Below are 56,707 nucleotides of genomic sequence, written 5' to 3'. Positions count from 1 at the left end.
ACGTCGCTGGTTTGCGTGTTGAGGCGGACGGCCGGGCCGGTTTGCATGCCGTTGGCGTTGAAGGTGCGGAAAAAGACGCCGCCATCGCTGTCGCCCGTACCGGAATTGCGGCCAGACCAGGCGACGATGAAGCCGCCACCATCCATAGCGGTGACCGACGGATTGCCCGCGGCGATGGCGGCCGTGGCGAAAAAGCCGGTGCCCACCGGAGCGCCCGCGGCGTCATAGACCTGGCCATGGATTTCAAACAGGTCGTCGTATATCCAGGTGACGACGAAGCCGCCATTGCTCAGGCGGGTGACTTCGGGCGTCGCCTGATTGCCGGAGGTCACGCCGTTGACGCGGAAGGATGCGCCGATTTCGGCGCCCGAGGCGTCGAACATCTGCGCTATGATGGCCGAGCCGCTGGTGTCGCCGAAATCGCCGCTGGTGTCGACCCAGGTAACGACAAAGCCACCATTGCCGAAGCCTTCGATGGCCAACGCGGTCTGCGGGCCGCTGGGCCAGCCCGGGACAATGAACTCACCCTCTGCATTATATTCAAGTGCCATGTGATCCCCCTCCGGGATGTGAAGTGTATTAGATAAAACGCTGTTGTTACAAGGCGATGGGAAAACGAGTTAATTTTCTTCGCAGGACCTTGCACGAACAGCCGAAAGAAGCCCCTCCACCGCATCGCCTTCGCTTTGCTCAGTTGTGCGGTCCCCCTCCCCATCGCTTCGCGACAGGGAGGAGAGACTAAAGCCCCCTACACGAACACAAGATCGTCCGCCGTCACCGTGCCGTAGATCCGCGCCAGCACGACCAGCGAGCCCACACCATCACCATCGGCGTCGTACGACAGGTAGCCGTCGCCCGACAGCAGGAACTGCGCCGACGTCCCCACAGACCATACGCCTTGGGTGAACTCGGCTGCCGTCAGCACATGCCCTGCCGCGAAGCCATAGTCCGCCGCCGAGAACACCAGCCGGTCGACGCCGTGTTCGAAGCCGTTGATCGTGTCCGAGCCATTGAGCGCTACCCCGGCCGGTCCGAAGACGAAGTCGTCCGCGCCGTCGCTGCCCACCAGCCAGTCATCGCCCTTGCCGCCGACAAGCGTATCGTTGCCATTGCCGCCGAACAGGCCGTCGTCACCCGCTCCGCCCGACAGGAGGTTGTTACCGTTATTGCCGTGCAGGGCGTTGTCTGCGTCATTGCCCGTGCCGCTGATATTCGCCGTACCCATCTGGTGCAGGGTCTCGACATTGTCGGCCAGGGTGTAGTCGAGCGCGGTCTTGACGATATCCGTGCCGTCGGCGGGACCTTCGATAACGACATCGCCCAGGCTGTCGACAACATAGGTGTCGTTGCCGTCGCCGCCGCCCATGGTGTCGTCGCCTCCGCTGCCGTCGAGGATATCGTTGCCATTGCCGCCGTCGAGCACATCCGCGCCCGCGCCGCCGTTAAGGTAGTCGATGCCGTCGTCGCCCTCCAGCGTGTCATTGCCGTTGCCGCCGTTCAGGGTGTCATGGCCGTCGCCGCCCGACAGGCTGTCATTGCCTTCGGCGCCATCAAGCTTGTCCTGGCCGCCGCCACCGTCGATCGTGTCGTTGCCGTCACGGCCATTGATGACATTGTTGCCGCTGTTGCCGGTGATCCCGTTGCCCAGGCCGTTGCCATAGGCCGACAGGTTGCCGGCGCCCAGGAGCACGACGTTTTCCATGAAGTCCTGCGCCTGATAGCTGATCCAGGCCTGGACCGTATCGTTGCCGCCACCGGCGACATCGATGACCCGGTCACCGGCATCGCGCACCACATAGGTGTCGTCGCCCGCGCCGCCGTACAGGGTGTCATTGCCCGCGCCGCCGTCCAACGTATCGTTGCCGTCCATGCCGTAGAGCGTGTCTTCGCCACCCAGCCCGTCGATGCTGTCCTGGCCTGCGCCGCCGGTCAGGGTATCGCTGCCCGCCGTGCCGGTCTGCGTGCTGACGCTGCCGGAACCTGCAGGGGCATAGCCGATGAAGTTCTGCGTCGTAAGCGCCGATATCGTGACGTTCTGCAGCACGACCAGGGTGGCGATCTCGCCCGCCAGATTGTACTTCAGCCGGGTATCGTCGCCATCCTGTTCAAGGAACAGCAAGCCAGAGGCGAACGGGTCGGTGCCGGACGGCGCGCCTATTTCCTGGAGGATGTGCAGGACGTCGATCTTGTCTCCGCCCCCGCCCGTGGCAAAGTCCGTGATGTTAAACAGGTCGCCGACAAAGGCCAGGCGATAGGTGTCCTGGCCCGCACCGCCGGTCAGGTATGCGCCATTGCCGCCCGTGCTGCTGATGTCGAAAAGGTCGTCGCCCTCGCCGCCGTTCACCGTGCTGTTGCCGCCGTCGATCGTGACATTCAGCGTATCGTCGCCGGTGCCGCCATCGACCCTGAGGAGATACGGGTCCTCGACGCGGGCATTGATGACGTCATTGCCTGCGCCACCCGATACGGTGGCATTGCCCGCGCCGGAGTCGTTGAGCACGTCATTGCCGTCGCCGCCGGACAGGCTGTCATTGCCCTCGCCGCCGTCGAGCGTGTCGGCGCCTGCACTGCCCATCAGGGTATCGTTGCCGATGCCGCCAGACAGGCTGTCGTCACCTTCGCCGCCGTCGAGGCGGTCATTGCCCGCGCCGCCCAGAAGTGTGTCGCTGTAGACGCCGGCGCCACCCTGCAAACTATCATTGCCGTCGCCGCCATCCAGCGTGTCGCTGCCCGGGCCGCCGTTCAGCGTGTCATTGCCGATGCCGCCGTCCAGCGTATCGCTACCCTCGGCGCCCTCGACCGTGTCGTTGCCGACGCCGCCCGCCAAGGTGTCGCTGCCGGAGCCACCGTTCAGGCTGTCATTGCCGTTGCCACCGACCAGGCTGTCGGCGCCGTCGCCACTGTCGAGCGTATCGCTGCCTTCGCCGCCGTCCAGGCTGTCGTCGCCTTCGTTGGCTTCCAGATAGTCATCGCCCGTACCGCCCGACAGGGTGTCGTTGCCGGTGTCGCCGATCAGGGTGTCGTTGCCCCCCAGCCCACTGATGCTGTCATTGCCGCCCAGCCCGTTGATTCCTTCGGCAGCCGCCGTGCCGGTCAACGTGTCGTTGCCGGCCGTCGGTCCTGACGGAGCAACACTCGGCGCATACCCCATGAAGTTATGCGCCGTCAGGGATGACGCACTGACGTTCTCCAGCGTCACCAGCGTCACGACCGTGCCCGAAGCACTGTAGCGAAGCAGGACGTTGGCGCCGTCCTGGACGAGAGCCAGGCGGCCGATGGCGAACGGATTGGTGCCGGCCGGCACGCTCATCCGCACCACCAGGTCCGGCACGTTGATCTGGTCCCCGCCGTCTCCGGCGGTAAAGTCGGTGATCCTGTACTGGTTGTTGACAAAGGGCGGCAGGGTATAGGTGTCCTGTCCGGCCCCGCCGGTAAGATAAGCACCCGTGCCGCCGTCGCCACGCAAACGGAATTCGTCATTCCCTTCGCCGCCATTCAGCGTTCCGCCGCCATACACGGTGGCGACAAGTGTATCGTCGCCGATGCCGCCGTCAGCGCTCACGACGTAGCCGGCCGCGATCTGGACGGCGATGACATCATTGCCCTCTGCGCCCGTCGCGGTGAAATTGCCTGTGCCGTAACCGTAAAGGGAGTCGTCGCCGACGCCCCCGTTCATGACATCATCGCCGTCGCCGCTATGCAGCCTGTCACGGCCATCGCCGCCAGTGAGCGTGTCATTGCCGCCACCCCCGTCGAGGGTGTCGTCGCCGCCTCCCCCATTCAGTGTATCGTTGCCGGCGCTGCCGCTCACGCTATCGTCGCCGCCAAGCCCGTCGATGCTGTCGTTGCCGCCCAGCCCGTCGATCCCGTCATTGAAGGGGGTACCGGTCAGGGTGTCGTTACCGGCCGTCGCCGCCGCGGGGGCACCGATGGTCGGCGTAAAGCCCATGAAGTTGTCGATCGTCAGGGCCGAGGCGGTCACGTTCTTAAGCACGATCCAGTTGCTGTCGACGCCCCACAGATTGTAATACACCACGACGTCGCTGCCGTCCTGAACCAGCCACATATTGCCTGTGGCGAACAGATCGGTGCCGGCGGGCAGCCCCATATCCTGCAGCAAGCGCGGCAGGTCGATCCTGTCGCCACCGGCGCCCGCGGCAAAGTCGGTGATGATGAACATGTCGTTGGCCGTCGGCAGGCGATAGGTGTCCTGGCCTGTTCCTCCGGTCAGGTAGGTCATGTTGCCGCCCGACGTCTGGAGCTCGATCAGGTCGTCGCCATCGCCGGCGTCAATGATCGCGCTGCCGCCCAGAATATAGCCCCGGATCGTGTCGTTACCGGCACCGCCATCGACGACCGCGACGAAATTGTCCTCGATCTGGAAGTCGATCGTGTCGTTGCCTTCGCCGCCGACCAGGGTGACGTAGCTTTCCATGTTGTCGAAGAGGTAATCATCGCCGGCGCCGCCGTCCAGGCTGTCATTGCCGAAGCCGCCCATCAGGGAGTCGTTGCCCTCGCCGCCGTTCAGCGTGTCACTGCCGTCATCGCCGAACAAGGTATCGTTGCCACCCAGGCCATTGAGGACGTCGAAACCGACGCCGCCGGTCAGGCTGTCGTCGCCCGCCGTGCCGTCCTGGTTCAGGGCCACGGGCGCTGCGCCGCCGAAGCGCGCATAGCCGCCAAAATTGGCCGTCGTCGCGGCGGCTCTTGCGCTATTAGGAATAATGGCGACGGTGGTGAAGTTTCTGCCGTTGGCGGCGCCATCGACATCGACCTGGAGCCAGGCTTCGTCGCCCTCTTCCTGGAACAGCCGCAAGTGCCCCGTGGCGAACGGGTTGGAATAGTTGTTGACGACGTAGTTGGTCAGTACCGACAGGTCGAGGCGCAGGACATCGCCGCCATCGCCGAATTCGAAGTCCTCAATCACGACCGGGTACTGCAGAGTACGATTAAGTATGGGGTAGCGGTCGCCTGTGATGGTGATGGTGTCGCGCCCCGCGCCGCCATAGACATAAAGCGTTCCGCTGCTGTTGCCCACCGTGACGTTGATGGTGTCGTCGCCATCCTCGCCCCGGGCGTAGGCAGACCCGCTGCTGGCATGCGAATTTATCGTGTCATTGCCGTCGCCGCCGTGGTTGCTGCCGCTGTTGTATAATAGGTCATTGCCCGCGCCTCCCAGATGCCATTTGCCCCCCTGGAGATTGTCATTGCCGTCCCCGCCGTCGAGGACGTCGCCATCAAAATTGCCGCGCAGCGTATCGTTGCCGTCGCCGCCGGTGATGCTGTCCATGCCGCTTGCGCCCGTCAGGCTGTCGTTACCGGCGGTGCCGTTGATGATGTTGACCATGTGATCATGCCCCTGTTCCGGCGGCGCCCAGCCCATCCCGGATTATGATTTTTCAATTGAATGAAACGCTTATAATTACAAAGCTCGCCGCACCGGCGACCGGTAACCTATAGCCGGAATCATACACAGCAAATCGGGCCGCGTAAATTCAATACGGTTCACCCATAAGGCGAGGACGGCGGGCATGAGTAGCTCAGGGGGACCCTGCCACCACATCTCACTCGCCGGCAAAGCCAGGGAGGATGAGACGCCCAAACGCCCCAGGCGATACGAACATTGTCGCCTGGATTGGCCTGAGGTTGCGCCACCCGCTCCCTCCTCCCTATCGAAGATGGGGAGGGGGACCGCCAGCGGCGCGAAGCGGCGGCGCAGCGGTGGAGGGGTACGACACGGACATCGCCACCTCTCCTGCCCTAAGCGTCGAACCACCAATAACGACACCAGCCTGCTTCGACTGCCGTCAGGTCCGGCGCGGTGCCCTTGATCTCTTCGGTCGCGCTTGCCACAGGCCGAACAAATCAATCATTGATAGCCTCACACGATGCTGCGGCCAATCGCCGACAGCAGCGTTGTGAACGACAGCACAGCCGTGTTCGCGAAGCCGACGAAAAAGACCAGGGCGTGGATCCCCATTTCCCGCAAGAACAGCCCGTTCGGCAAGTCCAGGCGTTTGAAGCGCGCCTGCTGCATCGACCACAGCAGCGCGCCGTAACCCAGGTTCAGGATAACCAAGACCGCAAAGACCGTCGGGTTGAGGAGCGAAAACAGCAGGAGCGGAAAGCTCAACGCCGACACGACCAGCGTCGCGGCGCACCACGCGCACCTGATCAGCCATGCCCTTCCCGGGAGTTCAGTCTTATCCGTCATATTGCCCATGAAGACACCAAGTCACTGCCCCTTTATCACGGCAGGCGATCCGGCGACAGGCGTGGCGGGACAAGCCACGCCGGATCGACGGCCATATGTATCCAGTCCCGCTGGTGCAGCGACCGGATCTCGACCCGGACCGGACTAAGATCCCTCAACGACTGGGCCTGTCGTCTGGCCGCCTCGACAACATCCTCGCCCACGACAAGAGACGAACCGCACCATCTGCCTTCGGAGCCAACAAAATAGAGCGTTTGCAGGCTGCCATCCAGCCAGCGCCCGAGGACATTCCTTGCCTCTTCAGCCGAGGCTTCGGACGTCAGCGCCTCAGGCCAACCGTCCAGATGATCGTGCCAGCCGCCGAACGCGACGGTCACCTCGTCGTCGGCAGTGTCCAGTATCACCGGATCGACCGCTTCGCCGCCAACGGCCTCGATGGTCAGGACAAGATAGCCTGGCTCCCAGCGTGCCCATTGCCCACCGACGTCTGTCGCCCAGTCTTTCAGGGCGTCGTAGACGCGCTGGGACCATGGATCAATGCCGGGTGCTGGTCCCGATGCAGGCCAAGCCACGCCTGTTTCTGTGCCGGACATTAGCCCCCCTTTGCTCCCTCTACACGAAGACCAGATCGTCCTTCGCCACCACCGCGCCATTGCTGATCAACGCCAGCTCAAACGCCGCGCCCGCGCCCGAACCGTCCGCGTCCCACCACAGCTTGTGCGCCGCCGCGTCCCAGATGAACTGCGCCCCTGAGCCCACCGCCGCGCTGCCTTCAGTGAATTCCGATGCCGTCAGCACATGGCCCGAAGCAAAGCCGTAGTCCGCGCCCTTGAAGACCAGCCGGTCGACGGCGTGGACAAAGTCGACCACGTGGTCGTGGCCATTGACCGCCACGCCTGAGAAGACAAAGTCGTCGGCGCCCGCGCCTCCGCCCAGCACGTCATTGCCGTGGCCGCCAGTCAGCGTGTCCGAACCATTGCCGCCCGACAGGCGGTCGTGGTCATTGCCGCCCACAAGGCTGTCATTGCCGTCCCAGCCATAGAGGCTGTCATTGCCAAGCCCGCCGGTCAGCACATTGTTGCCGCTGGTGCCCTCGATGCTGTTGCTCAGGCCATTGCCCGTCCCCGCGATCGCGCTGCCCGTCAGGATCAGGTTTTCGACATCGGCCGTCAGGGCGTAACTTAGCGACGCCTTGACCGTGTCGGTGCCTTCGCCGAACGCCTCATGGACGCGGTCGCCGGCATGATCGACGATATAGGTGTCGTTGCCCGCACCGCCGGACATGACGTCATTGTCCGCCCCGCCGTCCAGCGTATCATTGCCGATGCCGCCGCTCAGCGTGTCCCAGCGCGCCCCGCCGCGCAGCAGGTCGTCGCCGACGCCACCCGACAGGAGGTCCTTGCCCGCATTGCCATTGATCGTGTCATTGCCGCCGAAGCCGTAGATGACGTCGTCGCCCGAACCGCCGTTCAGGCTGTCGCTATAGTCCGAACCATCGGTGCCGTCGATCGCACCATCCGGCGCCACGCCGCCGAAATTGGCCGCCGTCAGCCCGGTTGCGGCGACATTCTTCAGGATGAACTGCGGCTCGTAAGAACCGCCCTCGCCGCTCCAGCTGAACTGAATCTGCGTGTCGCTGCCCGACTGGATCAGGCGAAGCTGGCCCGAAATGAACGGGTTGCCGCCGGGGACGGTCAGGCCCATTTGCGTGAAGAAATACACCACGTCGACAATGTCGCCGCCGTCGCCCGAGGCAAAGTCGGTGACGGTAATGCCCGCGCCATTCAGGCCGGTCATGCGATAGGTGTCGCGCCCTGCCCCGCCGGTCGCCGTCACTGTACCCGGGTTCCAGCAGAGCATATCAATGACGTCGTCGCCCGCGCCGCCGTTGACTATGATCTGGCCGCCCGCCAAAAAGCCGTTCAGCGTGTCGTCACCTGCCCCACCATCGACCGACGCCGTATGGCCATTGAGCGTCGAGACCCAGGTGGTATCGTTGCCCGCCCCGCCCGACATGACCACGCCGCCCCCTTGCCAGTCGAACAAATAGTCATCGCCATCGCCGCCATCCAGCGTATCGAGGCCCAGCTGCCCTTCGAGATAATCGGCACCGGCACCGCCGGACAGGCTGTCATTGCCGTCGCCGCCAACGAGCGTGTCATCGCCCTCGCCACCGGTGATCGTGTCGCGGCCGAGCCCGCCCGTCAGGCTGTCGTCATCGGGTGTGCCGTCGATCAGCTGACCCGCAGGCGCCGCGCCATCCAGCGCATAGCCGCTGAGATTGGCCGCCGTCAGGCTGCTCAGGCCGGTGTTTTCGAGCGTCGCCACCGTGACGAAGCTGTAGCCACTGCCGGCTGCGCCATCGCCGTCGACCTGGAGCGCTACGGCCGCGCCCTGCTGGACCAGCCTGAGATGGCCTGTGGCGAACGGATTGCCGTCCTCATAGCCCTTGAGCAGGGTCAGGTTGAAACCCAAGATGTCGCCTGCGTCACCGGCGGTGAAGTCGTTGATGGCAATGCTGCCGAAGTTGGGCACGCCGGCGCTGGATACCTCGCCGTCGATCACGAAGCGGTCGCGTCCCGCCCCGCCCCAGGCGCTGATGCTGCCGCCCAGCGTGGCGCGCAGGTTCAGCAGGTCGTCGCCACCGTCGCCGAACACCAGCCCGCCATTGCTGTGATAGGCGGCCGCCGCGATCGTGTCATTGCCGTCCCCGCCCTCGCCCCGGAAAACGCTGTCGATGCCGCCAAGCGCCAGAAAATCGTTGCCTGCGCCGCCATAAAGTGTGCTGTTGCCCGTGAACCAGTCGCTGAGGCTGTCGTCGCCGTCGCCGCCATCCAGCGTGTCGGCGCCGTCGATGCCCGTGACCGGATCATAGCCGCCATTGAGCGTGTCGTTGCCCTCAAAGCCGGTAATACTGTCGTCGCCCGCCGTGCCGGTCAGACTGTCGTTACCGGCTGTACCGTCGATGATATTGACCATGGGCGGGTTTCCTCAAAGCTCAAAAATTATGATTAACGAAGTCTAGTCTCGGGCGAATGGCAATGCAATCGCAAGTCGCGCACCTGCGTTGCGTTGATAGCGCCGTTGTGGCACGGTCGTTGCGTCTGCGCCGCGCCGCGTGACATGCTCCGGATGCGCCAGAAAACGGCCGGCCGGCGCTTGCGGTTCAGGCGTCCGGTTATATATTGCCGCGACGCCCCGGATCGCATCGGGGTGGCTTTGCATTCTGAACACGCGCATTGGGGCGGCCTTTGGGGGGCCAGATCATGAACGACACACCGAAACTGATCGCCGACGAACTGGCCAAGCTGGTGACGCTGAAGGCCGACGGCCACCTGACCGACGCCGAATTCGCCGCGGCCAAAAGCCGGCTGCTGGGCGACACACCGGCCCCGGAAGCCGCGCCGAAACCCACGCCTGACGCATTCGAGACAGCCCCCAAGACCGCTCCGCGCGCCCGCGTCCGCCGCGCCACCGTCGAGGACCCAAGGTCGGACACGCCCCCGCCCTCCCCGGCCACCAAACGCTTCAGCCTGCCCGGCATCCTCATCGCGGGCGGGATATGCCTCGTGGTCGTGCTGATCCTGGGCAATCTAATGAGCCGCTCGACGCAGCCGAAGCCCGAGGTGCCGGCCACCGTGGCCGACACGTCCGGGGCCACCACACCGGCGTCAAGCAGCTATGAGACGCCCCTGGTCGGCGAACAATGGACCTATTCGCACTCGCCCGACGACATGACCAGCAAGACGGTCGGCCAGGCCCTGGTCACCAGCACCAACAGTATCTACCTCGACTCGCCCTATGACGGCGCCCAGAACGGCACGCTGTCGCTGCGCACCCACCCGCGTTTCGGCACCGACGTCATCGTCCGCATCGAACAGGGCCAGATCCTGTGCCGGTCCTATGAGGACTGCACCCTGCTGGTGCGCTTCGACGACGCCGAACCCACGGCCTATTCGGCGGTCGGACCGTCGGACGGCAGCTCGGACACGGTGTTCATCCGCAACTATGCGCGCTTCGTGACGGCAATGAAGGCGGCGAAAAAGGTGCGCGTATCGCTGCCCATCTACCAGAACGGCAACCAGACCCTGGAATTCGACGTCAGCGGCTTCGACGCCAAACGGTACGCGAACGGCTAAACCGCCCACGCAAATATTTCGCAGAATAAAAAGCGATCTCGCCAAATATTTTATGTCAATACTGAACGGCAAGTTGCAAAAATTATTATTTACCTTGCTTTTCCCCTCGCCCCATGAGAGAATAATATTATTCGAAAACAGACCTTTGACTTTGTCTGCGCCACCAAGGCCACTTCCAAGCATTGCTACTTTCGGACCGGACGCGCAATCTCGCGCGACGATACTGCACGAACGTGCTTTTCTAAGGAGGCCCTCATGGCCAGTGGTACAGTCAAATGGTTTAACGCCACCAAGGGTTTTGGTTTCATCCAGCCCGATGACGGCGGCAACGACGTCTTCGTTCACATCAGCGCCCTGGAACGCGCAGGCCTGCGCACGCTGATGGACGGCCAGAAGATTTCTTATGACATCGTGCTTGAGCGCGGCAAGAGCTCGGCGGCGAATCTCGCCACCGCGTAATCGCAGCTTTTAGCGACCTAGCAGACGCCCGGCGCCTCTGGTGCCGGGCGTTTTTATATTCTAATTTTGCTTTTTCGCGATGTTTAAGCGGAAAACCGCTCACACTTTTCCGCACATCGCTCTGAGAATTTACCATGTCACAACATTCCCCACCACAAACGCCTTCGCACTATTGGGACGATATCTTCCCGACGGTCGGCGAACCTGGCCTGGCTTACGAAAACGTTCCCGTCCGCTTCCGCATCACGGCGCGCGGCCTGGGCTGGGAAGTCTTCCGCAATGCCGCCTTCTGGGGCATCTTCCAGTCGCGCACCGAAGCCAACGACACGGTCAAACGCGCCATGTCCGACATTTACGCCACGGGTGGTTCGGCCCAGATGCGTTTTGCCTGAAGGCGCCGAGAGCCACATTGAATCCTGACGGGCGGCAATGCGACGGTCGCCACATCCTGTCCTGAAACCTAAGCCTGCCCGAAAGTCTACATGGCCATGCGTTACACGCTGGGTTGCACCCTGTCCTACACAGTGCAGACCCCGACCGTCTTCATCTTCAACCTCGAAGTCGCCCGGCTCAAGCGCCACCGCGACCTGGTTGAACGTCTGACCGTCACCCCCGATATCGCCGCCAACACCCACACGGTGCCCGATATCAACAACCGCTATTTCGGCATCCACGCCCAGCCCGGCCCGCTGACCATCCATTACGAAGCCGAAGTGACGCTGGAACCGTTCCGCGCCGATCCCGCGTCAGTTCCCGAAACACCGGTCCAGGACCTGCCGCTCGACATCATGCCGTTCCTGCTGCCGTCGCGCTTCGTGCCGTCGGACCGGTTGGCTGACTTCGCGCGGCGGGAATTCGGCCACCTGCTGCCGGGCTACAGCCGCATCACGGCGATCTGCAACTGGATCCATGCCAATATCGACTACCGGCGCGGCGCATCAAACGAACAGACGACCGCTTCGGAAAGCCTGCTGCTGCGCGCCGGCGTGTGCCGCGATTTCGCGCACCTGGGCATCGCCTTTTGCCGCGCGCTGGAAATCCCCGCGCGCTACGTCAGCTGCTATGCCTATGGCCTCAAGCCCGCCGATTTCCACGCCGTCTTCGAAGTCTATCTCGATGGCCGCTGGTGGCTGTTCGACGCCACGCGCCAGGCCGATCTCGACGGGCTGATCCGCATCGGTGTCGGCCGCGACGCTGCCGAAATCGCCTTCTGCTCGCCTTTCGGCGGCCAGGTCGACTGCGGCCCGGTCGAGGTCTTCATCACCCGCATCGACGAAGCGGCAGAGATGCGCACCATCGACGCCATCTCGACCGAAGAACCGGCGCCCAATGGCGGCGCATGCTGACCACAAAACCCTCGCGCGCCTCACTCCTTCGCCCGCGGCCTTAGCACCCGCGCCAATTGCGGATAGCCCTCGCCCCAGACCTTCAGCGTGCCATCGGCGCGGAACTCACCGACAAAGCGGCGGCCATTCGCCGGATAGTCCGTCATGTCCTCTTTAAGCGTATAGCTGATGCGATAGCCGCGCATCCGGACCGGCACGGTTTCGGTGTGCTCGCAATAGAAGTCGCAGTCGTGCACCGTGACGACGGGGCTTTTGCCCGGGCGGAAATCGATCCCCATGCCATAGGTGTGCTCAGCGCCTTCGCGATAGACGATGTTGGAATAGAACCCGGCAAAGCGCGCGGCCGGCGCTGTCTTCGCCGCGACATGGATCAGGCCGGTTGTCTTCGGTTCCGCGTCAAACGTCATGCCGGCCAGGCTGGGGACGACGACCGGCTGCCCGGCCACGGGCTGCGGCGGAGGTGCCACGGCGTCGTCCGCTTCCAGGGACCGCGCCTCGGCCGCCGCCGGCTGCAGGATCTGAGCGTTCCACGGCCGGCCCGCCACCCTGAGCACCAGGGTGCCGTCGTCGCGCACCTCGCCGGTAAAGCGGCTGACGCCCCGTCCCAGCCTGACGCTGAACGTGAGGCGCTTGCCGTCGATCCTGGCGTCGGCCACCACGGGCTGGCCGCATTGCTTGTCGCAGTCGGTGACGATGACCGAGCCATCGCGCACCTCGACGATCATCCCGCGCGTGTCGCCATTGCGGTCATCGACCCGGACATTGGTCCAGGTGCCGGACACGCCAGCAGGCGCGCCAAACGCCAGCGATGGCGCCAGCGCCACCATAAGGCTCAGCAAAATCGTCAGACGCAACGGCAATCCCCCAGCCAACCGATCGGACACAATTTATCCGATGACCGGAGGACCGCCTAGCGATTTTGCGCGTCAGAGGCTGACTTCGGCGACCTTGTCCTTGAAGTCCTGCTTCGGATCGGCGCCAAACAGCATCTTCACCCCGGCCAGCAGGCTCGACGCATCGATCCATACCTTGGCGTCCGTCGGGTCAAAACGCAGCAGGCACAGCTTGGGATCGTCCTTGCCCTCGTACCAGGCGGCGATGAAGGGGTTCCAGAGGCGATCGATGACGGCGCGGTCATTGTCGACGGTCAACCGGCCATCGATGCTGGCGAAGACGTCATGGCCCTTGCTTGAGAAGGCCAGACTGGCGGCATTGCCGGGCTTCAAAGCCTCGACGGCGTGGCTCTCGGTCGAGGTGAACAGCCAGAACGGCCCTTGGTCAGCGTCACCATCAGGCAGCACGGTCATGGGCTTTGAGCCCGGCGTGCCCTCAACCCACAGCATGGCGGTGCGGTCGGAACGGATGGCTTTCCAGAACTTGCGTTCGATATCGGCGGTATCGGTCATGGGAGTCTCCTTTGGGGATTAGGGAGACTCGCTTTGGGCGCATCAATTTTCAATGCGAGGAGAGTGCTACGGCTCTATGGGGAAGCTAGTCGGTTAAGCAGTTTTCTCCCATCGATGCCCATGCAATTACTCAAACCTTCCATATCGATCTGCGAAATTTCTATATTTATCTGATCGAGCCTGCGACTGACAAAACCGGCTCTCTCGTCATTGTTTTCATTGGCTAGAACGAACTGACGAAAGAACCGTTCGACACACCTAAATACAAAAAACCCGTGAAAAACCCCTGACGCCGGTCGGGCTTGTTCGCGCCAGGGTGAATAAAGCAACTTGTCTGGATATTTGAAAACGTCAGCAACTTGCTCATAAAGCGTAAGATTCAAATGCATGGCTTCATGCACGATGGCCTCAACAACCCGAAGTTCCTGAACCAACGAGCAATTAGGGATAGATGTGTAAATTCTGCCGGGCCACTGTGGCTCACTGTGACTGACATCGTATTCGTCAGATGGCGCCTGCAACACAACAATCTCTTTTACGCAAAAGTCTATTCGCTTCTGCAGGCTGGGCACTTGAGAAAGCAATGCATCTACTCGATCGAGTGCCTCCACAATATCTGCTGTAGCGTAATTCTTCGAACACTCGATGCCGCGTTCGCTTAAAAGCGACGCCGTGCGTCTATCGACTTCAAAGAGTTTCCCGCGAAGCGGCTTATGTTCGTCGATGGAACGCAAAGCGCAGAGGTCGCCGAGGTCGAGCAACCAAGGCTCATCGGTCCCCGTCCGTGTCAGCGCGCTCATGCCCGTCGCTTGAACGTGTAAACAAGCGTAAACCGCTCACCGGAATGGATGGTCGACACCGCATGGAACGACCGAGGCGAGATTTCAAATCCGAAACCCGTATTGTGCTGGGGAACAACGATTTCCGCGACATCCTCAGGATGCTTGCTGTTGAACAGCATCAGAAAGCCGCCCTGATCTGTCCCCCATCCGGTATTGATCTGTACAAGCAGGCGATGGGTTTCTTCATCGCCGATATAGTCGTTGTGCACCCGTATCGTTTGGCCATCCGTCAGCCGATGTGCGGCGATCTCAACCAGGTCAAGGTCAGCTTCCTCGCTGACACCCTCCCCTATGAGCTCGACCGTCTGAGCCACGAACTGTGGAGAGATCAGGAACTGCAGGTCGTCCGGGAGCGGCACAGACAGCAAGCTGAATTCGTACTGCTCGTAAAATTCCTCGATGACCAACTTCCAGGGGGCTTCGGTCTGAAACCACAAAAGGAGCCGCTCCGCATCGGCGGCGGGCAATAGGTCCTCAACTTGAAAATGCGGAAATGGCGATGCCGTCTTTGCCGCGAGACTTGTGTTTAGCGTGGTCATGCGATTGCGCGTTCGTGTTCCGAGGTCCAAGCCCGCATCCGCTCGATAAGCAACTGCTGATCCGCACAGAATACAGTTGGATTATCGAACTCCCGCTCCGCGCTCCACCTGTGCGCCGGCATGCCGCCGCCGCAAACATGAAGAACCGGGCAAGAGGCACACGCTGCGGCGGTCGGTCTTTGCGCGACGTGGTAGGTCTTAAAGTCTTCGTTGTTGATGACGTCACTTAGCCGATGGTGCAGCACAGACCAGGGGCTCTTGAACTTGTCAGCGGTCGAATATGTGCTCTTAAGTGTGTCATTCTTTTGGATCGATCCATCCGTATCGATGACCAAAATACCGTAATCGGTAATTCCGACCCCTTCCTTGGCGCCGCGCCCACCGAGCAGAAGCTTGATCATGTCGTCGAGCACACGAATGACCGGCGGCTCAGGATCAGCCAGATAAAGATCCAGAATCGCGCTCATCCACGTCCCGTACTCTGTGGAATCGAAGGTGGCCTTTTTGTAAGGCAACGTCGTGTGATTTCCATCGCGATACAGGAAGTCAATGCTAGGCGCACCGGTGGCCTTCAACGCCGAATATACCTCTTCGGGGTCGGATTCAGGATCGATGACGGCAAGCACGCCTGAAAACAACTGAACGGCCTGCGGGTGCGCCACCAGACGCTTGATAGCCTCCAGCACCTTGGCTTGAGATCCGTTTTTCTGATGATCGATCCGGAACTTGTCGTGGACCGCCTCGGGGCCATCCAGGCTCACCGAAATCCCGACGCCGTGCCTGGCAAGCACATCGAGCATCTCATTGGATAGCAGCAGTCCGTTGGTCTGGATATGAATGCCCGTCTTTGCAGGCAAGACACTGCGAAGTGAACCCAGAAACGCATCAAGCCGCGCCTTGCCGAGCATTAGCGGCTCGCCGCCATGAAGCACAATACTGAACGGCTCGGTCTGCTCCCGGCCTAATTCTTCCAGACGTTCGACAACCGCCGCCTTGACGCTATCGCTCATAAGCTTCGGCTGAGATTTCCAGCCATCATCGCCCATATGATAGACGTAGCAATAGGAGCAATCGAGATTGCACCTGCTCGCCACCTTAAGCAGCACAGTGTCGATTTGCGTCATCTCATTGATGACTATCGGTTATGGCGATTATGAACCCGGTCATAAGCGCGGTTAGATGTGTTGAGGTCCTCGTTACGGACTTCCTTGATCAAACGGGCCAGCGTCGCGCTGTCCACGGCCTGCGCCTTGACAGACAAAGATTGTTTAACGGTTGAGTTTTCCACGGCAAAATTCTCCGAATCTGCAAATGTTAAAAAGGAAAATAAGCTTGCCATAACAAATTGTCAAAAAATGTCGCAAAAAGTAAAATCCGGTTTAAAAACGGCATTTGCGCAAATCATTTGAATTATCATTGCACATGCAAAACATATGCCGAATCAATAAAAGTGAATAAATAAACTAAAATAGATTTATACAATAGAAAATAAATATAACGCTCATAACAAAAATAGCAACACTCATATGAATTACGCTTTATAATCATAAATCAAATGATATCTAAATCGCGATAGCGCATTACACAAGCAGGGAAAAATTTACCACGCTACGGAAATGGCAAATCCTTAAAATAATCCCAAACCATTGCGCTGTAAGGTGCTGATGGAAGCATGGACCTTCTCAGCACTTCCCGGCTATCCTCCACTAGTTGCTGCACTTCAGGATCAGGATTGACACGGAAACGCAAGACAAGTCGTCTGATTTCGTCAAGGTCCGCTAAACGCTTACGTCTCGGCTCCCCGTGACGCTCGTCGGCAAGGCCAACGACCTCGATCGTCTTTTTTCCCTTGGCACTGACACCCTTCGGAACTTCGGCGTGGTAGATAATATGCTGACGGGGATCTTCACTGCCACCAGGATCAAGTAGCAAAGGATCCTCCAGTCTTAAGTTGTCACGACGCTTTCGCGCTCGTTGCTCGGGCGCAACGAGTGGGAATAAGTTTTTCTTATGAAAAGAATTGCACACCTGGCAACTTAGATAGAGATTTGACCATTTATAAGATAACCAATAATAACCCGGATACAATTTAGGCTCACGCTTTGCCTGCTGAGAATACGCTTTCGGCCTGTAGTGCTCAACGTGAGCAGAACCGTAAGGCTCAGGAACCATCACTTCACAATAACAACATTTTCCATGTTGAATTCTATCAAGCTCAGCGTGTACATCTGCATGACAATAAAGCTGCGTGACTTTCAATGTCTTCCTACCAGAATCATATTCATCTGGTTCAGAATCGTAATTTTTTGCCAACGCTCCATGGGATTTTGCCGCTCTTTTCCGCAGCACGGCCGGGGCCCTACCTTTAACGATTCTAATCATTTGGCTTCTAGGACTTAAGCGCGTTGGTAGCCAGTACACGGAGCGCGTCTCGAACCCTTTGCTCTTCAGGAGACAACTCAGTTGGAAGCGCCAAGGCAAATTCGTCCAAGCCTTTAAGTTCAATTTTTTCTGCGGCAGTCAAGCGCGCTTTACTGATTAAGCGTTTACGGCGCTCCAACTTAACCTCAGCAGCAGGACTGCGAGCTGAATTAAAGTCGAACAAGTCACTTACTAACACCTGATCGACGCGCCACTCATTTTGTGGGAGCGGGTTATTGATAATTACAGCTTCATCATCGTTCCAGCGTACAACGCTTACATTCGCCCCAGCAGCAATAGACTCTTGTGCCGTGACGGGACTGTGAGTCGTTGCAATGAACTGAACGTTTGGGAAATGCTCAAGAAGATGAGCCCTGAGAGAGCGCTGCCACATCGGATGGAGATGAAGATCAATTTCGTCGATTAAAACAACTGCAGGCTCAGCAAGGGGATTCGCACTTGCTGGATACGCGATAAAGAGCCGCCATGCGAGATCGACGGTCCACGCAAACATGGTTTGATATCCAACACTTAGGCTATTCAACGCTACAAAACCTGATTTCGTTCGAACATGTATACCGTGCTGCGTTTTGGAGCGATTAGGGACATCCGGCCCCCTCACATCAACATCCTCAGGTTTCGTATCCGGCAGCAAAGCAGCAACAGCCGCGATCAAAATATTAAATCTTTTCGCATCGACTTGCTGAGCTGCTTCGGTTTGCGCCCGCGCCTTTTCGTCCACCATGGCATGATGTAGTCGGTCGAGAACTTCTGACGCGTCGTATAAATCGAGTCCTTCATCGAACAAGGTCTGGTTTTGATCACGGTCTTGAATCGAAACAATGTTGGAATGACCAACGTGTCGTCCTGCCGCATAAGCGATAACCAGAGGGTCGGGTTTAGATAGTGTATGCTTTGCCTGGAGAATAGAAACATCCGTCAACTCTCCATTAGAATGCTCTATATTTGCTCCAATTTTAAACCGTGCCTCTGACGTGACCTTCTGATTAAATTTTACGTTGCTTAATATCGCATCGATAGAAGCAGACTCACTTGCGCGATTTCTGATAAATCCGGTGATTTCATCATTCGAATGTTCAGCTAACTCTGGATCAACAAATGTTGGAGCGCCACTGTAGTTAACCCCTGTCTTTTTTCGTTGGAAGGCCGCGATAGGGCGCATTCGGACAAGGCATTGAAGAATTGTCGTTTTACCGCACCCATTTTCCCCCAGGATTAAATTCCATCGTGATGGACTGCCGGAAGCATCCGTCAACTTCAACGTCTGCTGGCTCTTAAAGGCCCGGACGTTAGCTAACCGAAGTTCAACATAATAAAAATGTTCTCTGCGTTGCGTCATGTCGATTGAATCGCCCCCAGCGTGTAACAAATCTATTGTCTCTTAACGAGCCAATTGCAAGCAATCTTACTTGCTCTTTCAGTTGGCACTAATTTCCTACTCCACCGCTCTTACCTTCACTGGCAGGTCGACCGTGATCGCCGTCGAGCGGCCGAACAAATCCAGCAGCGCGCGCAGGCGCCCCATGCCGTCATTGGCCGTTACGACCGCGCGCAGGAAGGTGCCGCAGGTTTCGATCTCGACCTCGGCGCCGGGTTGCAGCCCTGCCCGCCACGATTCCACCGGCACATGCCGGCGCTCGCGCTCAGGCACCCAGCCCGTCAGGCCGTCGAGCGTGACTTCCCGCGCGCGGATGGCGTCGATGACCACGGGTTTGACCGCGCCGATCGCTATGCGGCCTTCGACGCCGTAGAGGCTGATCATCGGCCGCACAGGCGTCCGGTCAGGCGCTTTGCGGGCGAAGACATAGCCGCCGAACAGGGGCTCAGGCACCCATTCGAGCTTGGTCGCCAGCCGGCCGTTGCGCATCGGACGGCGGCGGCGCAGCAGTTGCGGCAGGTAGCTCTCATAGCCTTCGCGCGCCATGTCGGCCAGCATCAGCCGGATGGTTGCCGGGTCGTTGCGATGGCGCAGGACGTACCACAGGCGGTTGTGGGATTGGGTGTGAGTGGAAGCAAGAGACCCCTCCACCACATCTCGTCCGCGCAAGCGCGGCCTCGTGCGGTCCCCCTCCCCATCGCCTTCGGCGACAGGGCGGAGGGAGGGCGAGGCTTCGCTCTCGGTCTCAGCCGAAACGGGGCGGAAAAGTGGGTCGTGCTTCGTCATTGTGTGTCTCCGGTCAGATCGAGGAATTCGCGGGCCTTGCGCGCCATGGCTTTGCGGAAGGCGCCCAGGCGCTGGCAGTGCGCCAGAATGTCGCCCGGTTGCGGCGCAAAGGCCGCCTTGTCGCCGTTGATCCAGCCCTGCGCCGCGCGCTCAAGCACATCGCGCGGCCAGCCCTTCAGGCTTTGGCGCCACTGCGCCAGGACCAGGGTTTTCGAAGCTTCGGCGCGGCGGTCGAACTCGGCGTACATGATCAGAAGCGTCAGGATGACCTGCCCCAGCTCGGCGTCGCTGGCCGGCGCATTGTCGGCCAGGACGCGCATCGCATCGGCGCGCAGGCGCGCTTGGTCGGGATGCTCACGCAGAGCCTTCAAACTCAGCCTCGCCAGGGGCAGCTCCGCCAAATGCGCGGCCGAAAGCGGCGATGGTCGAGTCCTGGTTGCGTTGGGCGCGGGTGCGGTAAGGACCTTTGGGTTCGGCATGGGTCGGCTCCGGTGTCGGTTGGGTGCGCAGGTGGCGGGCTTCGGCGATGGCGGGGCCGAAGAACAGCCAGCTTTTCGGGGCAATGGGCCGGCGGGCATTGAGCAGCACGGTGCGGACGCCGGTCACGACATCGCGCCATTCGAAGCGGTCGATCTCATGCCAGGCCAGCAGGACCGGCGCGGACGTCCGCGGCCAGATATCGCGGGCCGGATCGGCGCAACCGGTCGCGCTGATCAAGGCATCGACCCACTCCGTTCGCGAAATGGGCCAGTCCGCCGCAGCCTCAGCAGGAAGCAAATGGTTTTGATTAGGGTTAGGGTTCTGGTTCTGGTTCTGGTTCTGGTTGTCATGGTATTGGCTGTCGTCTGGCATGCCATTACCAACAGCTTCTTCATTGTTTTTATTATATCTTTTTCCGGCATTACGTTTTCCAGCCACCGAACGTTTCGCGATCGTGTCGGTGTATTTCGCGTGTTCCACCGTCAGCCGCTTCTGCGTCAGCACGCCACGGCGGCGGCGGAAAAACGCCAGGATCGTGCCGCGCATCCCCGCCCATTCGGCGTCGCTGCAGTGCGCCAGCTTCGCCAACCGGACATCGTCGGCCGGCAGCTTGCCGCCACTGCGCCACATAGCCATGAGCAGCAGCAGATAGGCGCCGTGCTCCGACCGCGTCAGGTGCGTCGTGTCGGCCAGGTAGTCGCCGACATAGAGCGGGATATAGGGCGCGGTCATCCCAGGCTTGCCGAAGAATGGGCTTTCAACTCGGCGGCGACCGCATCGGCGCCGTACTGGCGCACCAGGCACGCCACGCCGTCGGCGATGTCGGTGTGCTTGATGACGCGCAGGGAGCGCGACTTGCCGGGCGTCCGGGCGATATAGCCGAGATAGACCAGGCCGTGGATGTGCCGGAAGACGGCGGTCTTGCCGATACCGGTCAGCCGGCCGATCTCTTCGTAGGACGGCGCGACACCCTGGCTGGTCAGATTGAGGATGGCGTCGAGGCAGCGCCGTTCGGAAGGGGTGATGCCGTTCATGCCCGCCCCCGCTTCAGAAGGTGCGCCACGCCGGCGGCCACGGCCTCAAAGGCGTAGAGCGGCCAGAGCAGCATGTCCGCCGCCCAGCCCCACAGGCAGATACGGCGCGCGCGGTCGGTGTCGGTCCCGGTCAGGCTTTCGGCGTAGGTGTGGCGGTGCGCGTCCAGCACAGCGGCGACGATTCCGCCGACCGCGAAATAAAGCGCTGGACAGGTAACACTGTTCATGAAATGTTCCATTCAGGATTATCCCGTATTGAGTCGATTGAAAAGGCGCCCCGCGCCGCAATAGCCAGCGCGGGGCCAGTTTCAGGGAGTCAGTAGTCTTGGCGGAAGATTCCGCCTATGGAGTGTAAGTCACCGCCGGACGCGGAACTGCGGCCGGCCATTCCTCATCAGGCCAGTTGTTGGAGAACCAACTCATGACCTCATCATACTTGCGGACCGTAAAGGCCCGCCCGTTCCTCAGGCGCTCGAAAAAGCGCCAGTCTCCGGCGGACATGTTGCCGACCGTCGCGTCCCTGAAGCCCCGTCTGGCCGCAAAGAGGTGCGCGCATGTCAGCAGATGAGTCCGAAGTTCGTAATCCACACCCGCACTATAAACGGATACTTCCGCTTTTAACAAGCGGAAAGATACGCATTGCGGCCGATATTTTTAAAGCGGATATTTCCGCCATGACTGAGACATTGACCGAATCCTTGCTGGCCCGGCGAATCCGCGCCCGCCTCCCCGTCATTGGCAAAAGCGCGGCGCGCGCCTCGCTGGATGCCGGCTTCGGCAAGGACTTCATCGCCGACATCTTCAAGGGCAAGAAGGACAGCGTCTACGGCGACAACCTGGCTGCGCTTGCGCGTGAGCTTCAGGTGCCGGCGGCCTACCTGACCGACGACGATTTCGTGCTGGACGCAGGCCCCGTCGTCATCCGCGACAGCCGCGTCGAAGGCGATATCGTCAAGGTGCCGCAGATTGACCTGCGCTTCGGCATGGGCGGCGGCCAGCCGTTCGACGAAGCGGTGACCGAAGACGTGATGGACTTTCCGAAGAACTGGATCCGGCAGTTCACGACCTCGTCGCTGACCCAGCTGTTCTTTGTCATCGGCGCGGGCGACTCGATGAGCCCGACCATCGGCGACAGCGATATCCTCTTGTGCGACCGCACCCAGACCCAGCCCAGCATGGGCGACAAGATCTGGGCGATCACACAGTACGGCCACGGCCAGATCAAGCGCCTGCGGCCAACGCAAAACGGCTATCAGATCCTGTCGGACAATCCCTTGATCCCGCCCGACATGGCGGCGGACGGCTCGATGGAGATCATCGGCCGGGTGATCGCAATCGTCAGGCGGGTATAAAAAAAGACCGCCCCAGGGTTGCAATTCTTCCGTGCGCGGGTTATGCGTACAAAACAAGAACATATACGTAAACACCGCGTCAGAAGGACCTCACAATGAAAACAGCCATCACGGGTTTCGCCGCGACCGTCCTGCTCGCAGTCATACCGGCTTCCGCCTCCGCCGCTCCGGATATTATCGCCTTTACCAACAGGATCGACGGCGTCAGCGCCTTCCTTGCCGGAAAGGACCTGTGCGAGGCCGTCGGCTATACCTACGCGCCGCAGGTTGTCGAAAACACGATCAAGCCGACCGTTGCCCAGGCGGTAAAGGACGGCATGGCCGAAGACATGGCACACGGCATGATGAAGGCATCACTCCAAGCGGCCGCGCAGGAAGAAATCACGCTTTGGAAGGAATTCCGGGCCCGGAGCGCTGCGGCGGGCAGGGCAAACGACCCGGCGGCTGTCCGCGCAAATGCCGACGCGCTTTACAAGACGCTAGATACCCGCTGCGGCGGTTTTGCCCGGTCTGCGGAATTCAAAACCTATATCACCGCTCCGGAAAGCGGCGGATACAAGCACTTCTACCAGTGGCTGCTCGCCAAGTGGGAAGCGGAATAGCAGCGACACGACTTCTCTAACGCGCACTCAGATGAGCGCGAGGAATTTACACATAGTGCCGTTGAATGATGGTGAAAGCGCCATCTGGCGCTTGCAATCTGTGCGTAAAAATCATCGCAAACGCGAGCACCTTGACGAGCAAGACAATGAAGACGTGGATATCCATACTGGCCGGCGTGGCCCTAGCGGCCGCTGCGCCCGTGAACGCAGCGGCGCCCGACTACGTCGCCTTCAACCGAAAAATCGATGCGATCAGCACCTTCCTGATGTCAGGCGAGCTATGCACCCGCATCGGCGACACATGGAGAGGGTTGCAATCCATGCGCGACTGTGGTCTGTGTACAAAGCAAGAACATGATCAACGGGGCGCGTTGATCTAAGGGGGCCTTATAATGAAATCACTCAGACCGGTTTGGGCCGGCGCGATCATGGCGGCGTTCTGTGGCATCGCCCTGCCGAGTATGGCGCAAGCGCAAGCGCTTGACACGGGCTCCTATCTCAAAGCCGTAGACGAAGTAAGCGTGTTCATGGCCGTGGTTGGGGAATGCCCTCTGGCCGGCTACACGGGCGAAGTCGCGTCCATGAAACAGGTCGTGTACGATACCATCGCGCAGGCGGTCGCCGGCGGCATGACGCATGACATGGCCGAAAGCATGATGCTTAATGCCTACAAGCTGACCAGTATGAACGAACAGTTCGAAGCGCTTGATTACAAGCTGGCGTTCAAGCGGGCGGCCACGGCCGGTAATGCGGCCGAGACAGACAAGGCAGCCAGGGCCTGGTTCGACCACGTCGACGGCAAGTGCGCCGCGTTGGCTAAGATGCCGCGCTTCCGCCCGGTGCTTACCGCGCCTCAGGAACCGGGCTTCGAATTGTTCAAACGGATCAAGACGAAGGACCTTGCCGAGGAATAGCTTCGTCAGGCACAGGATGACTTAAGGGGCATTATGAAACAGAAGAATCTTATAGGACTCGGGGCAGCGGCTGCAATTGTCATGGCCCTGGCAACGGCCTACTTCGCCTCGCCGTTTTTCGCGGCCTCGGCGCTTGTCGAGGCCATGCGCAGGGGCGACCAGAAAAAGATCGAGGCGCTGGTCGATTTTCCGGCCGTCAAGGACAGCCTGCGCACGCAGATGACCGAGGTCCTGACCGACAGCATGACCAACGATCCTGAGATGCGGGACAATCCCTTTGCCGGCATGGCCGTGGCCATGGTTCCGGCCATGGTGGGCGGCGCCGTCGATATGATGGTGTCCCCCAAGGGTCTGAGCGCCCTGGCGTCCGGCCACACCGCGCCGACGGCCGGTGAAGCGCCGGCGGCGACCTCCGATGCCGACCGGCCGAAGCACCAGTTCACCTATGATAGTATAGACCGCTTCCGCTCGTCGGCCGTCTCCCAGTCCGATCCAACCCAGCACGTCAGCTTCATCTTCGAACGCCGCAACGTCTTTTCGTGGAAGCTGGTCAAGGTTGAACTGCCCACCGCGACCCTGGCGCGCCAGCCGCAACAACCATAAGGGATACCATGCGCAACCTCCTTCTCGCTGCCGGCCTGCTGCTGGCCACCACACCTGCGTTCGCCGACAGTTTGCAAGAGCGGACAAAATGGGAAAACGAGATCACGGCCCAGAGCCAGGTCTTCGTGTCCACGGCGCCCTGCGGCTATGTTGGCTTCGACGCGGACCATGAACGGGCCGACGCGCACCTGAAAGCCGTCTTCTCCACAGCGTCATCCAGGGGGGTGGCTCCCGCCTATGCCGACAGCTACGCCTCCTTGCAACTGACCGCCGCCATGACGCAGATGAAGGTGCACTACAACCCTGCGGCCGCGCCTGAAGATCCTGTCACCGGCTATAATTGGATGAGCGACGTTTTTGCCTATTGGTCGCCGATCTGCGCGCGCCTGGCCAAAGGCGGTAACGGCATTGCGCCGGGCGCCTTCCAGAAGTCCGGGCATGCCGGTACCTATACCGACTATCTTGAGTACAAGGCCGAACAGGGCGCGCCGGATGACCTGGCGCTGATGGCGGCCGTATACGGCCTCAGGCTGGCCCCGGATCCCGGCGGCGTGAAAGAGCTGAAATGGACGAAACTGGCGGCCGACAAACGCAACGCCTACGCGGCCTACCAGATGGCCATAGTCAACGCGCGTGGCAAGCTGGGGCAGCCGACGAACGCGGCACAGGCCATGGTCTGGCTGATCATTGCCGAAAAGCTTGGCCAGGAAGACGAAATAGAGCTGAAGCCCGGTCTGCTAGAGGTTCTTACCAAGGCCGAGCTGGCCAGGTCCGGTGTCGAGGCCAAGGCCTGGCTGGCCAGCCATTAAGGTGCGATGCGGACGAGGTGGGCCGGATTGTCCATCCAGCAGTCGTAATTGGTGACCACGCAAACCGTGCGATAGGCCATCCGGGCCTGCACCCCGCCCTGCGACCGTATTTTCGATCTTGAGGGACGCGCCGGCTATGCACTCCATTGGGCCAGAAAACACAAGAAAAATGGCGGCGATGATCGAAGAACACGGCAGCGACTTTCTGGGCGTCAGCGACTTTCAGGAGCATCGGCTTAATGGCGGCTGGCTTCGCACATCACGGACATTCTGAAAGTCATCGCCGACACCTGGCAGCCGCGTGAGCTCGACGATTTCTATACATACGCCTTCGATTGACGGTGAAAAACACCATCGGGTGCTTGCAATCTATGCATGAAAATGTTTAGCACAAAACGCGAACAATTTAGAAGGGCGAGCAATGAAGACGTGGATATCGATCCTTACCGGCGCGATCATGCTCTGCGCCTTGCCCGCGAATGCGGCGGCGCCCGACTATATCGCCTTCACCCGCAAGATCGACGAAATCAGCGGTTTTCTGTCTATGGTCCACCTCTGCCGGGCTGCGGGATATACCACACTGACGGACAAAGATACCGTGGAGAAAACCGTTGCCCCCACGATCAACCAGGCGATAAAGGACGGCATTCCCGAGGACATGGCCTACGGCATGATGAGCGCTTCGCAGGACGCCGGCATCAAGAACGCAACCGCACTGCTGAATGATCACGACGCCAAGCTCGTTACCGCCATCAATGCCCAGGACAAAACGGCACTCATGGCAGAGACCGACGTATTTTATAAGTACGTCGACGGCCGGTGCCAGGAATATGCCGGATCCCCGAAGTTCAGCGTCCTCATCACGGCACCTGAAAGCGACGGATATACGCATTTTATAAAGTGGGAAATGGACAGACTGGAATAGGCGGACGAGGTCTTCGACCGCTACGTCAAATAGATGGAGGCGAAATTCACCGCCCCTTAGGGTTTTCAGGCGGCACGGCCTTTCCGGGAAAGTCCCAAAAGCCGCCGCATATCCGTGCGATCGTCGCCTTCGCGTAAGCCCCTAAGCCCGCAGAACGTCCAGCCAGGCGCGCTGTTCCGGAGAGATCGCACTGTCCGGGGTAAGCACCGCGTCCTTCAACGCCGTTCGGATATCGGCCGGCGTGTCGGTGAGCGGCGCGCGGATCAGCTCGGCCAGCAGCGCCCGGCCCTTGGCGACCGAGGCGGCGTAGACCTCAAGGAAGCTTGTGACGCTGACGTGCTGGGCGGGGTCGTCCATCCAGCAGTCATAGTCGGTCACCACGCAGACCGTGCAGTAGGCCATCTGGGCCTCGCGCGCCAGAAAGGCTTCGGGGACATTGGTCATGCCGACGAGATCGCAGGCCGCCGCGTCACGCAGGAAAAAGCTCTCGGCGCGGGTGCCGAGACGCGGCCCCTCCACGCAGGCATAGGTCTTGTCCAGGTGCAGGGGCTGGTTGATGCGGGCGGCAGCGGCGGCGATGTCGGACGCCAGGGCCGGACAGGCCGGGTGTGCGGTCGAGATGTGCGCCGCCACGCCATTGCCAAAGAATCTGTATTCGCGCTTGCCACGTGTATGGTCGAAATATTGCGACACGACGGCCAGGTCTCCCGGCCGGATGTCCTCGCGCAAGGATCCCGACGCCGACAGGCTGAAGATCCGTCGCGCCCCCAGGGCTTTCAGCGCAAAGATGTTGGCTCGGTAATTGACCTCGTGCGGCAGCAGTGTGTGCCCCTTGCCGTGACGCGCCAGGAACAGCACTGGCTGTCCCAGATAGCGGCCTTCGGAGATGGCGCCCGAGGGCTTGCCGAACGGCGTGTCAACGACGTGTTCGGCGGTGATCTCAAGCCCGTCCAGCGCATAGAAGCCGGAACCGCCGATGACGCTCAGCATGAAGAAAGCCTTTCAGAATCGTGCCGGCTACATTGGCGCGTTTTCCCCGCGGCCGGAAGCGTATCCGCGTCTTCCGCATTGCGCGATGAGCGGAAGGAAGGTCCCCCTTCCGTCAGCTCCGCTATGCTCGCTGCCACCTTCCCCGTAAACCGGGAAGGAACGAGATAGATGCTTTTCCTTCCCCGTTTACGGGGAAGGTGGCATTTGCGAAGCAAATGACGGAAGGGGGATTTTTCTTCCTTTCCTTCGCACCAGAAGCGGACGAGACGGCACCCATTCCGGAAACGCAGCGCCCTTGATTACAGTTTAGCGATATCGAACCGAAGGCGGACACGAGGTGCGATAACGGAATTGCCGGTTACGCAGTCTCCACGCTAACACCGGGCAAAGGGTGCGGTGGCGCGGCACTGAGTTCGAAGCGGATATCCTTGCTGCGATAGTCGAGCGATACCGATGCAAACTGGCGCAGGTAGTCCATGCCGATCAGCAGGGCCGGTCGTGTCGCTGCCTTCCACAGGTCGAAATCCGGAACGTCGGCGATGACCAGCGTACCGTCGGTGAAGGCCAGGTCCTGCAGCCTTATCCGCCTGACGGGGACGATCTGTCCCTGCAGCAGCCCGCCGGTCGCACCGGTCAGATTGACATAGGCACCGGGCGCGAAGTTGCGGTTGCGCACGCCCATGGCCGCCATAAGCGCCGAGTTCCCGACGGATACCTCGGCACCGGTATCGATGAAGGCCATGGCGAGAACGGTGTCGACCAGACAGTTCATGATACGCAGATAGCCCCCGCTGCCCTTGGTCCGGACGTGGACCACATCAGGCTGTTTTTCGTTGATGAGCCTGCCGGCCTCTTCGATGCGTATCTCCTGGCGGGCGAAATCGAAGGTGACGCGGGTCGTGTCGATGGCGTCCAGGCCGAGATAACCGTCGCAGGTGAGCGCGGCCCGGCGCAGGACCGGAAGGGTCAGGCCATGGCGGCAGAAAGGCCCAAAGCCCAACTCATGGACCTTGGCCGTCGGCACGCTGGCGCGCCCGGCCACGCCGGATATGGTGACGGACCGTCCGGGCGGCAGACCCAGCCGGCCCACCACTTCGTCGGACAGGACCGACCGTTCGGCGCCGGTATCGACGATGAAGCGGAACGGCCCTTCAGCGTTGATCATGACATCGATCATCATGCGCCGGCTGGGATCCACGCGGGCAGCGAAACGGACGCCACCCTTGCCGTCCGGCTCAACCTGCCTGGTCGCCTGAGCGTTGACAACCTGGCCAAGGCCGTTGCGCGGTAAGGTGGCCAGGCCCAGTCCCGCCGCCAGCACGCTGCGCCGCGCCCAGGTTGGATCGATGATATGTGTCATGCCGCTGCCCTAGGCCGGTCCAGCGGATACGCCATTCCGCAACCTGTTCTCCTATCAGGGTCAAACGGTGGACACTTGTATTTTTTTAACCGTCCCTGGCCGCGCAATGAACCAGCCCGACAACACGGGTGACGGCGCCGCTTTTTTTAGCGCGAGCCCTGACGATGCAAGGTCTCACGCTGCAGGTCGTCCAAAGTCTTGCCTTCGGGCGGGGTGAGATAGGACTGGGCCTGTTCTGCATCGATGGCGCACGTGGCGGCGTCCCCAATAGCTCAACGCGGGAAAGCCAGGGTCATCGTCCGGGCAAAAGCGTAGGCCCAGGCTTCGCTGTCGTGCCCGGCATACAGGTCCATAAACCCGCACGGGACGCCGCTGGCGATCGCTTTCTGGCAGACGGACCGTGTGCTTTTGAAGAACGCCTCTTCAAAGCGCCCGGCCTCAAGATAGAGTTTGAGAGGCCCCTGACCCGAAAAGTCGAAATAGCGAGGCGGCATGCCCATCGAGAACGCCGCCACGTGCTGAAACTGTTCGCGCTGACGCAGGGCGAAGCTCAGGGCCCAGACGGCGCCGTTGGAAAATCCGAACGTCATCCGGTCGCCGGGACGCGTGCTGGCGTGATAGTCGCGCTCGGCCAGCGGCATGACCTCTTTCAACACAAAGGCTTCGTGTTTCAGGTAATCGGCCGGTATCGCGCCGGGCGTGGGAATATATTCGCGGGCGCGCAGGTCGTAGGTATCGCCCGGCAAGGCAGGTCCATCGCCGGCGGCGATGCCGACCAGGACCACCGGCCTTATGACGCCGTCCGCGATCAGCCTGTCCACGATCGCCGCGAACGCATCCATACTCTGCCCGTCGGCCAGGTACACGACCGGAAATCCCGCATCAGGTGCGTCGGCTTTCGGCGTGTAAATCCTGACCGCCCGCCGTGCCTTGAGATGCACGCTGTCGAGGTCGCGCTCAGTGACAGCGCCTTGCAGAACCGTCGCCGCTTCGGGCCGTGGCGGCGCCTGCGGGCCGCGATAGACCAGTCTCGGCGCATCGTCATTCGACAGCGTCAGGGTGATGATGGACTGCGCGATGGCCGGCACACGATAGACCGCGCCCCAGATGCCGCGACCGCCGTCCTTGCCCAGCGACGCCATGGACGACTGGAACGTACAACACAGGCGTACCTCCTCGCCGTCGGCGCGCGCCGCGACCCGGATGATGTCGCCTTCGATCCAGTAGACCAGCGTCTCCCCTTTAAGCCGGTCCACCGCCTCCGCAGCCGAAAAGTCGACCATATAGCGACAGACGTCCTTATCGGTGCAGTCTCCGACCGGCCGGGCAGCTTGGACTGTGGCGGCCTGATCTTGCGCGCAGGCCGGCAGGGCCACGAGCGCCGCGACTGAGACACAGACCATGACCCAAAGCTTCGACATCCTGCCCCTCCCCTGCGCCCGCCCATCACAAGGCAGGATTGTGGCGGATTGCGGGACAGGTCAAGGCGGTGCGACTATTATTGTCAGGCCCGGCCACAGCCTGGGTTCAGCGTCCCATCGCCATAACGCAGCAGGTTTCGGTGCCGTGGGCGATCAACTGGCCATCGCTGTCGAACAGCTTGCCCTCGGCGCTGGCGATGCGGCCGCCCACGTGCAGCAGCGTGCCCTCGGCCCTGAGCGTGCCGCTGTCCTCCCGCAGGGGGCGGCTGAATGTCGTATGCAGGTCTATGGTTGTGTAGCCCTGCCTTGCCCCCAGCGCCGAGTGCACCGCGCAGCCCATGACGGTGTCAAGCAGCATCGAAATCCAGCCGCCGTGCACAAAACCCATCGGGTTATAGAACTGGGCCGACGGCTGACCGGCGAAAACGACGTGGCCGCGCGCGACCGACACGGGCCATATCTGGGCCGTCCGGGCAAAAGGCGGCGCCGGCAATTCCGCCGTCAGCAGCTTTTGCAAGAACTCAAGGCCGGTCATGCCGCCGGCGACTTCGGGCGGAACAATGCCGAATTCACGATAGGGTCCGTGCGGGTCCATCACACCATACCTCCGAAGATTTGTGTATTCGCGGCCGCAAAGGCTTCGAATGTCACCGGCTGCCGCCCGGTGAGCCGCTCGAAATAACCCAGGTCCGGCACGGCTCCGGTGGTCCCGCCCATGCGGGCGAACATGACCCCCAGGGCCGATATGTGCCTGGCCATGTCCGGATTGACCGGCCCGCCGTCCCCGCCCCCGGCCAGCCGCCGAAGCTCGGCCGCCCAGTCATCGCGGCTGACCGGCTGATAGCAGACGGGCTTGCCGGTGGTGCGGGACAGCACGGCGGCGATCGCTGCGTGGCTCAACACCTCGACGCCCGGAATAGTGTGCACACGGCCCGGGAACTTTTCAGGATGCAGCAGGGCCTCGGCGGCGACCAGGGCCGCGTCGCTGCCGCTGATCCACGGCACCTCCGCATCACCAAAGCTGTTGCGCATGACGCCTTCGTCGTGGACGGACGCGCCGTGCAGGATCGACAGGTTTTCGAAAAACAGCGCCGCGATACGCAGGACGCAGATATCGAGCCCGGCCCAGTCCAGGACCTCCTCCGCCAGCCATTGGGCGCGGCCGAGGTGGCTTGGGCTTTGCGGATGCGCGGCGCCCATGGAGGTCACGACCACCCTGACCGCCTCGCCGGTTTCGCGGACCGCGGCGGCAAGACTGGCGGCGGCTTCGACGACGCCGGCATTGACCGGATAGGTGAAGCTGACGGCGCTTGTGCCCGACAAGGCACGGACAAGCGACGCGCGATCGAAGAAGTCGCCGATGACGACCTCCGCGCCGCGCACAGCCAGCGCATCCGTGACCTCCGTCCGGCGCCGCGCCAGAACGCGGACCGCCCGCCCCGCCCCGATCAGACGATCAACCAGATGCCGGCCGGTGCCGCCATGCTTCCCGGTCGCGCCTGTCACCAGGATGGGTTTGTCCACGCCAAATTCCGTCATTGCCTGGCTCCTGTGTATATGCACATGTTTGGTCGTGCCTTTGGTTTCGGTTTACGCGCGTCAGTCCAGTTCGAGATCGAGCAGATCGGTGCGCAGTTTGCGGGTCTTGTCTTCGCCGATCCGGGCTTCGAACTGGCCTTGCGCCTTTTCCCACAGCGGTATGGCGGCCTCAAGCCGCTCCCGGCCGGCCACGGTCAGGCTGTAGGTCAGCTTCTGACCGCCCGCGCCGTCCACGTCACTCTGAACCAGCCCTGCTCGTGTCAAAGGCTTGAGCGCCCGCAGCAAGGTAGTGCGGTCGGCCTTCAGCAGATCGGTCAGCTCGGACATGGTCAGCTTTTCGTTATCGCAGATCAGCGAAAGGATCGAAAACTGGGCCGTCGTGACCCCGACCTCGGCCAGCACGTCTTCATAGGCGCGCGTAATTTGCCGCGCCGCCTGGCGGATGGCGAAGCAGTGACAATCATCGAGACGGGAGCGAACAACCATATGGCTTCATGACATGTGCATATGCACAGAGTCAATATGCCGCGTCTGACAGACCGGACAATCGTCTCCACGGTGGGCGTAAAGACAAGGTTGGATCGCCGATCGGTTCACGAAGCGCGATGAGCGGAAGGGGAAGCCGAGCAAGCCCTCGTTAATGGCAACCGTGACTTGATCGCCCGCTTCGAGAAGAAGATTGACGTCGCTGTCGCCCGTGCTTGGGGTGACGCAGAGGGTGAGGTCGCCGCATGATTGAGGAGGCAACCCGGCTGGAAAACTATCTTCCGCTGTCCTACCGCACGACGAAGGAGCGCGATTATATCCGTTTCCTCTGAGAAGCCTTCAACAGCAATGTTGAGCACGGCAAATACCAGTTCGCCTTCCTTGCCTACCACATGTTGGTGATGAGCTTTGTCTATTTCAACATTTGGCAAATTAGGCTGATCCGTCCTGGCCCCTTCGAGACAGCAATGGTGGGGTTTAATAAGGAAGTTGAAAAGGACCTGATGAACGCGACCTCGCCGTTCGTGTTCAGTGCGGTAAATGAGCGGTCGGTGCTGCGGTTCCTCAAGCTGATCCAGTGCGACAACGCCAAGATCGGCACCTACGTTAAGCTGGTTGATGAGAGAAACAACACCGCCCATGCCAACGGTAACATCTTCTTCAACTCCGAAGACGAATTAGACCGAAAAGTGCGTGACGTGTTGCGCACGGTGCAGGAAATCCAGCGCCATAGTTCCTTGGCCATTGGCGAGGGCTACAAGGCCTTTCTGCTTACCTCGCAAGACCCCGAGGGACGCGAATATACCGACGAGGCCCAGCAGATCGAAGAGGTGCTGGTGAAAGAGTTCTACATGTCGGCCAGCGACATCGCCTTTTGCCGCGATTACGATATCAGCGGGCTGGCGGATGAACCAGGCTTCCCGGCGATCCAAGCTCTGCATCAGAAACTCGCTAACCTTTACCCGCCAGAGGAGGACGCAGAGGCTGCATGACAAAAGCTTTGCTCCTGCTGGACAGTCACTGACGTCCAATATCTCAGAGAAAGCGATAAAAGCTTATCTCTAATCAGGTTATCCTGTGAGCCACTGTAGAGCAATATGAGCATTTCCGCTTGCGTCGATGCCAGCGCCCTCGCCTGACATCCATGCCGCCGGTCGGATTGCGGTCCATTCTGCTGACCCCACCCCCGCAAAATCCGCGTATTTTTACAATCATCCTGAGGTCTCCGGCCCTAGACTGCGGTCATCGAAAAAGAGGCTGGAGCCCGATGAACCGCCGCCAATTTACCCAATTTCTGACCGCGACGGCCTTCCTGGGCGGCATCAGCGCCTCTTCCGCACATCCCAGGGAGACCACGGCCATGACGAAGCCCGCACCGTACCGCATTTCGATCCCCGAAGAACAGGTGACCGACCTGAAGGCCCGCCTCCAGCACGCGCGGTGGCCGGTTGAACCCGATGGCGACAGCTGGGAACGCGGCATACCCGGCAGCTATCTCCGCCGGCTTGCCGTCAGCTGGCGCGCCTTCGACTGGGCCAGGCATGAGGCGGCAATCAATCGCTTCGACCAGGTCCTCTTCTCCTATGAGCACCAGGATATCCATGCCTTCCACGTGCGTTCGCCCGAACCCGGTGCGGTGCCGCTGGTCCTGCTGCACGGCTGGCCCAGTTCCGGACTGGAGTACCTGAAGGTTTTCGAGGCGCTGGCCAACCCGGTCGCCCATGGCGGCAAGGCATCCGATGCCTTCCACGTGATTGCGCCGACCATGCCGGGCTTCGGCTTGTCCCCTGCCGCCACGACCGCCGGCTGGAGCATGGGCAAGGTCGCCGAGTCGGTCCTCGCCCTCGTCTCGGCCCTCGGCTATGACCGTTTTGCCGTTCATGGCACCGATATGGGCGCCGGCGTCGCGGGCGAGGTCGATACCCGTGCGGCGGGGCGTGTCATCGGCCTGCACACCGGAACGGACAGCGATACCGCGGTCGCCGTCGCCTCGTTCATGAAGGACGCCGCACTGGCACGCGGCGATCTGAGCGCGGCGCAGAAGGCCGATCTTGCCAAACGGTTTGCCGGCATGGACAATCGCAACGGATATGTCGCCATTCAATCGTCGCGGCCCAAAACGCTTGGCTTTGCACTCAACGATTCCCCCATTGGCCAGCTGGCCTGGATCGCGGAGAAATTCGCGGCGTGGACGGATCCGGACAAGGCCCTGATCGAAGACGCGGTCGACATCGACCAGTTCCTGGCCATCGCGTCGACCTACTGGTTCGGTGGTGGCGGCGCCGGATCGGCGCATGCCGTCTGGGAGAGTTTCAGGGCGATGGGCTGGGGTGCCCAGACCGCCACGCCGAAAGGCGTGATCGCATTCAATGCCGATGACCTGACACGCCCGCTTCTGGATCCGCAGAACGCCCTGAGCCATTGGACGTCCCGCTCCGACGGTGGCCACTTCCCCGCGATGGAACTGCCCGATGTGCTTGTCGCCGACCTGCGCATGTTCTTTTCGCAGCTAAGGGCGTAGATCATGGACGGCGCGTCGCCAAACCTGGCAGAGGATACAATGTCATTTGATACCGCACGGATGCGTTGCCATAACCAGCGCCTGGTCGGCGCCCGGCCTGCCTCCGCGGCACAGGTCGTCGAGTGGTTCGGCGCAATCCAGGCTCAGGATTTTGGCGCAGCACTTTGGGCCGTCGGACAGCGATCACAAGGACTGACCGCCGAAGACGTGACCCGCGCGATTGCGGACAAGGAGATTGTCCGCACCTGGCCCATGCGCGGGACGATCCACTTCGTCCCCGCAGCCGATCTGCGCTGGATGCTTTCGCTTACCGGCGCCCGCGAAAATGACCGCGTCCGCTCTCTGCTTCGCGGCCTAGGACACGGACAGGAGACGCTGGATCAGGCCCGCAAGACCCTCGAAGCCGCCCTGGCCAACGGCCCTCGGACCCGGCCGGAAATCTATGCGAAACTCGAGCAGGACGGAATTGCGACGACAAAGACCGTAGGGATTCAAATTCTCACCTTCTGGGCCCAATCGGGTTTGATCTGCCATGCTGCGCATCACGGCAAACAACCGGCCTTCGTCCTCCTGGATGACTGGCTGGCGCCCGGAAAATCCAACCGGCCCGACCGCGATATCGCGCTCAAGACCCTGGCCGTGCGCTACTTCCAAAGCCACAGTCCGGCTACGGAACGGGATTTCGCCTGGTGGACCGGGCTTACCCTGACCGTGGCGCGTGAGGCGATCCGGCTGGCGGGCGGCCTGCTGCATGAACGGGTTGTCGATGGCGTGCCGTTCCTGTCGCACGTCGAGAGCCAGCCCCAGACAGACCCTGACGGCGACGTGCTGCGCCTCCTGCCCGCCTTCGACGAAATCCTGGTTGGCTACAAGGATCGCTCTGCCTACGACCTTCAAAGCGGCGCATCGGACCCGGCACTCACGCTTTTCAGCCCGACAATCCTGCTGAATGGCCGGCTCGCCGGCGCCTGGCAAAAGACGCTGGGGTCAAAATCCGGCCGTGTCAGCTTTGAATTCTCATCCGGAGTGGACGCACGCTGGCGCACGCTGCTTGATGCCGAGATCGCACGGCTGGGTCACTTCTGGGGCATGCCCATCACCGCGTCCTGACCGTCAGATCTTGTGAACAGCCTCGAGGTTCGAAGGCAGGTGGCCCATGATCTTCTTGATGGATTTGATCATGTGGGGCTGGTCCGTATAACCGAGGTCGGCCGCCACGGTCACCGGCTTGTCGCCGGCCTTCAGGCGGCGCACGGCCTCCTGCGCACGGCGGATCAACTGAAAATCCTGTTGGGTGATGCCCGTGACCTTCTTGAAATGCTCCTGGACCGATCGCTTCGACGCTGCCTTTGGATTGGCGGTGAAGGCCTTGGCGACGACGTCATCGGACCGCAGGCGCCCGGCGGCGAGCATCCTGTCCGTAAGGTCTTCGGCGTTTTCAAAGCTGGGTAACGGCAGCGCAACGCCATTGAGAATAAAGCGATCCTGCTCCACCGGCAGGAACTGCAACGGCGCCTTCGCACCCTCACTGACATAGACATGCGCAGCAAAGGAGATAACGACGCCGTACTCGCCCGCCACATAGGGAACGTCGACGGGTTCCTTGCCTTGTCCGGTCAGGAAGACAACGGGATCCTGGCCGGGTATCACGCGGAAGATGAGGTCCCATGACCCGTCGGGCGTCGCCTTGTAAATCCCATCCGTCAGGCAAACGGTCTGCCAGACCGTGTCGATCCATGGATGGGAAGAACTGCGCCGTGAATGTTTCTGGGTCATGGTCGCGGGGTCAAGCCTGCAATTGCCAACGAAATCAATGCATGCGAAAACTTCAACAAAATGCTGATTAAAAAAGCATTCTCGCTGATTACTTAAGCCTGCTCTGCAACGATGCAATCGGTCCAACCCGGTGCCGACGGCATCTGCCTCTAAAGCTTATAATATTGTTGCCACGCTTTACGAGGCTCATCGCCGTGCAGGAGCGCGTTTGCCAGCTTATTGTTGGTGATCCGCCGGGTCTTGTTGTCAAACACTACAGCCGTATTCAGGCGTTGCGCAATGACACCCAGCGCCATCGCCTGGCACAGCGGCCCGGCGATCGCGAACCGCGACCGGCAGACCTCTTCGCCCTTCGCCGCGCGGACGAAGTTGAGAAAATGATCGGACGGGCTCTTCGGAACCTCGGGCAGGGATTTGAGGATATCGCTGGCCCGCGATCCGCCGATGATCTCCATTTCGCTGGCGTGGGAACCGCCCTTCAGGATCACGCCGTCGCCATAGATGACCTTGCCGGGCGCCAGCTTCTTCGTTTCGATGGAACCCGAAGTCGGCGGCGGAATATTGGGATCGACCACGGACGCGCCGAAATTGTCCGGCAGCGGCGGATAGTTCTGCTGACCCTCATACCAGGTCAGTTCCACCGGCGGCTTCTTGCCGCGCGCCGGGAAGCTGAAGCGCAGGGTCGAGTTCTGCGGGAACAGGAAGGCGCTGTGGCCCTGGGTATAGATCGGCGCCACTTCGGTCGGCAGCCCCAGTTCAAGGAATTCGTGGGCGTTATCAAAGATATGCGCGCCCCAGTCACCCAGGGCGCCGTTGCCGAAATCGTACCACGACCGCCATTCGCCGATCATGTAGCCCTGGTTATAGGGGTGCGTTTTCGCCGTCGCCAGCCAGGTTTCATAGTCAAGGCCAGGCGGCACCGGCTGCGCCGGCAGAAAATCGGTAAAGGCCTTGCCGTGCCACCGCCGGGGGCTGTTCATGAAGGCGGTGATCTTCGTGACGTCGCGAATAATGCCGGCCTTGACCCAGGCATCGAACTGGAAATAGCCCTGGCCGGAATGGCCCTGGTTTCCCATCTGCGCGGCCACCTTATATTTCTTTTCGGCATCCATCATCAGCTGGATCTGACGGAAGCTGTGGCCCATCGGCTTTTCACAATAGATGTGCTTGCCTGACGCCATGGCCTGCATCGCGATCGGAAAATGCGAAAAATCCGGGGTGGCGATGCTGACCGCGTCGAACTCTTTTCCCATCTGGTCGAACATCTGGCGGAAGTCGTGGAACTTCCGCGCATTCGGAAACTGAGTGATAATGGCCTGCGTCGCCGGTGATCCCATGTCGGTGTCACAGAGCGCGACGACATTGACCAGGCCCGTCGCCTCAAGGCCTTTTATCACATCGACGCCGCGGCCACCGATGCCGCAGCACGCCAGGTTGACCTTCTCGTTGAGGCCCCTTGCGCGGACGATTGCCGGCATGGCCACCGCGCCCAGTGTGGCCGCTACGATGCCGGACGCAAACGCGCGGCGATCCATCGATCCAGTCATTTCATGCCTCTCCTGTTCAACCGTTTTTACACGCCTGCGGCTGCGATTATTGCGCCGGCAGTTCGCGGAGTTTTATATTGCGGAAAGATACCGTATTGCCGTGATCCTGCAGCAGGATATGACCGTCACGCCATTCGCCAAAGCCCGGAATCGCGCTGAACTTGCTTTGCTTCACGGCGTCACGGAACGCCTCGGACCCGCGCACAAAGGACACGGTCTGTTTGCCGTTCAGCCAGAAGGTAACCGTGTCGCCCTGCGCCACGATCCTGGCATTGTTCCATTCCCCTGTGGGGTTGACCCGCTTGTCCTTCGGCGCCGGAATCACGTCGTAAAACGACCCGATCGTCCGGTTGCCGTCCCTGCCGAGCTTGGCATCCGGATGCAGGGCGTCGTCGAGAACCTGGAACTCCATGCCGATGCCTGAGCCAACCTTGACGGGTTTGCCGGTGAACTTGTCGATCGGCGACAGGTCGGACTGGGCGAAGATCTTGATGCCGCTGTTGGCGCCGGGCGTGATCCTGAAATCGACCTTCAGTTCGAAATCGGCATAGCGTTTCCGGGTGATGATATCGCCCCCTGCGCGCCCCTCCTCGCCGCCCTTCTCATGGATGGTCAAGGTGCCGTCGCACGCCGTCCATCCCGATTGTGGAAACGTGTCGCTGTTCAGGCTTCGCCACTGGCTCAAATCCTTGCCGTCCCACAACAGGGTCCAGCCTTCGGACCGCTCGGCCGCCGTAAGCCTGTTTGATGTGTCGCCCGGTACCGGCTTGCAGGCCGTCTCGGCCACAGCCGCCGATGCCATGCCGGACGCGCCCATCAAAACCGCGAAAGCGAGTGGGAGAAGACTAAATCGCGACATGGCGCTTCCTCTTTATAGTGTATGTAGTGGACTTACCAATTGGCATGCGTCGCGTCAACTGGCCCGACCATATGTCGGGTCATGATGTCGACTGCTGCGCGACACCACATTCATCGGAAAGATCAGAGTCGGCCGATGGTTCAGGTGGTAGGATAACACAGCAAGGCGGCAGGTGTGCGTTCAGTCAACAGGGCGAGTATACGCCTGGCGGGCGGAGACAACGGTTAGCCCTGGCCAAAGTAAATCAGCACTATCTATCGCGCCAAATAGGAGTATGAGTAGAAAATCGAGTTCATTCCCGCAAATATTTCGTCTTGTTCTCATCGTTCAAAAGGATCGCTCAACTTTATTTTGGGAACGTGCTCTTAATGGCTAAGACCGGAAATACCGGTGTACTCACGTCCTGGTATGTATTATGCGCCTCGCCGACTTCATCCGCGACAACCCCGCTCCCATAATCAAGGAATGGGAAAACTTCGCCAAGGCTTTCGTGCCTGCGGCCGAGACAATGGGGCCGCTGGCCCTTCGCAACCATATTCGACAAATCCTCGCCTTTATCGCAACTGATATCGAGACCGTCCAATCCGAACAGGAGCAAGTGGTCAAGTCGCACGGCGACAAACAGCGGGGCCAATACCCTACTGCCGCTGAGGCCCATGCCGCCTTGCGTCACGACGGCGGCTTCAACATGAACCAGATGGTGTCGGAGTATCGCGCTCTTCGCGCCAGCATCGTAAAGAACTGGGAAGCCTCGGGTCCGGAGTTTACCCGTGAGGACGTCTACGACATGACGCGGTTTCATGAGGCGATCGATCAAGCCATGACCGAATCGATCCACGATTATTCTAGAAAACTGGAAACCTCTCGCGGCTTGTTTCTGGGCATCCTCAGTCATGACCTGCGCAATCCGCTGGGTGCCATTTCCAATTCGGCGGAACTGACTGTGCGCCTGGGCGGCATCAGTGAACGTCAGGAAATGCTGCAAGGGCAGATCGGCGACAGCGCCGAACGCGCGCTCGACATCGTCGATACGCTGCTGGACCTTACCCGCTCGCGGCTCGGGACAGGCTTTCCGATCATCCGGGACACATGCGATCTGAACTATGTCAGCAAGCAACTGATCAACGAGATGGAAAGCCTGCACCCCCATCGCAAGTTCGTGCTCGAACTGTCGGGTGATCTCGATGGTTCATGGGACAAGGCGCGTCTGGGACAGGTCATTTCCAACCTGCTCGGCAATGCCGTGCAATATGGCTTCTACCGCTCGCCCATTACATTGAAGGTTGAGGGCCTCGCACAGGAAGTCGTGCTGTCCGTGCATAACGAAGGCATTCCGATCACCCCCGATGCGCAGGCCACTATGTTCGAAGCGCTGACCCGAGGCGACGTTGTCAAACCCGCCAACGAGTCGGCGGTACCCGTCAACCTCGGGCTTGGCCTTTATATCTCAAAGGGGATCGTCATCGCCCACGGCGGCACGATCGATGTTACTTCGACCGAGAGCGAGGGCACGACTTTTACCGTCCGGTTGCCAAGGCTGGCCAGTTAGGGCGATATGACAATCCAGTTCCGCCGGCCCTGGTCCAGCCGTGGATGGTCGAGCGATCCAGTATGGCCCCGAGCCCCCGCATAAAATCATCCACCGACGCTCCAGAGCCCAGAGAATCCGCTACTGCCGCTGCAATGGCGGTCGAACCGCAGGGCACGCAGATCTGAAGTAAAAAATTCCCTGCCCTGGGACGGGGAATTTGCAGCGCCTGAATGACCATTTGCGCCAAAAGCACACGTCGAACAAGGTGCGGCAACGCTGGCTCCGGCGCGCACGTTGACGCTTCGGATACGATCGATTACGACCGTGCCATGACCCGCCTTGTCACGCCACGGCTCATCCTCCGGCGCGCCCGGACGTCTGATGTCGACGATCTCCACCGCGTATTCAGCGATGCGGATGCCATGCGCTACTGGTCTCGCGGGCCTCACGCGGAAAGATCGGAAACCGGACAGTGGATCGACTCGATGATGCAGGCGCAACCGCACCAGAGCGACGACTTCATCATTGAGCACGCGGGCCGGGCCATCGGCAAACTCGGCGCCTGGGAACTGCCGGAGATCGGGTTTATCCTGTCGTCGGACTATTGGGGTCAGGGCCTGGCGTCCGAAGCCATGAGCGCTTTCGTCACCCATATATTTGAGCGCCCGGACGTCCTGAAACTGACGGCTGACGTCGATCCGCGCAACACAGCGTCACTGACATTGCTGAAACGGCATGGCTTCACGGAGTCCGGCTACGGGCACGCGACGTGGAATACCCATATCGGTGTTTGCGACAGCGTCTACCTTGAGCGGCAACGCGACGCGTGACGGTTAAACCGGGGATTTCGGTGGCAGGATATTAATTGCAGGATCGATATTCATTCGGCCCTTCTCAGACTGACAATAACGCAATTGATATCCTATCACCGAAATCCCGTGACGCTACTCGACGATCTCCATCTCCAACATCCCAGCCACGTCGATCTCGACCTCGAAAGACATTCCAAACGGCAGCTTGGGGCGCAATTTTGTCAGCGTTAAATATTCACCGGATACCTGGGTGTCCTCAATCCACATCGCTGCTCGAATGAAAACCTCTCCATCCATCTCGATGTCTGTAGGCGTTTTAGGACCCAACAGATCGCCAACCATTGCCCCTTTTGCAATGAGGAACTGTTTTGTCGCTTCTAAGATGGTCGGCTTCTCCGGGTCACGCGACAAAAACTTTTCGTTTGTGACCACCGTAATTCGGTCTAGGCCCAGCATTTTCATTGCCTCGGCGTTGTTTTTCGTTGCGCCCAAAAAATCAGCATATGCAGTGATGCGGCCATCCTCTCCTCGTTCGACAGCACCCGCGGTAACTCTGAGATCGAAGTTCTCGCGCAGAAATTCGAACTTTTCATCCAACTGGGCGATCAGCGGAAACTGCGCCTTGATCATTTCCGTCACGTCGTTGCCGTCAGCGAAAATGCGATAAGAGTAAGCGGTCAAATCATACCTCCCAAAGCCAAGGCGCATCGACGATGCAAGCCCGTCGCACAACTTCATTTTTCGGTCGTAGGCGATACGGCAATTCTTCTCGAGGCAAGCTGGACCGAGGATGTTCTCCAACTCATGAAAGCGAGCGTTTATTTCAGCGATTGGTATTTGAACAATTGGATCTGCTTTATGTCCGGACAGGGTTTCGAAAACGAGAACTTCAATGCCGTTGCCAAGGGCGAAGAAATTCGCGCCAATTTGCGAATGGGCTGCATAAGAATGCCCCTGCTCGACTTCAGCAATGGTTATCGGCACGCGGCCCGCCTTGGCCTCGACAATAAAACTGCCCCGTGCCCCCATTAAGCCTGCCCGGTAATCGGGAAAGCCCAAAGGAACATCTTTTTTCGATCTGTGGCCGATGTGGATATAAGGATACTCTAGCTTTTGCTCGAGCTTGACGTAGACACCATCGGCACCTGGATAGCCCAGAGCCCGAAGTATTGGATCAAGTATGTGAAACCGAACCTCGGCCTCGTTGTAATCTGGCGCCGCCGCAATTGCCGCCTGAGAAATTATTTCCATTTCTTATCCTAGTACTCACAGTCCAGGGACACTCTGGCTCGACTCATGTATAGTTAGACGGTAGCATGGGATGGGTGCATGCAACCAGGGTGCAAGGTTTCACGCACGTCGCGCTGATATAGAGCCTAAGAGATCGCCGTGTTCACAATTTCAGAGACCCTTCAAATAAATGCCGTAATCTGGATACGGTCGTTGCCGGAAGAGCAACGAGGCCCCTCAAACCGCATCATCGAAGACCTGATCCCTCATTGCGTGATGAATCGACTCCATTTCGAGCAACACGAGGTGAAAACGACACAGGAACTAGACCTGATCCTAAGTAGGACGGCTTCAGCCGCTGTCGTTGGTTTGCGACCCATAATTCATTTTGATGGGCACGGCTCACCTGATCACGGCCTGAGACTATCAGCGACCGAAAGCTATAGCTGGCCAAGACTGGCAGACCAATTACGGATAATCAACCGAGCGACTCAAAACAATCTCAGCTGTGTATTTGCGACATGTTATGGCTACCACATTTGTCGCCAGATCAGCCTTTCGCAAGCAACACCGTTTTACCTTTTGTTGGCACCGCCAGAAATTGTTCACGAAGGCTTTCTCGAGGCACAAACCATGGCGTTCTACCGCCGCGCTTCGGAAAGTTCCAACATAACGCGTGCCTATAGGGAAACTCTATCCAAAGAAATGATGCTCTATCATTGCCAGGGCCTGTTTCTCGAGAGCCTTGCGACCTACGTGGCGCAATCCTGCACTGGCGAGGCAAAGCGGTTGCGATTCGAGGACACCCTCACTCGATCACTCGATCACCACGGCATCGCTAAGGCCAACCGACAACAACTCCGCAAGCACCGCGGTCACATCAAAAAGGGCCTTAAACCTGGCCAAAAGATCATAAATCATTATGCCCCCACGTTCCTGATCGGCCGAACACCTCAGTTTAGCTACCAAGATGTGTCAGTGATCGCTAAACTCCCGAGCAGAGCTACCCGGCTTCGAACCACAGTCAACGCCAGCGGACGCCCAGAGGTCCAGATTGATCGGCTGCCAAGCGGTGCCCGATTTTCTGAGACGGATTTGAAACCTGATTAATCGGCAACGCCTGAGATAGAAACCAACTTACAGGATTGATTTATTGTGACATTCTCAGCCCACGACAGGCTCAGAGTTTCACGGCGAAATCGTAGTCGCCCGACCCGGCTTCAAGCACGACGCGTCCATCGCGCACGCCCAGCGACCGCAACGCAACGGGCCGGCCGTCCTCACGGATACGATCCAACGCCGGCGCCGGCAGGTGGACCTCGGCGTGGCTGTTGGCCGGCACGCGGAGCTTGAGCCTGAAACGCCCCTTGCCCAGCGTCCAGTCGGTCGAAATCCGGCCGGGCATGGCGTCGTAGTCCGCCCCGCCGGATGCGATGCGCGCATCCAGCACCGGATTGACGCGAAAGCGGCTGAAACCGGGCGCAATCGGATCAATGCCGGCGATGCGGCGATAGACAAAGCCGATCACCGCCCCCAGGGCATAGTGGTTGAACGAATTCATGGTGACGTCGCCGGCATCGCTGTTCCAGCGCTCCCACGTCGTCGTCGCCCCCTTCATCACCATATAGCCCCAGGACGGATAGTCCGTCCTGAGCAACAGGTCGTAGACCGTGGCATCAAGGCCCGCATCGGCCAGGACGTCGAGGCTGGCCGGCGTGCCCAGGAACCCCGTCGTCAACAGGTTGCCGCGCCGCACGATGTTGTCGCGCAGCCGGGCCGCCAGCGCAGGGCGCAGATCCATGGGCACCAGGTCGTAGTTCAGGGCCAGGATGTAGCCCGTCTGGGAGTCGTTGCCGACCGTCCCATCCGGCCGGACATAGGTCTTCACGAAGGCCTCGCCGATCCTGGCGGCCATGGCCGCAAAGCGTTCCGCCGCCTCGGTCCGGCCGGTGGCCCGCGCCATGTCGATCATGGCGTCGGTCGAATGCTTCCACATCGCCGTGCCGATCAGGTCCGGTGGTGTCGTATGGTCGCCCGGCCAGCGCGAATCCAGTGCCAGCCAGTCGCCGAAATCCCAGCCGTGCCCCCTGGCCCAGATATGGTTGTCGCTGTGCGCCTCGATAAAACCGATGTAGCGCGTCATCGCCTCCCAGTTCTGGTCGATTATGGCCGTGTCGCCATAGCGCTGCCACGCCGTCCAGGGCAGGATGACACCGGCATCGGCCCACCCCGGCGAGGCTTGGTCCGGCCCGGTGTCGCGCATCGTGTTCGGCGCGATGAAGGCAAAGGCGCCGCCCGGCCACTGCGCATCGCGGACATCGGCCATCCAGCGCCGGGTAAAGGCATCGACATCCATGTTGAAGGCCGCCGCGTCCCAGAAGACGTGCGCGTCGCCCATCCAGCCCAGGCGCTCATCGCGTTGCGGACAGTCGGTGGGGATCCCCATGAAGTTCGATTTCTGGCTCCACAGGCTGTTCTGCCACAGCTTCTGGATAATGGGGTTGCCGATGCGCAGGTGGCCGGTTTCCCGCAGGTCGCTATGGATGACGATCCCGGTGACCTCGCCTGGTATGTACCCTGCCGGCAAGCCGGATATCTCGACATAGCGGAAGCCATGATAGGTAAAGCGCGGCTCCCAGGTCTCGCCTATCGGATCCCCCTTCAGCACATAGGTGTCCACGGCGCGGGCGCCGCGCAGATTGGCCTGGTCGATACTGCCGTCCGCCTTCAGCATCTCGGCGTATTTCAGCGTAATCGTCTGCCCCGCCTGCCCCTTCACCCGGATCCGGACCCAGCCGGCGAAGTTCTGGCCGAAATCGATAACCCACGCGCCATTCATCGCCGTGACGGCCAGCGCCTTCAATGCCCGTATCCGCCGTATCGGCGGGCTGGTCGTGGCTTCCAGCCGCCCGGTGACCGGCGGCGCGATCCGCGCGGGCGCCCACCCTGCCCCGCTTGCGAAACCCGGCTCGGCCCAGCCGGGCTGTTCCAGACGCGCGTCGTAGTATTCGCCGTCGTAGATCTCGGCCTTGACCACCGCCGATGCACTGAGCGTCCAGGCTTCGTCCGTGGTGACCGTCTGCACCTGTCCGTCGGCATAGGTCAGCTCAAGCTGGGCGATAAGGCGCAGGGGCGCTTCGCCGAACGCAAACCGTCCGAACGGGCCGGTATAGCTGCCGTACCAGCCATCGCCGACCATGGCGCCGATGGTGTTGGCGCCGTCCCTCAGCATCTGCGTCACGTCGAAGACGCGATAACGGATCGTCCTGGCGAAATCCATGCATTCGGGCGCCAGCAGTCCGTCGCCGACGCGCACGCCGTTGATATAGGCCTCACAGGCGCCGAGCGCGGTGACATACAGCCGGGCGCGCGCCACGGCGCCCTTGGCGGCAAAATCGCGGCGCATCAGGAAGGCGCCCTTGCCCGGCAAGGGCTGGTCCGTCCGCTGGGCGCGCGCAACGCCCTGCCACCCCGCGTCATCGAAGCCCGGCAGGTTCCAGCCATCGGGCTGCGTCGAGGACGCCCGCGCATCCAGGCCGCTGTAGCGGACCACACGGCCGTCGGCGACCCGGGCGCGAACCATCAGGGCGCATTGTGCTTCGCGGGTGGCCATGGCCAGGACGTGCGGCCCGGCCTTCAGCGCGACCGTGGTTTCGACGGCCGGTGGTGGTCCCCACGCCGTGGCCGGCCGCGGCGGCAACGCAACGGGCGCGCCGTCGATAAAGACCTGGTCGCCGCCCCCGGCGGTCATCATCAGCGTGACCCCGGCGTCAGCCGTCAGGGTGAAGCCGAGGCGGACCTGCTGCGTCTGGTCTTTCGGCGGCTTGCCGGCGGTTATCCAGTAAAACCCGGCCTCACGGTCACCGCGCATGTCGGCGTCTTCGGCCGCCAGCCATTGCGCGCGCCAGTCTTCGGGCGACAACAGGCCCATTTCCCAGCAGGCAGGCGTGCTGGTGGCCGTCCGGCCATGCGAATCCCAGACGGTGACCCGCCACGCCGCCCTCTGGCGCGACACCAGCGGCTTTCCGGCGTAGGTGATGTCGAACGTCGCGTCATCGGCAATGCGCCCGCTGTCCCAAAGATCGGACTGCCCGGCCTTCAGCGCCGCCTCTGACGAAGCGACCTCGACGCGCCAGGCGGTCTGTTTTGTGGCCTTGAGCGACGAAATCAGTTGCCATGACAGGCGAACATCCCGGCTTTCGACGCCCAGGGGGTCGGCGGCATTGTTCGCTTTCAGCCCCGCCACCCGAAGCCCGCTGCCGGTCCCGGCGGCAATGGCAGGCTGCGTCAGTGCGGCGGCCAGCAGCCCTGCGCCTGTAAGCGCACCCCGACGATTCACGGCCATGGTCTGTGTCTCCCGTTTCCGTTCTGGACGACATCGTCAGCAACCTGCCCTTCGTAGCGCCAGAATCGTCGGAGTAAAAGGACCAGCGACGCCGCAAGATGCAGACGGCCACAGCCGGGACGGGCGCGATCGGTTCGCCTGATGGCCCAAGGCGAAAGTCGCGGTTCTCGGTAACTGGACCGAAGCGGATGTGCGCGAATCTGTCGCCACGGCTGGTAGTGGCGTTCATCCTGCCGACAAGGGCGAGTTGTCCAATTTCAGCGATATGCCATTAAAGGTCTGAGGATATCACATGTGTCAGCCGGCTATCGCGCCTGGCCGACATTTCCAGCAGCATGGTCAGGCGGCCACTGATATGCCGTCGGTCGATACACCCGTCCAGATAGGCCAGAAGGCTCGACTGGATATAGGCCTCAAGCTGCCCGACCCGTCTCGCGGAATAGAAATTCGGCCATAGGGCCGCACTGGTGCAGGCAAGATGATGGCTCAAATTCGCGCATCCGTACCGGCCTGCGTCCATATCAGACAATAATAATGTAACCAAATGACGCGCCATAGCGGCTCACCAACCCTTATAAGAAAGCCCACTTCCGATAATAATTAGGCGGCATTGCCTTGCGGATAAGCATCATCCCCAGGGAGTGGCGAAACGGCAGGATCGGGTCTTGGCTCAGCCGCAACCTTGCGGCGCTCTTCGCCACTGTAATGCTTGTCTGTCTTCCGCCTGCGGTCAGGCCCGAAGTAGTTTAACGACTTCACGAATGGTCGCGGATGGTCAACCACGGAAACTATTTTACGGAACAGTTCGTTGGCGGTTACCGGCTTACAACAGATCTCGTTTGCTCCGGCGTCCCTTGCGCTCTCAACCCGGCTCTTCTCAGTATAGGCCGTCAGCATAATTATGGGCACGAAGCGATTACCGCTGTCGCTCGACTGCCGCACCAATTTGATGAAGTCGATGCCATCCAGCAGGGGCATCATGAAATCCACGACGACAATGTCGATGGCATCATTGTTCAGCTTATGAAAAGCTTCGGTCGCGTCGCGCGCCGTAAAGATCAGCTTCGCACCGAAACCGCGCAAGATGGTTTCGACAATATGGATCATGTACGCATTATCATCGACAACTAAAAAGCGTACCCGGTCAAGGCCTGCCATAACACCCCCTTGCACCGTCCACACGGACCACGGCCTGGGAACCGCCGCCGCCGCCCCAAACCAAATAACAAGTTATTCCAAAATGGAGGGCAATTGCTAACAATAGCCTAATCACTTGTCACAAGCGTGTAACCTTTCAGAAATCACAACGGAAATATCAATATTTATGACAGGTATTAACTATCCAAACACCGAAATCACCTACAGAAAAAGTATTTAGAACGCCAGGCGGCCCGCTTTGCAACACCAAACCCGTTCCACTCCCTCTGTCCGGCACCGCTTTTTTTGCAATCGCCCCCATCACGCGTTAGCATTCGCCACCGCTTCCGATTCACGTGGTCGATGTCAATGCCGTCCTATGTCCGCACACGCCTGCTGGCCGCGCGCGAATTCGCCATAAGCGAACTCGCCAACCTCCAGGCAAGCCATCCGGCTTATGATCCCGGCATCATTGAAGACCTGCGGACGATCATTCCTTTCGACTATTATTTCTTCAGCGGCGTGGATCTCGACAACTGCCATACAGGCGCAAACATCGTGTTGATGAGCGACATGCCCGAAGCGGGCGTGGCCGCCTATCATTCCTCAGGGTTGGTGCGGTCGGACCCCTTACTTACTCTGGTCACTGTGGAAAACCCGGACCTTGCCTGGTCTGAGGTGCCCGCTAAAGCCAAGGAAAAGCCGGAGGTCCGTGCGCTTGTTCGCCTGCTGGAACAACATCACATCCCCCCACGGATAATATTTTCACAATGGAATGAAGCCGGCGAACTCTACGGCACAGCGGGATACGCCCGCGCGGAACCGTTTTCAAAAAACGAAAAGGCAGTGCTATCGTGGTTTTCCCGCAAGATACACAAGGACCTGTCCGAACCTGTCCTTACCGGTTTTAACCAGCAGATCGGCCTGACAGCCGGAGAAACCGCCTGCCTCGAGCTGGCGTCACGAGGATTGACCAGCGAAGAGATCGGCCTAAAGCTGGATTTCAGCACCGAGACCGTGAACAGCTACATCAAGCTTATTGTCAAGAAATTGGGTGCGCGTAACCGGGGGCACGCCATCGCCGATGCCCTGCGACTCAAATTGATCCGCTAACCTGAAACCCCGTCCGGGTAACGAGACGGCACCGGCTATTTTTTTTTTGCAAAAAATTACATCATTCCTTTTCTTCCGGGAAGTTTTCCAACACAGACCAGATATTACAACCATAGAAGGCGCGAATACTTAAACCATGCCGCGATTATCGCATCAAAACTCGAATCTTACCGCATTGTAAAATTCTATTTACGATACATTAACTACCACCCTCCATTTTTGGATATCAGGCTTTGGTCTCGGAGGAGGGTAGAAGGTTGTTCGGAGGAGTGGTCCAATTTTCAGATGGCGTGAACATACGGTCGTTCGTCATCGGACTTGTTCCCGTTGATAAGGCCCCGAAGACAATTTCTCATCACATACGAATGGGCAAAGTCACGTCATCATCGAAAGGTCAACCACTTTGGAGATCGCGTCGATGGCGATTACGCCGTAACATTTCAAAGGAATAAGCACTTTGCATTGGATGCAGAGCCGCGTCTATAAAGCCCTATAAAATATAGGGAAATTAAGCTGCGAATGAGTGGAATAATCAGGGATAAAGCGGATGCTTTTTAGCCGTCACAGACAACAGAACGAGATCATAGGAGCGCTTAACGCTTCGCAAGCCGTTATAGAGTTTTCAATTGACGGGCGCGTCTTGAATGCGAACGACAACTTTCTGAAGGTGATGGGGTTCCGCCGAGAAGACGTTGTGGGAAAGCATCATGAAATGTTTTGCGATCCGGGATACGTACAAAGCCAGGAATATCGTCAGTTTTGGCGCGACCTCGGAGCTGGAATTTTTCAGTCCGATGCGTTCAAACGCTTTGCCAAGGGCGGCCGCGTTGTTTGGCTGCAGGCGACGTACAACCCGATAAGGGATAAGCGTGGCAAAGTAACAAAGATCATTAAATTTGCCTCCGATATTACAGATGCAAAGCTCCAGGCCATCGATTTTGCCGGTAAGATTCAGGCCCTTGATCGGGCCCAGGCGATCATCGAGTTCACCCCCTCTGGTGAGATACTCAAGGCCAATGAAAACTTCTTGAAGGCGCTCGGTTACAGGCTCGATGAAATTATCGGCAAGCATCATCAAATGTTTTGCGATCCTGCTTATGGCGGCTCTTCAGAGTACCAGCAATTCTGGAAAAGGCTGGCGGCAGGTGAGTTTATCGCCGAAGAGTTCAAACGCATCGGCAAGGGAGGACGCCTGGTCTATATCCAGGCATCTTATAATCCCGTTTTTGACGACACAGGTACGGTCGTAAAGGTAGCGAAGTTCGCGACTGACGTGACTGAGCAGGTTAACCGACGCTTGCGAAACGAGTCTATCGGCCGGGAAATTGACGGCGATCTGGACGGCGTTCTGGCCCAGATGAACGATGCCGGCCATTTGGCAACCAGCGCGTCCAGTGCGTCGACTCAAACCAGCGGCATGGTCAACGCCGTTGCCGCCGCGTCGGAGGAACTCAGCGCCAGCGTGCGTGAAATCGCCGAAAATATGACGACCGCCCGGGCCAGTGTCGAGGGTGTCTTCAAGCACGCCGAAAATGCCAATACGTTCGCATCGAGTTTGCAGCAATCCGCCGGAGACATGACCGGGATTGTCGAATTCATTCAAGGGATTGCGTCGCAGATCAATCTCCTGGCTTTGAACGCGACGATTGAGTCCGCGCGTGCAGGCGACGCCGGCAAGGGCTTCGCTGTCGTGGCATCCGAGGTGAAATCCCTTGCCAATCAGGCGGCCGCGTCAACGAAAACGATTGGAGCCGAGATCGAAAAGATTCAGACCGTCAGTACTGAAGTGGTTGGTGCCTTGACCTTGATATCGGGCTCGATGAATCAAGTTCTCGATAACGTAACCAGTGTCGCGGGGGCCATCGAGGAACAGCATGCGGTAACCGGAGAAATTTCGGGCAACATGAATTCGGCCGTTTCGGCTGTTTATGAAATCGAACAAAGTCTGGACCGCATAAATCGCGCTTTTGGCGCTGTGAAATCCGCGTCCGTCGGCGTCAAAAAGAACGTTGAGGAACTGGTTGCATAAGACGGCCCCCACCCCCCACCCGATTGATGTTCATGTTGGCCAGCGTGTTCGCGAACGGCGCCTGGAGCTGCGCCGTGGCCAACATTGGCTTGCCTCGCACCTCGGACTAAGCTTCCAGCAATTGCAAAAATATGAGCGTGGCAATAACCGCATCAGCGCGTCGAAGCTACATGAAATTGCCGTCGCACTTGAGGTTCCCATTGCGTATTTCTTTGAAGGCCTTGACGGCGATGGCGTCCCCGGAACAGTTTCATCAGACGCCAAACACCTTCCGTCCGCTACATCGCCCGAGGGCATCGAAATGCTGAACTATTTCGAGCGTCTTTCGGCGCAAGCACGAAAGGTCGTCGTAACTGCGGTGAAGGGGCTGGCGGAACTCCCCGTCCGCTGAACTGCCCTTTGCTACGAGAAATGGCGGACCGGGGGCGACAGGGATTTGCGCGTCCGGCTCTGGGCGACAGCAGACCCATTTCCCCCGGACGCCCGCCGGAAGCTACACCTATAGAACCGGTGATCCAGGGTCCGTACTCAATCAGGTTTGGACCCTAGACTCGTATGCGGACGATGTCGCCAAAACCGTAGGGCTGTCCGGCGCTGGCGCGGAATTGTATGCTCAGGCGGACCTTGTTTTTGCCAGCGGGTAAGGGCGCGCTGAGGCTTCCTTCGCCCGAGGTCGTCTTTTCCGCCGCTTTCAGGCCGTCGATATAGAGAATGCACGGGCCGACCAGCTTGAGACATTCGACGACGCCGCCGTTCTTGCGGACCTTAGCGAAGGGCTCGACCTCGACGGCGCAAAGGACATAGAGGTCCTTGTCCGGCGCACGGAAAGGCACGCCCGCCCGGAACCAGCCCCACGAGTTCATGTCGTTATTGGCAGGGCGCAGATTGGGATCGATCGGTGTCGTCTGTTCGGGCGCACGGCGCCAGTTTTCGGTAATCTGCGCGCTGCCCGAAACGGCCTGGTAGGGCCAGGGCTCGGCCTTGCGGACGTCGACCGAAACCGTTGCGGGTTTCAGGCCGTCCGCCATCGCGGTGACCTTCAGCTTGCCGGAGCCGCCTTCGCGCGTCTGGACGATGACCTGCGCCAGGCCATTGAACAGGGCGCGGGTATTGCCCTTTTCGCTGGAGGTATCGTTGGGATTGCCGTTGCCGAGGCCGATGATGTCGCCGCCTTCAACCTTGAAGGTGATCTGGTTCTGCGCGATGGGCACGGGCCGTCCCTTGGCATCCAGGGCCTCGACCTTGAACGGCTGGGCATCCAGCCCGTCGCCAGCCATGGTGGTGCGATACGGCGTCAGGCGCAGGCTGACCGCCGCGCCGGTCGTTTCGACCTCGAACTTTTTGATCGGCTTGCCGCCGCGATAGCCGACGGCCATCAGCTTTCCGGGCGCATAGGCCGCCGTCCAGCGGTTCATCTCATAGATGTCGCCCTTTTGCCGCCCCAGCGACTTTTCGTTCAGGAAGACCTCGACCTCGTCCATATTGTGGAAGGCCATGATCCGGATCTCCTGGCCTTCGCGGCCGGCCCAGTTCCAGTGCGGCGCCAGGTAGAGAACCGGCTCCCTGGTCCACTGTGCCTTGTGCAGCCAGAAGGCGGTCTTTTCGAAACCGCACAGGTCCATGATGCCGAAAAAGGACGAGTTTGACGGCCATTGGTACGGCGTCGACTCGCCGTGATAGTCGAAGCCTGTCCAGACGAAGGCGCCGGCAACGAAGTCACGCTCGGCGATGGCCTTCCAGCCGGCGCGGTGCGTCGTGCCCCAATAAGCGGCATCGTCGTCATAGGAGGCGACCAGGTTCTTGTCTTTTACGGTCGTGTACTCGCCACGAAGCATGAAGGCGGAGGCATCCTCCGACGATGTCATCGGCACATCGGGGTGCGCCTTGTGAAACGCGTCATAGGATTGGTATTGATAGTTGAGCCCGACGACATCGACAGCATGAGACACGTTCAGAGGCGTGAACAGGCCATCGTTCATGGCGGCGGTGACCGGGCGCGTCGTGTCGAGCGTCTTGACCAGGGCGCTCATGCGCCGGACCATTTCATAACCCTGCTCGGTACCCTGGATCGGTTCCTCGTTGAACACCGACCACAGGATGATGGACGGATGGTTGCGGTCGCGCCTGACCAGCCATTCCAGCTCCGCCATGTGGATCGGCGAGGCATTGAAGACCCGGTTCTCATCCATGAGCAGGAAGCCCATGCGGTCGCACAGTTCGTAAAACGCCTTGTCCTGGGCATTGTGTGAGCAGCGTATGGCGTTGCAGCCGAGGTCCTTCAGGCGTTGCAAGCGGTACTGCACCACGCCGTAAGGCACAGCCACGCCGACCCCGGCATGGTCCTGGTGGATGCATACGCCCTTGAGTTTGACGGGCTGGTCGTTGAGGAAGAAGCCCTTGTCGGCATCGAAGCGCTGGGTGCGGAAGCCGGCAGGCGTCGTCACCTCATCCAACAATTTGCCGCCACTGAAGACCTGGGTTTTGACGCTGTACAGGTTGGGCGTCTCGATGCTCCACAGGTCAGGATTGCTGACCGCGAGACTGCCCGTGGCGACAGCGTTCTTAAGCGCTTCGACCTGGGCGGTAAAACGGGTATCGGCAACCGGCTTGCCCTCGGCATCGTGCAGGGTTGAAACGACCTCGACCGCCTGCGCCGCCTTGCCCGAATTGTTCAGCGTCACTTCAACGGGAATGCGCCATTGCGCGCCGTCTTTTACCGGGTGGGCATAGACGCCGTCGGTGATGATGTGGACGGGACTGCGTTTGACGATCCAGGTGTTGCGATAGATGCCGGCGCCTTCGTACCACCAGCCCTGCATGGTGTCGGCATCGACGCGGATCACCAGCGAGTTGAGCGCCTGGCCGTAGGAAACGTAGGGCGTAATGTCGACATAGATCGAATTATAGCCCGACCAGTTGCGGTTGACGATCGAGCCGTTCAGCCAGACCGTCGCGTGTGTCGAAATACCGTCCAGTTGCAGTTCGATATGCTTGCCGCGATCGCTTTCCTCGAACTTCAGCAGGTTGCGATACCAGGCGATGCCGCGTTTTCGATAACCCTGCGCCAGGTTTGCATCCTTGTCTGGCAACTGAAAGCTGGCGAAATCGTGCGGCAGGTTGACGGTCTGCCATTCGCTGTCGTCATAGGTCGTCGCGGCAGCGCCCCAGGCGGCGCCCGCCTTGGCATTGCTGTATGACGGTTCATGGCCCATGATTTTCGGAAACGGCACGTCGCCTTCCAGAAAACGCCAGCCTTTGTTCAGGGACAGGACTTCGCGGACACCGGCGTCGGCTGCGGGCCCATAGGCTACCGGCGCGGGTTTATCTGCGGCGATCGCAAAGGCAGGCAGTACGGAAGCGCCCAGCCCGACAGCGGTCGCGGAGGTGAGAAGCGAACGGCGGTTGATCATGTCCAGTCCCTGATATTATCTTTTGCCACACAATTACAGAGCCGAAGACCGGCTGTCCATTACCGGAACGAAAAATTTCTTATGTGAAAAATACTGCCATATATGGCAACATAGGTCCGATGGTGATCGGCAAACCCATATTGAAAGCCGTCGAACAACAGCGGTTCCACTTGTGCGCTAAGGACAGGCGTCGTTGCGATTGTCGCTTGCCTGGGGTCTGGGGTCTGAGGACCAGATGTCCGGTAATCAGCTTGCCATGGAGCCACACCATCGCCGATGCCATCGACTCCGGGCCGACCGATAACAGATCAGGCTTACCGCCCCATATGCGTCGAGCCTCGAAAACTCTGCACCTGTCGCCCTGCAGCGGTCACGACGCACAAAATAAGAAACCGATACGGTCTTATGCAAACGTTTCTGTGTGCGCTTGACCGCACAAGCAAAAAAATGGCTACTCGCCCTCGCGCCACGGTGGGCGAAGCGGAACGACTGGTCTTGATTCGAGACCGGCAGGATCCGCCTAGGAAATGTAATGATAGGCGGCGAGGCTGGCAGAATGGCCCTTTACCAGGCGATTAACGACAATACCAAAACACTGCTCGAAGAGTGGATAAAGACACAAACCAGCGCAACCAGCCGTCAGGGCAGCATCAAGGAAGCCGATCTGCGCACGCAGTGCGAGACCTTCCTGCGCCTGTTCACCACGGCCATCCGCGACGACAACACGTCTGACCTGCGCGGCGCCGACTGGGACGCCATCATGCGCTTCCTGGCCGAAATGTCGAACCAGCGCGCGCAAGCGGGCTTTTCGCCGTCGGAAACCGCCACCTTTGTTTTTTCGTTCAAGAAGCCTTTGTTCACGGCATTGGGCCAGGCCCACGCCGCCGACGCCGCAACCCTGGCGGCTGCCGTCTGGGAAGCGACCGAAATCCTAGACAAGCTGGGCCTCTACACCATGGACGTCTACCTGAAGACGCGCGAAGCGGTCATCCAGCGTCAGCAGGAAGACATGCTGGAACTGTCGACACCGGTCGTCAGCCTGGCCGAGGGCATCCTGGCCCTCCCCGTCATCGGCACGCTCGATTCCGCACGCACGCAGGTGGTCATGGAATCGCTGCTGCAGCGCATCGTCGAAACCGGCTCGACCGTCGCCATCATCGACATCACCGGCGTTCCGACCGTCGATACCCTGGTCGCCCAGCACCTGCTGAAGACGATAACCGCCGCCCGCCTGATGGGCGCCGACTGCCTGATCAGCGGCATCCGTCCACAGATCGCCCAGACCATCGTCCACCTCGGCGTAGAACTGGGTAATGTCACGACCAAGGCAACCCTGGCCGCGGCGTTTGCCGTGGCCCTTGAACGCAAGGGCCTGACGATTACCCGCACCAAGGCAGCAAGCGTAGCTTAAACATGGAACGCATCCCAATTCTGCGCATGGGTGACTTTCTGCTGGTCACCATCCAGGTCGACATGCACGACCGCCTGGCCATGACGCTCCAGGACGACCTGACCAACCGCATCGCCCAGACCGGCGCCACCGGCGTTTTGATCGACATCTCCGCGCTGGAAATCGTCGACAGCTTCATCGGCCGGATGATCGCCAATATCTCGGCCATGTCGCGCGTCCTCGACGCCCAGACCGTCGTTGTCGGCATGCAGCCGGCCGTGGCGATCACACTGGTGGAGCTGGGCTTGACCCTGCCAGGTGTGAAGACGGCGCTGGACGTCGAAAAGGGCATGCATCTGCTTCGCGGAGTCACGAGGGCTCCGGAGAGCTATGGCGATGATCGTCAAGACATCTGAGACCCTGCCGATCCGCAGTGAATCCGACGTCGTGGCCGTGCGCCAGCGCGCGCGTGTGGTTGCGACCGACGCGGGCCTCGGACTCGTCGACGTGACCAAGCTGGTCACCGCCACCAGTGAGCTGGCGCGCAACGCCTTGATCTATGGCGGCGGCGGCACGGCACTCATTGAATCCTTACAGAACGACATGCGTAAAGGCGTGCGTCTGACCTTCGAAGATCACGGTCCGGGAATACCGGATGTAGCACAGGCGATGACGGACGGCTGGACGTCGGGGAGCGGTATGGGTTTGGGACTAAGCGGCGCCAAGCGCCTTAGCAACGAATTTGAAATTCACACCGCACCGGGGCAAGGCACGCGCGTCATGATCGCGCGATGGAAGTAGACCTGCGCCGCCAGTCACTGGCTATCCCGATCAAGGAACTGCACGATGTCGGCGACGCCCGCCGACAGGTGATGAACGCCGCCAAGGCGCTGGGGTTCAATGAAACCCTGCATGGTCGCGCCGGTATCATCGCAACCGAA

The 56,707-nt window shown here is 60.3% G+C and carries 57 protein-coding genes (2 of these 57 running past the window's edge); 25 read left to right on the top strand and 32 right to left on the bottom strand.

Annotated elements, in window-relative coordinates:
* The 5 genes from AC1DON_RS08145 to AC1DON_RS08125 all read right to left on the bottom strand — a co-directional run.
* Nucleotides 1-551, bottom strand: partial view of a hypothetical protein gene (locus AC1DON_RS08145; protein WP_476934280.1) — the 5' end (the start) only. It extends 1,843 nt beyond the left edge of the window; the window shows 551 of its 2,394 coding nt (coding positions 1-551); its start codon is at nt 549-551; its stop codon lies beyond the left edge, outside the window.
* Between the two features lie 197 nt (nt 552-748).
* On the bottom strand, nt 749-5,347 hold the full coding sequence (locus AC1DON_RS08140; RefSeq protein ID WP_476934279.1) for a beta strand repeat-containing protein: 4,599 nt from the start codon (nt 5,345-5,347) through the stop codon (nt 749-751).
* A gap of 534 nt (nt 5,348-5,881) precedes the next feature.
* Entirely contained in the window at nt 5,882-6,223 is a 342-nt protein-coding gene (locus AC1DON_RS08135; protein ID WP_476934278.1) for a hypothetical protein, read from the bottom strand.
* 26 nt (nt 6,224-6,249) lie between these two features.
* Nucleotides 6,250-6,807 carry a hypothetical protein gene (locus AC1DON_RS08130; protein ID WP_476934277.1) on the bottom strand — a complete coding sequence of 186 codons (558 nt, stop codon included), beginning with the start codon at nt 6,805-6,807 and terminating at the stop codon, nt 6,250-6,252.
* Nucleotides 6,808-6,826: 19 nt separating this feature from the next.
* The gene (locus tag AC1DON_RS08125; protein ID WP_476934276.1) at nt 6,827-9,193 is read right to left on the bottom strand and encodes a hypothetical protein; all 2,367 of its coding nucleotides are present in this window, start codon (nt 9,191-9,193) and stop codon (nt 6,827-6,829) included.
* A 287-nt stretch (nt 9,194-9,480) separates the two neighbouring features.
* Between AC1DON_RS08125 and AC1DON_RS08120 the strand changes: the two genes are divergently transcribed.
* The 4 genes from AC1DON_RS08120 to AC1DON_RS08105 all read left to right on the top strand — a co-directional run bounded on the left by AC1DON_RS08120 (nt 9,481) and on the right by AC1DON_RS08105 (nt 12,158).
* Entirely contained in the window at nt 9,481-10,353 is an 873-nt protein-coding gene (locus tag AC1DON_RS08120) for a hypothetical protein (RefSeq protein ID WP_476934275.1), read from the top strand.
* 255 nt (nt 10,354-10,608) lie between these two features.
* Complete coding sequence (locus AC1DON_RS08115) at nt 10,609-10,812, top strand: cold-shock protein (RefSeq protein ID WP_476934274.1); 204 nt, start codon at nt 10,609-10,611, stop codon at nt 10,810-10,812.
* Nucleotides 10,813-10,946: 134 nt separating this feature from the next.
* On the top strand, nt 10,947-11,204 hold the full coding sequence (locus tag AC1DON_RS08110; RefSeq protein WP_476934273.1) for a hypothetical protein: 258 nt from the start codon (nt 10,947-10,949) through the stop codon (nt 11,202-11,204).
* Between the two features lie 90 nt (nt 11,205-11,294).
* Nucleotides 11,295-12,158: a transglutaminase-like domain-containing protein gene (locus AC1DON_RS08105; RefSeq protein ID WP_476934272.1), complete on the top strand. Its 864-nt coding sequence runs from the start codon at nt 11,295-11,297 to the stop codon at nt 12,156-12,158.
* Between the two features lie 20 nt (nt 12,159-12,178).
* Here AC1DON_RS08105 and AC1DON_RS08100 read toward each other — a convergent pair whose 3' ends face one another.
* From AC1DON_RS08100 to yhhA, 6 genes are all read right to left on the bottom strand, one after another.
* Nucleotides 12,179-13,012, bottom strand: coding sequence for a hypothetical protein (locus AC1DON_RS08100; RefSeq protein WP_476934271.1), 834 nt, complete (start codon nt 13,010-13,012; stop codon nt 12,179-12,181).
* Between the two features lie 72 nt (nt 13,013-13,084).
* Nucleotides 13,085-13,564, bottom strand: coding sequence for a pyridoxamine 5'-phosphate oxidase family protein (locus AC1DON_RS08095; protein ID WP_476934270.1), 480 nt, complete (start codon nt 13,562-13,564; stop codon nt 13,085-13,087).
* 74 nt (nt 13,565-13,638) lie between these two features.
* Nucleotides 13,639-14,364, bottom strand: coding sequence for an aKG-HExxH-type peptide beta-hydroxylase (locus tag AC1DON_RS08090; RefSeq protein WP_476934269.1), 726 nt, complete (start codon nt 14,362-14,364; stop codon nt 13,639-13,641).
* Nucleotides 14,361-14,945, bottom strand: a complete 585-nt coding sequence (yhhC, locus tag AC1DON_RS08085) for a cyclophane-containing peptide 2OG-Fe(II) oxygenase YhhC (protein WP_476934268.1) — start codon at nt 14,943-14,945, stop codon at nt 14,361-14,363. The genes AC1DON_RS08090 and yhhC overlap by 4 nt, the downstream gene beginning before the upstream one ends.
* Nucleotides 14,942-16,069, bottom strand: coding sequence for a cyclophane-forming radical SAM/SPASM peptide maturase YhhB (yhhB, locus tag AC1DON_RS08080; protein WP_476934267.1), 1,128 nt, complete (start codon nt 16,067-16,069; stop codon nt 14,942-14,944). The genes yhhC and yhhB overlap by 4 nt, the downstream gene beginning before the upstream one ends.
* Before the next feature lie 11 nt (nt 16,070-16,080).
* Nucleotides 16,081-16,185: a YhhA family cyclophane-containing RiPP gene (gene yhhA / locus AC1DON_RS08075; protein ID WP_476934295.1), complete on the bottom strand. Its 105-nt coding sequence runs from the start codon at nt 16,183-16,185 to the stop codon at nt 16,081-16,083.
* Between yhhA and AC1DON_RS08070 the strand changes: the two genes are divergently transcribed.
* Nucleotides 16,154-16,354 (top strand): hypothetical protein, encoded by a 201-nt coding sequence (locus AC1DON_RS08070; RefSeq protein ID WP_476934296.1) that lies wholly within the window; start codon nt 16,154-16,156, stop codon nt 16,352-16,354. The two genes, yhhA and AC1DON_RS08070, sit on opposite strands and share 32 nt — an antisense overlap.
* Before the next feature lie 199 nt (nt 16,355-16,553).
* Here the strand turns inward: AC1DON_RS08070 and AC1DON_RS08065 are convergent, their stop codons facing one another.
* From AC1DON_RS08065 to AC1DON_RS08035, 7 genes are all read right to left on the bottom strand, one after another.
* Nucleotides 16,554-17,294 carry an HNH endonuclease family protein gene (locus AC1DON_RS08065; RefSeq protein ID WP_476934266.1) on the bottom strand — a complete coding sequence of 247 codons (741 nt, stop codon included), beginning with the start codon at nt 17,292-17,294 and terminating at the stop codon, nt 16,554-16,556.
* Nucleotides 17,295-17,334: 40 nt separating this feature from the next.
* Nucleotides 17,335-18,726, bottom strand: coding sequence for an AAA family ATPase (locus AC1DON_RS08060; RefSeq protein ID WP_476934265.1), 1,392 nt, complete (start codon nt 18,724-18,726; stop codon nt 17,335-17,337).
* 96 nt (nt 18,727-18,822) lie between these two features.
* Nucleotides 18,823-19,551: a transcription termination/antitermination NusG family protein gene (locus AC1DON_RS08055; RefSeq protein ID WP_476934264.1), complete on the bottom strand. Its 729-nt coding sequence runs from the start codon at nt 19,549-19,551 to the stop codon at nt 18,823-18,825.
* The gene (locus AC1DON_RS08050) at nt 19,548-19,922 is read right to left on the bottom strand and encodes a hypothetical protein (protein WP_476934263.1); all 375 of its coding nucleotides are present in this window, start codon (nt 19,920-19,922) and stop codon (nt 19,548-19,550) included. Before AC1DON_RS08050 ends, AC1DON_RS08055 begins: the two co-directional genes overlap by 4 nt.
* Nucleotides 19,906-20,763, bottom strand: a complete 858-nt coding sequence (locus AC1DON_RS08045; RefSeq protein WP_476934262.1) for a YdaU family protein — start codon at nt 20,761-20,763, stop codon at nt 19,906-19,908. Before AC1DON_RS08045 ends, AC1DON_RS08050 begins: the two co-directional genes overlap by 17 nt.
* Nucleotides 20,760-21,065 carry a LexA family protein gene (locus AC1DON_RS08040; protein ID WP_476934261.1) on the bottom strand — a complete coding sequence of 102 codons (306 nt, stop codon included), beginning with the start codon at nt 21,063-21,065 and terminating at the stop codon, nt 20,760-20,762. The genes AC1DON_RS08045 and AC1DON_RS08040 overlap by 4 nt, the downstream gene beginning before the upstream one ends.
* On the bottom strand, nt 21,062-21,292 hold the full coding sequence (locus AC1DON_RS08035; protein WP_476934260.1) for a hypothetical protein: 231 nt from the start codon (nt 21,290-21,292) through the stop codon (nt 21,062-21,064). Before AC1DON_RS08035 ends, AC1DON_RS08040 begins: the two co-directional genes overlap by 4 nt.
* A 447-nt stretch (nt 21,293-21,739) precedes the next feature.
* On the opposite strand from AC1DON_RS08035, the gene AC1DON_RS08030 reads away from it, so the two are divergent.
* The 7 genes from AC1DON_RS08030 to AC1DON_RS08000 all read left to right on the top strand — a co-directional run bounded on the left by AC1DON_RS08030 (nt 21,740) and on the right by AC1DON_RS08000 (nt 26,270).
* Nucleotides 21,740-22,417, top strand: a complete 678-nt coding sequence (locus tag AC1DON_RS08030; RefSeq protein WP_476934259.1) for a S24 family peptidase — start codon at nt 21,740-21,742, stop codon at nt 22,415-22,417.
* 95 nt (nt 22,418-22,512) lie between these two features.
* Nucleotides 22,513-23,019 (top strand): hypothetical protein, encoded by a 507-nt coding sequence (locus tag AC1DON_RS08025; RefSeq protein ID WP_476934258.1) that lies wholly within the window; start codon nt 22,513-22,515, stop codon nt 23,017-23,019.
* Nucleotides 23,020-23,084: 65 nt separating this feature from the next.
* On the top strand, nt 23,085-23,399 hold the full coding sequence (locus AC1DON_RS08020; protein WP_476934257.1) for a hypothetical protein: 315 nt from the start codon (nt 23,085-23,087) through the stop codon (nt 23,397-23,399).
* A gap of 12 nt (nt 23,400-23,411) precedes the next feature.
* On the top strand, nt 23,412-23,933 hold the full coding sequence (locus tag AC1DON_RS08015; RefSeq protein ID WP_476934256.1) for a hypothetical protein: 522 nt from the start codon (nt 23,412-23,414) through the stop codon (nt 23,931-23,933).
* 33 nt (nt 23,934-23,966) lie between these two features.
* Nucleotides 23,967-24,536, top strand: a complete 570-nt coding sequence (locus AC1DON_RS08010; RefSeq protein ID WP_476934255.1) for a DUF2939 domain-containing protein — start codon at nt 23,967-23,969, stop codon at nt 24,534-24,536.
* An 8-nt stretch (nt 24,537-24,544) separates the two neighbouring features.
* Nucleotides 24,545-25,345 carry a hypothetical protein gene (locus AC1DON_RS08005; RefSeq protein WP_476934254.1) on the top strand — a complete coding sequence of 267 codons (801 nt, stop codon included), beginning with the start codon at nt 24,545-24,547 and terminating at the stop codon, nt 25,343-25,345.
* Between the two features lie 421 nt (nt 25,346-25,766).
* A complete protein-coding gene (locus AC1DON_RS08000; protein ID WP_476934253.1) occupies nt 25,767-26,270 on the top strand; it encodes a hypothetical protein in 504 nt (167 codons plus the stop codon).
* 141 nt (nt 26,271-26,411) lie between these two features.
* Here AC1DON_RS08000 and AC1DON_RS07995 read toward each other — a convergent pair whose 3' ends face one another.
* From AC1DON_RS07995 to AC1DON_RS07970, 6 genes are all read right to left on the bottom strand, one after another.
* Nucleotides 26,412-27,260, bottom strand: a complete 849-nt coding sequence (locus tag AC1DON_RS07995) for an MTAP family purine nucleoside phosphorylase (protein WP_476934252.1) — start codon at nt 27,258-27,260, stop codon at nt 26,412-26,414.
* Nucleotides 27,261-27,618: 358 nt separating this feature from the next.
* A complete protein-coding gene (locus AC1DON_RS07990; protein ID WP_476934251.1) occupies nt 27,619-28,620 on the bottom strand; it encodes an aspartyl protease family protein in 1,002 nt (333 codons plus the stop codon).
* A gap of 272 nt (nt 28,621-28,892) precedes the next feature.
* Nucleotides 28,893-30,041: an alpha/beta hydrolase gene (locus AC1DON_RS07985; protein ID WP_476934250.1), complete on the bottom strand. Its 1,149-nt coding sequence runs from the start codon at nt 30,039-30,041 to the stop codon at nt 28,893-28,895.
* A gap of 106 nt (nt 30,042-30,147) precedes the next feature.
* Nucleotides 30,148-30,636, bottom strand: coding sequence for a PaaI family thioesterase (locus AC1DON_RS07980; RefSeq protein WP_476934249.1), 489 nt, complete (start codon nt 30,634-30,636; stop codon nt 30,148-30,150).
* Entirely contained in the window at nt 30,636-31,565 is a 930-nt protein-coding gene (locus AC1DON_RS07975) for an NmrA family NAD(P)-binding protein (protein ID WP_476934248.1), read from the bottom strand. Before AC1DON_RS07975 ends, AC1DON_RS07980 begins: the two co-directional genes overlap by 1 nt.
* A gap of 75 nt (nt 31,566-31,640) precedes the next feature.
* Nucleotides 31,641-32,066 (bottom strand): MarR family winged helix-turn-helix transcriptional regulator, encoded by a 426-nt coding sequence (locus AC1DON_RS07970; RefSeq protein WP_476934247.1) that lies wholly within the window; start codon nt 32,064-32,066, stop codon nt 31,641-31,643.
* Nucleotides 32,067-32,458: 392 nt separating this feature from the next.
* Between AC1DON_RS07970 and AC1DON_RS07965 the strand changes: the two genes are divergently transcribed.
* The 3 genes from AC1DON_RS07965 (at nt 32,459) to AC1DON_RS07955 (ending at nt 35,697) form a co-directional block, all read left to right on the top strand.
* The gene (locus AC1DON_RS07965) at nt 32,459-33,058 is read left to right on the top strand and encodes a hypothetical protein (RefSeq protein ID WP_476934246.1); all 600 of its coding nucleotides are present in this window, start codon (nt 32,459-32,461) and stop codon (nt 33,056-33,058) included.
* A gap of 275 nt (nt 33,059-33,333) precedes the next feature.
* Complete coding sequence (locus tag AC1DON_RS07960; protein ID WP_476934245.1) at nt 33,334-34,587, top strand: epoxide hydrolase family protein; 1,254 nt, start codon at nt 33,334-33,336, stop codon at nt 34,585-34,587.
* Between the two features lie 39 nt (nt 34,588-34,626).
* A complete protein-coding gene (locus tag AC1DON_RS07955; protein WP_476934244.1) occupies nt 34,627-35,697 on the top strand; it encodes a winged helix DNA-binding domain-containing protein in 1,071 nt (356 codons plus the stop codon).
* A gap of 3 nt (nt 35,698-35,700) precedes the next feature.
* Here the strand turns inward: AC1DON_RS07955 and AC1DON_RS07950 are convergent, their stop codons facing one another.
* The 3 genes from AC1DON_RS07950 to AC1DON_RS07940 form a co-directional block, all read right to left on the bottom strand.
* The gene (locus AC1DON_RS07950; protein WP_476934243.1) at nt 35,701-36,363 is read right to left on the bottom strand and encodes a helix-turn-helix domain-containing protein; all 663 of its coding nucleotides are present in this window, start codon (nt 36,361-36,363) and stop codon (nt 35,701-35,703) included.
* Nucleotides 36,364-36,512: 149 nt separating this feature from the next.
* Complete coding sequence (locus AC1DON_RS07945) at nt 36,513-37,910, bottom strand: Gfo/Idh/MocA family oxidoreductase (protein WP_476934242.1); 1,398 nt, start codon at nt 37,908-37,910, stop codon at nt 36,513-36,515.
* A 46-nt stretch (nt 37,911-37,956) separates the two neighbouring features.
* Nucleotides 37,957-38,769 carry a 3-keto-disaccharide hydrolase gene (locus AC1DON_RS07940; protein WP_476934241.1) on the bottom strand — a complete coding sequence of 271 codons (813 nt, stop codon included), beginning with the start codon at nt 38,767-38,769 and terminating at the stop codon, nt 37,957-37,959.
* A gap of 415 nt (nt 38,770-39,184) precedes the next feature.
* Between AC1DON_RS07940 and AC1DON_RS07935 the strand changes: the two genes are divergently transcribed.
* Entirely contained in the window at nt 39,185-40,318 is a 1,134-nt protein-coding gene (locus AC1DON_RS07935) for a sensor histidine kinase (protein WP_476934240.1), read from the top strand.
* Nucleotides 40,319-40,629: 311 nt separating this feature from the next.
* Complete coding sequence (locus AC1DON_RS07930) at nt 40,630-41,130, top strand: GNAT family N-acetyltransferase (RefSeq protein ID WP_476934239.1); 501 nt, start codon at nt 40,630-40,632, stop codon at nt 41,128-41,130.
* A gap of 114 nt (nt 41,131-41,244) precedes the next feature.
* On the opposite strand, the gene AC1DON_RS07925 is transcribed toward AC1DON_RS07930, so the two are convergent.
* Nucleotides 41,245-42,363 carry a hypothetical protein gene (locus AC1DON_RS07925; protein ID WP_476934238.1) on the bottom strand — a complete coding sequence of 373 codons (1,119 nt, stop codon included), beginning with the start codon at nt 42,361-42,363 and terminating at the stop codon, nt 41,245-41,247.
* A gap of 138 nt (nt 42,364-42,501) precedes the next feature.
* Between AC1DON_RS07925 and AC1DON_RS07920 the strand changes: the two genes are divergently transcribed.
* On the top strand, nt 42,502-43,452 hold the full coding sequence (locus AC1DON_RS07920) for a hypothetical protein (protein ID WP_476934237.1): 951 nt from the start codon (nt 42,502-42,504) through the stop codon (nt 43,450-43,452).
* A gap of 70 nt (nt 43,453-43,522) precedes the next feature.
* Here AC1DON_RS07920 and AC1DON_RS07915 read toward each other — a convergent pair whose 3' ends face one another.
* The 3 genes from AC1DON_RS07915 to AC1DON_RS07905 form a co-directional block, all read right to left on the bottom strand.
* Nucleotides 43,523-46,687, bottom strand: a complete 3,165-nt coding sequence (locus AC1DON_RS07915; protein WP_476934236.1) for an alpha-L-rhamnosidase — start codon at nt 46,685-46,687, stop codon at nt 43,523-43,525.
* Between the two features lie 271 nt (nt 46,688-46,958).
* On the bottom strand, nt 46,959-47,177 hold the full coding sequence (locus tag AC1DON_RS07910) for a hypothetical protein (protein WP_476934235.1): 219 nt from the start codon (nt 47,175-47,177) through the stop codon (nt 46,959-46,961).
* A 110-nt stretch (nt 47,178-47,287) separates the two neighbouring features.
* Nucleotides 47,288-47,845: a response regulator gene (locus AC1DON_RS07905; RefSeq protein WP_476934234.1), complete on the bottom strand. Its 558-nt coding sequence runs from the start codon at nt 47,843-47,845 to the stop codon at nt 47,288-47,290.
* Between the two features lie 348 nt (nt 47,846-48,193).
* Here AC1DON_RS07905 and AC1DON_RS07900 point away from each other — a divergent pair, with 348 nt between their 5' ends.
* The 3 genes from AC1DON_RS07900 to AC1DON_RS07890 all read left to right on the top strand — a co-directional run bounded on the left by AC1DON_RS07900 (nt 48,194) and on the right by AC1DON_RS07890 (nt 51,357).
* The gene (locus AC1DON_RS07900) at nt 48,194-48,937 is read left to right on the top strand and encodes a helix-turn-helix transcriptional regulator (RefSeq protein ID WP_476934233.1); all 744 of its coding nucleotides are present in this window, start codon (nt 48,194-48,196) and stop codon (nt 48,935-48,937) included.
* Nucleotides 48,938-49,484: 547 nt separating this feature from the next.
* Complete coding sequence (locus AC1DON_RS07895) at nt 49,485-50,966, top strand: methyl-accepting chemotaxis protein (RefSeq protein ID WP_476934232.1); 1,482 nt, start codon at nt 49,485-49,487, stop codon at nt 50,964-50,966.
* Complete coding sequence (locus AC1DON_RS07890) at nt 50,959-51,357, top strand: helix-turn-helix domain-containing protein (protein ID WP_476934231.1); 399 nt, start codon at nt 50,959-50,961, stop codon at nt 51,355-51,357. Before AC1DON_RS07895 ends, AC1DON_RS07890 begins: the two co-directional genes overlap by 8 nt.
* 154 nt (nt 51,358-51,511) lie before the next feature.
* Here the strand turns inward: AC1DON_RS07890 and galA are convergent, their stop codons facing one another.
* Entirely contained in the window at nt 51,512-54,376 is a 2,865-nt protein-coding gene (gene galA, locus AC1DON_RS07885; RefSeq protein ID WP_476934230.1) for a beta-galactosidase GalA, read from the bottom strand.
* Nucleotides 54,377-54,932: 556 nt separating this feature from the next.
* On the opposite strand from galA, the gene AC1DON_RS07880 reads away from it, so the two are divergent.
* The 4 genes in view from AC1DON_RS07880 to AC1DON_RS07865 are tightly spaced (at most 2 nt apart) and all read left to right on the top strand, a layout consistent with a single transcriptional unit that may run on beyond the window.
* On the top strand, nt 54,933-55,787 hold the full coding sequence (locus AC1DON_RS07880) for an STAS domain-containing protein (protein ID WP_476934229.1): 855 nt from the start codon (nt 54,933-54,935) through the stop codon (nt 55,785-55,787).
* A 2-nt stretch (nt 55,788-55,789) separates the two neighbouring features.
* Nucleotides 55,790-56,182, top strand: coding sequence for an STAS domain-containing protein (locus AC1DON_RS07875; protein ID WP_476934228.1), 393 nt, complete (start codon nt 55,790-55,792; stop codon nt 56,180-56,182).
* Nucleotides 56,163-56,567 (top strand): anti-sigma regulatory factor, encoded by a 405-nt coding sequence (locus AC1DON_RS07870; protein WP_476934227.1) that lies wholly within the window; start codon nt 56,163-56,165, stop codon nt 56,565-56,567. The genes AC1DON_RS07875 and AC1DON_RS07870 overlap by 20 nt, the downstream gene beginning before the upstream one ends.
* Nucleotides 56,558-56,707: the 5' portion of an ATP-binding SpoIIE family protein phosphatase gene (locus tag AC1DON_RS07865; RefSeq protein WP_476934226.1), read on the top strand. It continues 855 nt past the right edge of the window; the window shows 150 of its 1,005 coding nt (coding positions 1-150); its start codon is at nt 56,558-56,560; its stop codon lies beyond the right edge, outside the window. Before AC1DON_RS07870 ends, AC1DON_RS07865 begins: the two co-directional genes overlap by 10 nt.

Source organism: Asticcacaulis sp. P4_H10 (assembly GCF_056400965.1).
Note: the sequence above shows the minus strand (reverse complement) of the source record. Positions and strands in the feature narration are given on the sequence as shown.

Bases quoted from the DNA above. Each gene is read 5' to 3' on its own strand.
- AC1DON_RS08045 (WP_476934262.1), bottom strand. From the start codon at position 20,763: ATGACCGCGCCCTATATCCCGCTCTATGTCGGCGACTACCTGGCCGAC.
- AC1DON_RS08120 (WP_476934275.1), top strand. From the start codon at position 9,481: ATGAACGACACACCGAAACTGATCGCCGACGAACTGGCCAAGCTGGTG.
- AC1DON_RS07950 (WP_476934243.1), bottom strand. From the start codon at position 36,363: ATGACCCAGAAACATTCACGGCGCAGTTCTTCCCATCCATGGATCGAC.
- AC1DON_RS07870 (WP_476934227.1), top strand. From the start codon at position 56,163: ATGATCGTCAAGACATCTGAGACCCTGCCGATCCGCAGTGAATCCGAC.
- AC1DON_RS07970 (WP_476934247.1), bottom strand. From the start codon at position 32,066: ATGGTTGTTCGCTCCCGTCTCGATGATTGTCACTGCTTCGCCATCCGC.
- AC1DON_RS07995 (WP_476934252.1), bottom strand. From the start codon at position 27,260: ATGCTGAGCGTCATCGGCGGTTCCGGCTTCTATGCGCTGGACGGGCTT.
- AC1DON_RS08040 (WP_476934261.1), bottom strand. From the start codon at position 21,065: ATGAACGGCATCACCCCTTCCGAACGGCGCTGCCTCGACGCCATCCTC.
- yhhC (WP_476934268.1), bottom strand. From the start codon at position 14,945: ATGACCACGCTAAACACAAGTCTCGCGGCAAAGACGGCATCGCCATTT.
- AC1DON_RS07930 (WP_476934239.1), top strand. From the start codon at position 40,630: ATGACCCGCCTTGTCACGCCACGGCTCATCCTCCGGCGCGCCCGGACG.
- AC1DON_RS08025 (WP_476934258.1), top strand. From the start codon at position 22,513: ATGAAAACAGCCATCACGGGTTTCGCCGCGACCGTCCTGCTCGCAGTC.
- AC1DON_RS07990 (WP_476934251.1), bottom strand. From the start codon at position 28,620: ATGACACATATCATCGATCCAACCTGGGCGCGGCGCAGCGTGCTGGCG.
- AC1DON_RS07875 (WP_476934228.1), top strand. From the start codon at position 55,790: ATGGAACGCATCCCAATTCTGCGCATGGGTGACTTTCTGCTGGTCACC.
- AC1DON_RS07935 (WP_476934240.1), top strand. From the start codon at position 39,185: ATGCGCCTCGCCGACTTCATCCGCGACAACCCCGCTCCCATAATCAAG.
- AC1DON_RS08020 (WP_476934257.1), top strand. From the start codon at position 23,085: ATGATGGTGAAAGCGCCATCTGGCGCTTGCAATCTGTGCGTAAAAATC.
- AC1DON_RS07980 (WP_476934249.1), bottom strand. From the start codon at position 30,636: ATGGACCCGCACGGACCCTATCGTGAATTCGGCATTGTTCCGCCCGAA.
- AC1DON_RS08105 (WP_476934272.1), top strand. From the start codon at position 11,295: ATGGCCATGCGTTACACGCTGGGTTGCACCCTGTCCTACACAGTGCAG.
- AC1DON_RS08035 (WP_476934260.1), bottom strand. From the start codon at position 21,292: ATGAACAGTGTTACCTGTCCAGCGCTTTATTTCGCGGTCGGCGGAATC.
- AC1DON_RS08115 (WP_476934274.1), top strand. From the start codon at position 10,609: ATGGCCAGTGGTACAGTCAAATGGTTTAACGCCACCAAGGGTTTTGGT.
- AC1DON_RS07955 (WP_476934244.1), top strand. From the start codon at position 34,627: ATGTCATTTGATACCGCACGGATGCGTTGCCATAACCAGCGCCTGGTC.
- AC1DON_RS08010 (WP_476934255.1), top strand. From the start codon at position 23,967: ATGAAACAGAAGAATCTTATAGGACTCGGGGCAGCGGCTGCAATTGTC.
- AC1DON_RS08110 (WP_476934273.1), top strand. From the start codon at position 10,947: ATGTCACAACATTCCCCACCACAAACGCCTTCGCACTATTGGGACGAT.
- AC1DON_RS07940 (WP_476934241.1), bottom strand. From the start codon at position 38,769: ATGTCGCGATTTAGTCTTCTCCCACTCGCTTTCGCGGTTTTGATGGGC.
- AC1DON_RS07985 (WP_476934250.1), bottom strand. From the start codon at position 30,041: ATGTCGAAGCTTTGGGTCATGGTCTGTGTCTCAGTCGCGGCGCTCGTG.
- AC1DON_RS07895 (WP_476934232.1), top strand. From the start codon at position 49,485: ATGCTTTTTAGCCGTCACAGACAACAGAACGAGATCATAGGAGCGCTT.
- AC1DON_RS07965 (WP_476934246.1), top strand. From the start codon at position 32,459: ATGTTGGTGATGAGCTTTGTCTATTTCAACATTTGGCAAATTAGGCTG.
- galA (WP_476934230.1), bottom strand. From the start codon at position 54,376: ATGATCAACCGCCGTTCGCTTCTCACCTCCGCGACCGCTGTCGGGCTG.
- AC1DON_RS07905 (WP_476934234.1), bottom strand. From the start codon at position 47,845: ATGGCAGGCCTTGACCGGGTACGCTTTTTAGTTGTCGATGATAATGCG.
- AC1DON_RS07880 (WP_476934229.1), top strand. From the start codon at position 54,933: ATGGCCCTTTACCAGGCGATTAACGACAATACCAAAACACTGCTCGAA.
- AC1DON_RS07915 (WP_476934236.1), bottom strand. From the start codon at position 46,687: ATGGCCGTGAATCGTCGGGGTGCGCTTACAGGCGCAGGGCTGCTGGCC.
- AC1DON_RS07900 (WP_476934233.1), top strand. From the start codon at position 48,194: ATGCCGTCCTATGTCCGCACACGCCTGCTGGCCGCGCGCGAATTCGCC.
- AC1DON_RS07960 (WP_476934245.1), top strand. From the start codon at position 33,334: ATGAACCGCCGCCAATTTACCCAATTTCTGACCGCGACGGCCTTCCTG.
- AC1DON_RS08135 (WP_476934278.1), bottom strand. From the start codon at position 6,223: ATGGGCAATATGACGGATAAGACTGAACTCCCGGGAAGGGCATGGCTG.
- AC1DON_RS08140 (WP_476934279.1), bottom strand. From the start codon at position 5,347: ATGGTCAACATCATCAACGGCACCGCCGGTAACGACAGCCTGACGGGC.
- AC1DON_RS08125 (WP_476934276.1), bottom strand. From the start codon at position 9,193: ATGGTCAATATCATCGACGGTACAGCCGGTAACGACAGTCTGACCGGC.
- AC1DON_RS08095 (WP_476934270.1), bottom strand. From the start codon at position 13,564: ATGACCGATACCGCCGATATCGAACGCAAGTTCTGGAAAGCCATCCGT.
- AC1DON_RS08130 (WP_476934277.1), bottom strand. From the start codon at position 6,807: ATGTCCGGCACAGAAACAGGCGTGGCTTGGCCTGCATCGGGACCAGCA.
- AC1DON_RS08055 (WP_476934264.1), bottom strand. From the start codon at position 19,551: ATGACGAAGCACGACCCACTTTTCCGCCCCGTTTCGGCTGAGACCGAG.
- AC1DON_RS08000 (WP_476934253.1), top strand. From the start codon at position 25,767: ATGAAGACGTGGATATCGATCCTTACCGGCGCGATCATGCTCTGCGCC.
- AC1DON_RS08090 (WP_476934269.1), bottom strand. From the start codon at position 14,364: ATGAGCGCGCTGACACGGACGGGGACCGATGAGCCTTGGTTGCTCGAC.
- AC1DON_RS08030 (WP_476934259.1), top strand. From the start codon at position 21,740: ATGACTGAGACATTGACCGAATCCTTGCTGGCCCGGCGAATCCGCGCC.
- yhhB (WP_476934267.1), bottom strand. From the start codon at position 16,069: ATGACGCAAATCGACACTGTGCTGCTTAAGGTGGCGAGCAGGTGCAAT.
- AC1DON_RS08005 (WP_476934254.1), top strand. From the start codon at position 24,545: ATGCGCAACCTCCTTCTCGCTGCCGGCCTGCTGCTGGCCACCACACCT.
- AC1DON_RS08060 (WP_476934265.1), bottom strand. From the start codon at position 18,726: ATGACGCAACGCAGAGAACATTTTTATTATGTTGAACTTCGGTTAGCT.
- AC1DON_RS07945 (WP_476934242.1), bottom strand. From the start codon at position 37,910: ATGACTGGATCGATGGATCGCCGCGCGTTTGCGTCCGGCATCGTAGCG.
- AC1DON_RS07925 (WP_476934238.1), bottom strand. From the start codon at position 42,363: ATGGAAATAATTTCTCAGGCGGCAATTGCGGCGGCGCCAGATTACAAC.
- AC1DON_RS08015 (WP_476934256.1), top strand. From the start codon at position 23,412: ATGAAATCACTCAGACCGGTTTGGGCCGGCGCGATCATGGCGGCGTTC.